The 57,671-nt window shown below is 63.8% G+C and carries 45 protein-coding genes (2 of these 45 running past the window's edge); 24 read left to right on the top strand and 21 right to left on the bottom strand.

Going from position 1 to position 57,671, the window contains the following annotated elements; translation table 11 throughout:
* The 12 genes from JVX91_RS20310 to JVX91_RS20255 all read left to right on the top strand — a co-directional run.
* A protein-coding gene (locus tag JVX91_RS20310) for an SDR family NAD(P)-dependent oxidoreductase (RefSeq protein ID WP_205335958.1) crosses the window boundary here: on the top strand, positions 1 to 238 show its final stretch. The gene continues 680 nt to the left of window position 1, outside the view; the window shows 238 of its 918 coding nt (coding positions 681-918); its start codon lies off the left edge, out of view; the stop codon is at positions 236 to 238.
* Between the two features lie 11 nt (positions 239 to 249).
* Positions 250 to 1,482, top strand: coding sequence for an acyl-CoA dehydrogenase (locus JVX91_RS20305; protein WP_205335957.1), 1,233 nt, complete (start codon positions 250 to 252; stop codon positions 1,480 to 1,482).
* Positions 1,483 to 1,535: 53 nt separating this feature from the next.
* Positions 1,536 to 3,263, top strand: a complete 1,728-nt coding sequence (locus tag JVX91_RS20300) for a long-chain fatty acid--CoA ligase (RefSeq protein ID WP_205335956.1) — start codon at positions 1,536 to 1,538, stop codon at positions 3,261 to 3,263.
* 39 nt (positions 3,264 to 3,302) lie between these two features.
* On the top strand, positions 3,303 to 4,859 hold the full coding sequence (locus tag JVX91_RS20295; RefSeq protein WP_205335955.1) for a long-chain-fatty-acid--CoA ligase: 1,557 nt from the start codon (positions 3,303 to 3,305) through the stop codon (positions 4,857 to 4,859).
* Positions 4,859 to 5,299, top strand: coding sequence for a PaaI family thioesterase (locus JVX91_RS20290; protein WP_205335954.1), 441 nt, complete (start codon positions 4,859 to 4,861; stop codon positions 5,297 to 5,299). The genes JVX91_RS20295 and JVX91_RS20290 overlap by 1 nt, the downstream gene beginning before the upstream one ends.
* Before the next feature lie 276 nt (positions 5,300 to 5,575).
* Positions 5,576 to 7,432 (top strand): DUF1302 domain-containing protein, encoded by a 1,857-nt coding sequence (locus JVX91_RS20285; protein ID WP_205335953.1) that lies wholly within the window; start codon positions 5,576 to 5,578, stop codon positions 7,430 to 7,432.
* Positions 7,433 to 7,452: 20 nt separating this feature from the next.
* Positions 7,453 to 8,820: a DUF1329 domain-containing protein gene (locus JVX91_RS20280; protein WP_205335952.1), complete on the top strand. Its 1,368-nt coding sequence runs from the start codon at positions 7,453 to 7,455 to the stop codon at positions 8,818 to 8,820.
* 237 nt (positions 8,821 to 9,057) lie between these two features.
* Positions 9,058 to 11,472, top strand: coding sequence for a LuxR C-terminal-related transcriptional regulator (locus JVX91_RS20275; protein ID WP_205335951.1), 2,415 nt, complete (start codon positions 9,058 to 9,060; stop codon positions 11,470 to 11,472).
* 157 nt (positions 11,473 to 11,629) lie between these two features.
* Complete coding sequence (locus JVX91_RS20270) at positions 11,630 to 12,967, top strand: coniferyl aldehyde dehydrogenase (protein ID WP_205335950.1); 1,338 nt, start codon at positions 11,630 to 11,632, stop codon at positions 12,965 to 12,967.
* Positions 12,968 to 12,992: 25 nt separating this feature from the next.
* Positions 12,993 to 14,078 (top strand): Zn-dependent alcohol dehydrogenase, encoded by a 1,086-nt coding sequence (locus JVX91_RS20265; RefSeq protein WP_205335949.1) that lies wholly within the window; start codon positions 12,993 to 12,995, stop codon positions 14,076 to 14,078.
* Positions 14,079 to 14,131: 53 nt separating this feature from the next.
* Positions 14,132 to 15,331 carry an acyl-CoA dehydrogenase family protein gene (locus JVX91_RS20260; protein WP_205335948.1) on the top strand — a complete coding sequence of 400 codons (1,200 nt, stop codon included), beginning with the start codon at positions 14,132 to 14,134 and terminating at the stop codon, positions 15,329 to 15,331.
* A gap of 12 nt (positions 15,332 to 15,343) precedes the next feature.
* On the top strand, positions 15,344 to 16,489 hold the full coding sequence (locus tag JVX91_RS20255) for an acyl-CoA dehydrogenase (protein ID WP_205335947.1): 1,146 nt from the start codon (positions 15,344 to 15,346) through the stop codon (positions 16,487 to 16,489).
* A gap of 51 nt (positions 16,490 to 16,540) precedes the next feature.
* On the opposite strand, the gene JVX91_RS20250 is transcribed toward JVX91_RS20255, so the two are convergent.
* A complete protein-coding gene (locus tag JVX91_RS20250; RefSeq protein ID WP_205335946.1) occupies positions 16,541 to 16,882 on the bottom strand; it encodes a hypothetical protein in 342 nt (113 codons plus the stop codon).
* Between the two features lie 119 nt (positions 16,883 to 17,001).
* Here JVX91_RS20250 and JVX91_RS20245 point away from each other — a divergent pair, with 119 nt between their 5' ends.
* Complete coding sequence (locus JVX91_RS20245; RefSeq protein WP_205335945.1) at positions 17,002 to 17,775, top strand: ATP-binding cassette domain-containing protein; 774 nt, start codon at positions 17,002 to 17,004, stop codon at positions 17,773 to 17,775.
* 164 nt (positions 17,776 to 17,939) lie between these two features.
* On the opposite strand, the gene JVX91_RS20240 is transcribed toward JVX91_RS20245, so the two are convergent.
* From JVX91_RS20240 to JVX91_RS20205, 8 genes are all read right to left on the bottom strand, one after another.
* Complete coding sequence (locus tag JVX91_RS20240) at positions 17,940 to 19,136, bottom strand: MFS transporter (RefSeq protein WP_205335944.1); 1,197 nt, start codon at positions 19,134 to 19,136, stop codon at positions 17,940 to 17,942.
* 429 nt (positions 19,137 to 19,565) lie between these two features.
* Positions 19,566 to 20,507 carry an aldo/keto reductase gene (locus tag JVX91_RS20235; RefSeq protein ID WP_205335943.1) on the bottom strand — a complete coding sequence of 314 codons (942 nt, stop codon included), beginning with the start codon at positions 20,505 to 20,507 and terminating at the stop codon, positions 19,566 to 19,568.
* 10 nt (positions 20,508 to 20,517) lie between these two features.
* Entirely contained in the window at positions 20,518 to 22,134 is a 1,617-nt protein-coding gene (locus tag JVX91_RS20230; RefSeq protein ID WP_205335942.1) for a gamma-glutamyltransferase family protein, read from the bottom strand.
* A 17-nt stretch (positions 22,135 to 22,151) separates the two neighbouring features.
* A complete protein-coding gene (locus tag JVX91_RS20225) occupies positions 22,152 to 23,237 on the bottom strand; it encodes a polyamine ABC transporter substrate-binding protein (RefSeq protein WP_205335941.1) in 1,086 nt (361 codons plus the stop codon).
* Between the two features lie 21 nt (positions 23,238 to 23,258).
* A complete protein-coding gene (locus tag JVX91_RS20220; RefSeq protein ID WP_240201631.1) occupies positions 23,259 to 24,038 on the bottom strand; it encodes an amino acid ABC transporter ATP-binding protein in 780 nt (259 codons plus the stop codon).
* 1 nt (position 24,039) lies between these two features.
* Positions 24,040 to 24,807, bottom strand: a complete 768-nt coding sequence (locus JVX91_RS20215; RefSeq protein WP_205335940.1) for an amino acid ABC transporter permease — start codon at positions 24,805 to 24,807, stop codon at positions 24,040 to 24,042.
* Positions 24,808 to 24,818: 11 nt separating this feature from the next.
* A complete protein-coding gene (locus JVX91_RS20210) occupies positions 24,819 to 25,625 on the bottom strand; it encodes an ABC transporter substrate-binding protein (RefSeq protein WP_037009662.1) in 807 nt (268 codons plus the stop codon).
* A gap of 96 nt (positions 25,626 to 25,721) precedes the next feature.
* A complete protein-coding gene (locus JVX91_RS20205) occupies positions 25,722 to 26,387 on the bottom strand; it encodes a GntR family transcriptional regulator (protein ID WP_205335939.1) in 666 nt (221 codons plus the stop codon).
* Between the two features lie 911 nt (positions 26,388 to 27,298).
* On the opposite strand from JVX91_RS20205, the gene mqo reads away from it, so the two are divergent.
* Positions 27,299 to 28,930 carry a malate dehydrogenase (quinone) gene (mqo, locus tag JVX91_RS20200; protein WP_205335938.1) on the top strand — a complete coding sequence of 544 codons (1,632 nt, stop codon included), beginning with the start codon at positions 27,299 to 27,301 and terminating at the stop codon, positions 28,928 to 28,930.
* 56 nt (positions 28,931 to 28,986) lie between these two features.
* Here the strand turns inward: mqo and JVX91_RS20195 are convergent, their stop codons facing one another.
* Positions 28,987 to 31,698, bottom strand: coding sequence for a cation-transporting P-type ATPase (locus JVX91_RS20195; protein ID WP_205335937.1), 2,712 nt, complete (start codon positions 31,696 to 31,698; stop codon positions 28,987 to 28,989).
* 360 nt (positions 31,699 to 32,058) lie between these two features.
* Between JVX91_RS20195 and katG the strand changes: the two genes are divergently transcribed.
* The 3 genes from katG to JVX91_RS20180 all read left to right on the top strand — a co-directional run bounded on the left by katG (position 32,059) and on the right by JVX91_RS20180 (position 35,949).
* The gene (gene katG / locus JVX91_RS20190; protein WP_205335936.1) at positions 32,059 to 34,251 is read left to right on the top strand and encodes a catalase/peroxidase HPI; all 2,193 of its coding nucleotides are present in this window, start codon (positions 32,059 to 32,061) and stop codon (positions 34,249 to 34,251) included.
* A 146-nt stretch (positions 34,252 to 34,397) separates the two neighbouring features.
* On the top strand, positions 34,398 to 35,486 hold the full coding sequence (locus JVX91_RS20185; RefSeq protein WP_205335935.1) for a glycerophosphodiester phosphodiesterase: 1,089 nt from the start codon (positions 34,398 to 34,400) through the stop codon (positions 35,484 to 35,486).
* A gap of 61 nt (positions 35,487 to 35,547) precedes the next feature.
* Positions 35,548 to 35,949 (top strand): DUF2501 domain-containing protein, encoded by a 402-nt coding sequence (locus tag JVX91_RS20180; RefSeq protein WP_205335934.1) that lies wholly within the window; start codon positions 35,548 to 35,550, stop codon positions 35,947 to 35,949.
* 64 nt (positions 35,950 to 36,013) lie between these two features.
* Here JVX91_RS20180 and JVX91_RS20175 read toward each other — a convergent pair whose 3' ends face one another.
* From JVX91_RS20175 to JVX91_RS20165, 3 genes are all read right to left on the bottom strand, one after another.
* Positions 36,014 to 36,457, bottom strand: coding sequence for a GNAT family N-acetyltransferase (locus JVX91_RS20175; protein ID WP_205335933.1), 444 nt, complete (start codon positions 36,455 to 36,457; stop codon positions 36,014 to 36,016).
* Positions 36,458 to 36,520: 63 nt separating this feature from the next.
* A complete protein-coding gene (locus tag JVX91_RS20170; protein WP_205335932.1) occupies positions 36,521 to 37,024 on the bottom strand; it encodes an N-acetyltransferase in 504 nt (167 codons plus the stop codon).
* 57 nt (positions 37,025 to 37,081) lie between these two features.
* A complete protein-coding gene (locus tag JVX91_RS20165) occupies positions 37,082 to 37,339 on the bottom strand; it encodes a YjhX family toxin (protein WP_205335931.1) in 258 nt (85 codons plus the stop codon).
* 355 nt (positions 37,340 to 37,694) lie between these two features.
* Here JVX91_RS20165 and JVX91_RS20160 point away from each other — a divergent pair, with 355 nt between their 5' ends.
* A complete protein-coding gene (locus JVX91_RS20160; RefSeq protein ID WP_205335930.1) occupies positions 37,695 to 38,600 on the top strand; it encodes a LysR substrate-binding domain-containing protein in 906 nt (301 codons plus the stop codon).
* 174 nt (positions 38,601 to 38,774) lie between these two features.
* Here the strand turns inward: JVX91_RS20160 and JVX91_RS20155 are convergent, their stop codons facing one another.
* The 7 genes from JVX91_RS20155 to JVX91_RS20125 all read right to left on the bottom strand — a co-directional run bounded on the left by JVX91_RS20155 (position 38,775) and on the right by JVX91_RS20125 (position 50,928).
* Entirely contained in the window at positions 38,775 to 39,074 is a 300-nt protein-coding gene (locus JVX91_RS20155) for a hypothetical protein (protein ID WP_205335929.1), read from the bottom strand.
* 8 nt (positions 39,075 to 39,082) lie between these two features.
* A complete protein-coding gene (locus tag JVX91_RS20150; protein ID WP_205335928.1) occupies positions 39,083 to 44,074 on the bottom strand; it encodes an RHS repeat-associated core domain-containing protein in 4,992 nt (1,663 codons plus the stop codon).
* Positions 44,071 to 45,201, bottom strand: a complete 1,131-nt coding sequence (locus JVX91_RS20145; RefSeq protein ID WP_205335927.1) for a DUF2169 domain-containing protein — start codon at positions 45,199 to 45,201, stop codon at positions 44,071 to 44,073. Before JVX91_RS20145 ends, JVX91_RS20150 begins: the two co-directional genes overlap by 4 nt.
* Positions 45,201 to 47,591 (bottom strand): type VI secretion system tip protein VgrG, encoded by a 2,391-nt coding sequence (tssI, locus tag JVX91_RS20140; protein WP_205335926.1) that lies wholly within the window; start codon positions 47,589 to 47,591, stop codon positions 45,201 to 45,203. The genes JVX91_RS20145 and tssI overlap by 1 nt, the downstream gene beginning before the upstream one ends.
* A 150-nt stretch (positions 47,592 to 47,741) precedes the next feature.
* A complete protein-coding gene (locus JVX91_RS20135) occupies positions 47,742 to 49,229 on the bottom strand; it encodes a DHA2 family efflux MFS transporter permease subunit (RefSeq protein ID WP_240201784.1) in 1,488 nt (495 codons plus the stop codon).
* A gap of 71 nt (positions 49,230 to 49,300) precedes the next feature.
* Positions 49,301 to 50,428 carry an HlyD family secretion protein gene (locus JVX91_RS20130; protein ID WP_205335924.1) on the bottom strand — a complete coding sequence of 376 codons (1,128 nt, stop codon included), beginning with the start codon at positions 50,426 to 50,428 and terminating at the stop codon, positions 49,301 to 49,303.
* An 11-nt stretch (positions 50,429 to 50,439) separates the two neighbouring features.
* On the bottom strand, positions 50,440 to 50,928 hold the full coding sequence (locus tag JVX91_RS20125; protein ID WP_205335923.1) for a helix-turn-helix domain-containing protein: 489 nt from the start codon (positions 50,926 to 50,928) through the stop codon (positions 50,440 to 50,442).
* 236 nt (positions 50,929 to 51,164) lie between these two features.
* Here JVX91_RS20125 and JVX91_RS20120 point away from each other — a divergent pair, with 236 nt between their 5' ends.
* Positions 51,165 to 51,413, top strand: a complete 249-nt coding sequence (locus tag JVX91_RS20120) for a hypothetical protein (RefSeq protein WP_205335922.1) — start codon at positions 51,165 to 51,167, stop codon at positions 51,411 to 51,413.
* Positions 51,414 to 51,606: 193 nt separating this feature from the next.
* Complete coding sequence (locus JVX91_RS20115; RefSeq protein ID WP_205340053.1) at positions 51,607 to 52,914, top strand: OprD family porin; 1,308 nt, start codon at positions 51,607 to 51,609, stop codon at positions 52,912 to 52,914.
* A gap of 56 nt (positions 52,915 to 52,970) precedes the next feature.
* Here JVX91_RS20115 and JVX91_RS20110 read toward each other — a convergent pair whose 3' ends face one another.
* Entirely contained in the window at positions 52,971 to 53,894 is a 924-nt protein-coding gene (locus tag JVX91_RS20110) for a LysR substrate-binding domain-containing protein (protein ID WP_205335921.1), read from the bottom strand.
* A gap of 249 nt (positions 53,895 to 54,143) precedes the next feature.
* On the opposite strand from JVX91_RS20110, the gene JVX91_RS20105 reads away from it, so the two are divergent.
* The 4 genes in view from JVX91_RS20105 to JVX91_RS20090 are tightly spaced (at most 21 nt apart) and all read left to right on the top strand, a layout consistent with a single transcriptional unit that may run on beyond the window.
* Positions 54,144 to 55,307 carry an acyl-CoA dehydrogenase family protein gene (locus JVX91_RS20105; protein WP_205335920.1) on the top strand — a complete coding sequence of 388 codons (1,164 nt, stop codon included), beginning with the start codon at positions 54,144 to 54,146 and terminating at the stop codon, positions 55,305 to 55,307.
* Between the two features lie 15 nt (positions 55,308 to 55,322).
* Positions 55,323 to 56,522 carry a CaiB/BaiF CoA-transferase family protein gene (locus tag JVX91_RS20100; RefSeq protein WP_205335919.1) on the top strand — a complete coding sequence of 400 codons (1,200 nt, stop codon included), beginning with the start codon at positions 55,323 to 55,325 and terminating at the stop codon, positions 56,520 to 56,522.
* A gap of 21 nt (positions 56,523 to 56,543) precedes the next feature.
* Positions 56,544 to 57,377, top strand: a complete 834-nt coding sequence (locus JVX91_RS20095; protein ID WP_205335918.1) for a MaoC family dehydratase N-terminal domain-containing protein — start codon at positions 56,544 to 56,546, stop codon at positions 57,375 to 57,377.
* Positions 57,378 to 57,387: 10 nt separating this feature from the next.
* A protein-coding gene (locus tag JVX91_RS20090; RefSeq protein WP_205335917.1) for a CoA ester lyase crosses the window boundary here: on the top strand, positions 57,388 to 57,671 show its 5' portion. 544 nt of this gene lie beyond the right edge of the window; only the first 284 of its 828 coding nucleotides appear in the window; it begins with the start codon at positions 57,388 to 57,390; its stop codon lies beyond the right edge, outside the window.

The raw sequence follows: 57,671 nt of genomic DNA, 5'->3' as shown, positions 1-57,671 counted from the left end.
GATCGCCGCCATGGCGACCTTCCTCGCCAGCGACGCCGCCGCTAGCGTCAATGGGCAGATCTTCACCGTGCGCAAGAATGAAGTGTTCCTGATGAGCCAGCCGCGTCCGGTGCGTTCGCTGCACCGCGCCGAGGGCTGGACTGCGCAATCGCTAGCGGAACACCTGTTGCCGGCTTTCGCGCCGTCCTTCGTGCCGCTGGACGTATCGGCCAGCGTGTTTGGCTGGGATCCGGTGTAAGGAGAGCACCCATGGACTACACCGTACCTGACGAATGGGTTGCCTTTGGTGACGCGCTGATCCGCTTCATCGACCGCGAGGTGGCGCCGCTGGAAAAGGCGCATGCAGCGTTGCTGCACAACGAGCGCAAGCTGTACACGGAGGATGGCCGTTATGCGCCGGAGCTGATGGCCCTGCGTGCGACAGTGCGCGCACTGTCCGCCGAGGCGGGCTTCTACACCGCGCTGGGCGATGAGTCGCTGGGTGGCGGCGGGCTCGGTGCCCAGGCTGCCGTCTACATTCAGGAGCGCCTGAACCACTATGTCGGTCCGTCGCGCCATCTGATCCACACGGTGATCCTGCCGTCCCCCTTCACCAACGGCCTGACGCCGGTGCTCAGACACATGGAGCCGGCGGTGCTGGAGAAGTACCTGCCGGACATCGCCAGTGGCGCCAAGACCATGTGTTTCGGCCTCAGCGAGCCGGACGCCGGCTCCGATGTGTTCGCCATGCGCAGTCGCGCGGTACGTGACGGCGACCATTGGGTGATCAATGGCAGCAAGCAGTGGATCACCAACGCGCCTTATGCCGACTACGCGATGATCTTCGCGGTGACCGACGAGGAGAAGGCAAGGGCAGGGCGGGGCGGTATCAGCGGTTTCTTCCTGCCGACCGATACGCCGGGCTTCTCGGTGCCCAGCGTGATCCCGACCATGGGCCACCTGGGTGCCGACATCGGCATCATTGCGCTGGACGACGTGCGGGTGCCGGATAGCCATCGCCTGGGGCCGGTGGACAAGGGCCTGAGCGTGGCGCTGGACGGCGTCAACGCCGGTCGCCTGAGCATGGCTGCATCCTGCCTGGGCTTGGCGCGCTGGGCACTGGATCAGGCGCTGGAGTATTCGAAGGTTCGCAAGACCTTCGGCAAGCCCATCGCCGACCACCAGATGATCCAGGCGATGCTTGCCGAGTGCGCCATGGATATCTATTCGGTGAAGAGCATGGTGTCCCACTGTGCCTGGTTGATCGATCAGGGCAAGCCGGCCACGAAGGAGGTTTCCATCGTCAAGGCGTCCTCCACCGAGGCGCTCTGCCGGGTAATGGACCGCTGCATGCAGGTGCACGGCGGCATGGGGCTGACCAACGAGCTGCGCCTGGAAGAGGGCTTCCGTTTCGCCAGAACCATGCGCATTCCCGATGGCACCTCGGAAATCCAACGGCGCACCATCGCCAAACGTCTGCTGGACGGTGATACCGCCTTCTGAGGCGATAACAATTCCAACAGCGGGCAGATAGCCCGCGAGCGAGGAGACGCTTCATGGCCTATACGCATCCCCACCCGACGCCGCCCGATGTGATCGAGCGGCCGGGCAGTCCTCTGAGCGTCGATCCACGACATTCGGCTAACGTGCCGACGCGCCTGGTCCACGTTCCGCAGGAGAGCATCTTCGGCAACCTGGAAATCGCCGCGCGGCGCTACCCGGACAAGACCGCCATTCAGTTCTATGGCGCGGCCTACCGCTATGCCGATCTGCTGCGCGACGTGGAGCAGATGGCTGCATACCTGCAGCAGGTCTGTGGCGTCGAACGCGGCGATCGGGTGGTGGTGTTCAGCCAGAACTGCCCACAGTTCATCGCGGCCTATTTCGCCATCCTGCGCGCCGATGCGGTGCTGGTGCCGGCCAACGCCATGCTGCTGCTGGAGGAGATGGATCACATCGTCAGCGATAGTGGTGCAGTCGCCGCGTTCGTCGGCGAAGAGCTGCTCGACCAGATCGCGCCGTTACTGGGCAGGACTTCGCTGCGTCACGTCATCGCGCATACCTACGGCGACGCCCTGGGCAACGACGACGCGGGCCTGGACATCCCGGAGTGGCTGCGTATCCGCTCCTCCGCCACGTCGCTGCCCGTTGGATGCACACGCTGGAATGACGCGTTGGCCCAGCACCGCTCGCCCGCACCCCATCGAGCCGGCCCCGATGACCTGTGCATGTTGCCCTATACATCGGGCACCACCGGCAAACCCAAGGCGTGCGTGCACACCCATCGCACGGTCAGCACCTCCTTCGTCGGCGGTAGCCTGTGGCGGCCGACGAATTCGTCCTCGGTGTTCCTCGCCGTGGCGCCGCTGTTCCATCTGCTCGGCTTGCAGACCAACGTCAACGCGGCAATCTTCAACGGCGCCACCATCGTGCTGATGTCGCGCTGGGAGCGGGAGACCGCCGCCAAACTGATCGAGCGGCATGGCGTGACGTTCTGGGCGGCGTTGCCGACCATGCTGGTGGACTTCTTCGCCCAGCCCGGCATCGAGCAACGCGACCTGTCCAGCCTGAACATCATCACCGGTGGTGGCGCAGCGACACCGCAGCACATCAACGACCTGCTGAAGAACCGCTACGGGCTGGAGTACATCGAGGGTTACGGCCTGACCGAGACCGCCTCGTTCCTCTGCACCAATCCGTTGTACAAGCCCAAGCGCGGTTGCCTGGGGATTCCCACCTATGGCGTGGACCTGCGCCTGCTCGATCCGGAGACCCTGGAGCCGGTAGCGCAGGGCGAGGTCGGGGAGATCGTCGCCCACGCGGCGCAGATCATGCTCGGCTATTGGAACAATCCCAAGGCCAATGCCGAGACCTTCATCGTCATCGATGGCAAGCGCTTCCTGCGCACGGGCGACCTGGCCAGCATGGACGAGGACGGTTACCTGTTCATGCGCGACCGTCTCAAACGCATGATCAATGCCGCTGGGTTCAAGGTCTGGCCGGCGGAAATCGAGGCGATGCTGCATGGGCATCCAGCGGTGTCCGAGGCCTGCGTGATTGCCGCGCCGGACCCGCATCGCGGCGAAACCGTCAAGGCGGTGGTAACCCTCAAGCCTGGCTCGGTGCTCAGCGCCGAGGAGCTGCTCGCCTGGTGTCGCGAGCACATGGCTACGTACAAGGCGCCACGCCTGGCGCAGATCGTCGACAGCCTGCCAAAGAATGCCACCGGCAAGATTGCCTGGCGTGAGTTGCAGGAACAGGAGATGGCTCGACGCGCCTCCTGAGCGTCGGGCCCGATAACAACAATTCCAAGGATCCTCACCATGTACCTGACCCAAGGCCTACAACGTTCGTTGCAGCAGACGCCTGACAAGATCGTCACCATCTTCGGTGCGCGCCGTCGCACCTTCCGTGAATTCGGCGAGCGTGTCGCTCGCCTCGCGGGCGCATTGCGGGGGCTGGGCATGGTCCCGGGCGACCGCGTCAGCATGCTCGCACTCAATTCCGACCGTTACCTGGAGTACATGCAGGGCACCTGGTGGGGCGGCGGTGTGCTGAACCCGGTGAACATCCGCTGGGCCGTACCGGAGATCGTCTACTCGCTGGACGATTGCAACACCCGCTTCCTGCTGGTGGACGACTATTTCCTGCCCATGGTCGAGGGTATCCGTGCCCAGTCGCGCAACGCTCCGATGTTCATCTATGCCGGCGAGAAGAGTGCGCCGCAGGGCATGCTCGATTACGAGACGCTGCTGGCCAAGGCTGAACCGATCGAGGATGCCGGACGCGGTGGCGAGGACATCGCCTGCATCATGTATACGGGTGGCACGACAGGCTTCCCGAAGGGCGTGATACAGACCCATCTCAACCTCTGGTCGGCGTGCATCCAGCGCATGGCGGAAATCCATCAGGGGGCGGAGCAGCGCGACCTCCACGTGATGCCGCTGTTCCACATCGCCGGGCTGGCTCGCGTGGTATCCGGTTTCATCGCTGGTGGCTCGCACGTGATTCAGCCAACCTTCGATGCCGCCGCCGTGCTCAAGGCGGTCACGGAGGAGGGCGTGACGGATGCGATCCTGGTGCCCACGATGATCCTCGGCCTGCTCGCCCATCCGGAGTTCGACAAGTACAACCTGTCGTCGCTGCAGCGCCTGACCTACGGTGCATCGCCGACCGCGGGTGAAATGATCGAGCAGGTTCTCGCCAAACTGCCGCATCTCCAGCTTTCGCATTCCTACGGCCTGACGGAAGCGTGCCCGATCGTCTCCACCAACCCGCCGGAGAACCACGGGCCCGCAGCACGCAAGAGCGGGCTGATCCGCTCGGTCGGGCGCGCCGGGCTAGGCGTCAACGTCAAGATCGTCGATGAGGAGGGCGTCGAGGTTCCCCGTGGCACCGTCGGAGAAATCATCGTTCGCGGCCCGAACATCATGGTCGGCTATTGGAACAAACCGGAGGAGACCGCCAAGGCGCTGCGCCATGGTTGGCTGTTCACCGGGGATGGCGCCTATATGGACGAGCAAGGCTACCTGTTCATTGTCGACCGGCTGAAGGACATGATCGTCAGCGGCGGCGAGAACGTGTACTCCGCCGAGGTGGAAAACATCATCGCCCGTCATCCGGCAGTGCTGATGTGCGCGGTCATCGGTGTTCCCCATGAGCAATGGGGCGAGGCGGTGCATGCGGTGGTCGTGCGCAAGCCGGGCGTCGAGGTCGCCGCGGAAGATCTGCGCAGCTACTGCCGTGAATACATCGCCGGCTACAAGTGCCCGAAGTCGGTGGAATTCCGCGAAGCGCTGCCCCTCACTGGCGCAGGAAAAATCCTCAAGCGCGAACTGCGCGAGCCGTTCTGGGCTGGCAAGAGCAAGGCGGTCAACTGATGAGCGTCACCAGCCCAGTTCTGGAGTCCGTTCCTTCGGGATTTTCGGTGCTGCCGACCCCGCCGGGCTTCGTTCGCTACTGTGGTGGTTTCTACCTGCATGACGAACTGCCGGTGCTGGGTGTGCGCATTGGTGAGCATTTACTCAACAGTGTGCGCATCGTGCACGGCGGGTTCCTCGCCACCCTGGCGGATTCTGCCTTCGGCGTAGTGTTCAAGCGCCAGTATGGACTCGAAGTTCCGCCCATCACCGTCAGCCTCAGCCTCGACTACCTGGGTGCTGTCCGGGAGGGCGACTGGCTCGAGGCACATGTGCAGATACTCAAGTTCGGCAGCAGTTTCGCCAACGCCGATTGCCTGTTGAAAGTCGGCGATCGAACGGTGCTGAGAGCCACAGGTATCTTCACCATCTGGAAGGGTAAGGTTCCGCCTCGATCCTGAGTCGCACAACGTCCCACGAAGCACCCAGCGCCCCACCGGTAATCCGGTGGGGCGTTATCATTTTCAGGGGTGCTTGTTTCGTGTTTGGAAAGGCTCTGGCGCGCGGGTTTGGTAGCACGTTGTCACTCTTGGTAACGCATCTTTTCCTAGCCGAAGCAATGGGCATCCAGCGCGCCGAATTTCGTCTGAAAGAATTACCCAATCGGGTGAATTGGCTGTGCAAGGCGCCTCGATAGCATCTGGTCTCCCAACACAGATCCGCTTTCGGAGCGCCGCATGACAAGAACAACAAGACGCGGAATTTTTCAGCCGCAGTTGCAGCTGCTGGCCGCCGCCGTCGCCCTGGGCGTCGGTTCGCCGGCCAGCGCCATCGATTTCAACATTGGTGAAATCGAAGGTAAGTTCGATTCCTCGCTGTCCGTCGGGGGCAGTTGGTCCACGCAGGCTCCCGACAAACAGTTCATCTCCAACTTCAACTCCGTGGGTGTGAAGGGCGGAAAGTCGTCCTCGCGAACCGTCGATGACGGCCGCCTGAACTTCCGGAGCGGCGAGAATTTCTCGACCATCTTCAAGGGCCTCCATGACCTGGAGCTCAAGTACGGTGACAGTGGCGCCTTCGTCCGCGGCAAGTACTGGTATGACGCTGAACTCAAAGATGGCAGCCAGCACTTCTACGACATCGACGACCACGGTCGTGATCGCGCGGCGAAATCGTCCGGCGCGATGTTCCTCGACAGCTTCCTCTATCACAACTACTCGCTGGGCGACCTGCCAGGCAACGTCCGCCTCGGCAAGCAGGTGGTGAGCTGGGGGGAAAGCACCTTCATCCAGAACGGCATCAACTCGATCAACCCGGTCGATGTTGCCGCTCTGCGGCGCCCGGGCTCCGAGATCAAGGAAGGCCTGGTTCCGGTCAACATGTTCTACATCTCCCAAGGGCTGATCGAGAACGTCAACGCCGAAGCGTTCTACCAGCTGGAGTGGGACAAGACGGTCGCCGACAACTGCGGCACCTTCTTCGGCAACGACGGTATCCCGAAGGGATGCAACGACCGCCTGGTGGTGTCCGGTCTCGATCTGGCGCCCGGCAAGGCCAGCAACACAGGTAGCGCACTGGCCGTTGGGCGTGGGCTGGACGACGTCTACATCCCCCGGGTCAAGGACAACGATGCGCGCGATAGCGGCCAGTTCGGTCTGGCGCTGCGCTGGTTCATCCCGGACCTGAACGATACCGAGCTGGCGGCCTACGCGATGAACTACCACAGCCGCAACCCGTTCCTGAGCACCGTTCGAACCACGGGTGCCGGTTCGCCGCCCAATGCGCTGAACGTGCCGCGTAATGCCGGCTACTTCATCGACTATCCGGAGGACATCCGTCTCTATGGCCTGAGCTTCCAGACCAACATCGGCGGCACGTCGCTCGGCGGCGAGTTGAGCTACCGGCCGAACATGCCATTGCAGATCAACACCGCGGACCTGCTCAGCGCCACGACCAACGTGCCCGGGACCGTCGGCTTGTCGCCCCTGGTTACCAGTGGTTATGTCGCGGATGTGCCGCGCGGTGGTGTGATCAATGGCTACAAGCGCATGCCGGTGTTGCAGAGCCAGGTCACGGCGACCCAGTTCTTCGACCAGGTGATGGGCTCCGAGCGCCTGACACTGATCGGCGAGGTTGGCTACAACCGCATCAATGGCCTGGGTGATACCGATGGCACGGACATCCGCTTTGGCCGCAACCCCGCGTTCGGCTCCGGCATTCTCCCTGGAACGGCGGGCGCCGCGAGTTGCGCCGGCACCAACCAGGGGCTGCCTAACGCCAGCAACCCGGCCCAGAAATGCAACAGCCACGGTTTCTACTCCACCAACTCGTGGGGCTACCGCCTGCGCGGCGTGCTCGATTACCCGAACGTCTTCGCCGGGATAAACCTCAAGCCGAACATGGCCTGGTCCCACGACGTGGAAGGGCGCGGCCCGAACTTCGAGGAAGGTGCCAAAGCCATCAGCCTGGGGCTGGATGCCGACTACCTGAACACCTATACCGCCAGCCTCAGTTACACCAACTACTTCGATGGCGAATACAACACCATGACTGACCGGGACTTCGTTTCGCTCAGCTTTGGCGTGAACTTCTGATCGTCCAAAGGCAGAACTCCATGAAAAAAATCCTACTTCTGCAATCTAGCGCACTCGCGCTGTCGCTGTTGGCCACAGGCGTGATGGCGGCGATCTCTCCCGAAGAGATCGCCAAGCTCGGAACTTCCCTGACCCCGCTGGGCGGCGAGAAGGCCGGTAACGCCGATGGCAGTATTCCTGCCTGGACTGGCGGGCTGAAGCCCGGCGCCGCCGCCTTGGACGGCAACGGTTTCCTCGGAGATCCCTACGCCGGCGACAAGCCCTTGTTCGTCATCACACCGGCGAACGTCGATCAGTACAAGGACAAGCTGACGCCTGGCCAACTGGCCATGTTCAAGCGCTACCCGGACACTTACAAGATTCCGGTCTATCCGACTCGTCGTAGCGCATCTTCGCCCGAGGATATCTACGAGGCGGCGAAGAAGAGCGCCGCGAGCGCCGAGTTGATCAACGGCGGTGATGGCATCGCCAATCTCGTCGGACACTACTATCCGTTCCCCATCCCCAAGACGGGCGTGGAGATCGTGTGGAACCACGAGACGCGCTACCGCGGTACCAACTATACCCAGCAGATTGCCCAGGCCACGCCCCAGGTGAATGGCGACTACACCATCGTGTCGCTGCAGCAGAACGTTGGTATTCCATCCCTGATGAAGGATTTCGATCCGAAAAAGGTAGGTGACTATCTCTTCCTGCTGCGCCAGGAAGTGACGGCGCCGTCGCGCATGGCCGGTAACGTGCTGCTGGTTTATGAAACCACCGATCAGGTCAAGGAACCGCGCAATGCCTGGTCCTACAACGCCGGCCAGCGCCGGGTACGTCGTGCGCCACAGGTTGCCTATGACGGGCCGGGGACAGCGGCAGACGGCCTGCGAACCGCGGACAACGCCGACATGTACAACGGCTCGCCGGATCGCTACGAGTGGAAGCTGCTTGGAAAGCGCGAGATGTACGTGCCCTACAACAACTACCGGTTGTGGTCACCGCAGGTGAAGTACGCCGACATTCTCAAGCCCGGCCACATCAACCAGGACCTGACGCGCTACGAACTGCATCGCGTCTGGGAAGTCGAGGGCACGCTTAAGCCCGGCCAGCGTCATATCTACGCCAAGCGCCATATGTACTTCGACGAGGACACCTGGTCGCTGCTGGAAGTCGATCACTACGATGGCCGTGGCCAACTGTGGCGCGTGGGCGAGGGCTATCAGGTCAACGACTATCAGCATGGCATCAGCCTGTACGCGGTCCAGGCCCTGTATGACGTCGTCGCTGGGCGCTACCTGGTATTCGGCATGACCAACGAGTCGAAGAAAGCCACGCAGTACGACCAGAACTACAGCATGAACGACTTCACCCCCGCAGCCCTGCGCAACGCCGGGATTCGCTGATACACGAACTAAGAGGCGGCGATGCAGTGTCATTCGCCGCTCCTCTACGCCGGGGCATCCGCTCCTGCCCCGGCTTCTTTAGCGTGACCTTCATCCCAATCTCACTACTTCTCCACGCCCACCTGACTTGGGTGGCGTCTTTTTCCATGGTCTTGCGCAGGATCGTTTCAGACTCAGCGCGTTTCCGTGCGTCTGCACCGTCCGCTGTTCCTTCCTTACCGTGGATCGAGGCCCATCATGCAAGCTCTGGGTGTCAGTTCATACTGCGCACACACGCATGTCGCCGGTTCTCCGGCACTGCCGGATCACCATGTGCCGCGTCCACTGCTCGCAGGCTCCCTGGGGCATAGTCAGCAGCGACTGGTCCTTCTGTGCGCACCGGCGGGGTACGGCAAGACGGTGTTGCTGGGGGAAAGCTTCGGGCTGCCCGCGCCAGGCCAGCAAACCCTCTGGATGCCAATGAATGGTCGTGCGCCCTCGCTCGACGATCTTTGCCAGGATATCGCCACCCGCCTGAACGCGCCGAATTACGCCAGCCCGTCGGGGCTGTTGCGCTTCTTCAGCTTGCCTGGCTGCACCATTCGAATACTGCTGGACGACCTGTCCGGCGATCTTTCCATCGAGCTGAACAATTGGTTCGAGCAGTTGCTGGATCTGCCATCCAGCCGTGTGCGCCTGGTGGTCAGCTGCCGGCAACGCCCAGCATGGGACCTGCCGCGTCTGCTCCTTAGGGGCGAACTGCTGGAGCTGGGGCCTGATGTCCTGGCGATGTCGCATCTCGACTATGAGTCGCTCTGCAGCAATGTCGCCCCGAAAATTTCCGATCCTCTGCGCGAGAGTATCCAGGAGCAGGCGGCTGGGTGGTGGGGTGGCGCATGCCTGCTACTCGCTGGGGGCCAGCAGGGCGAGGCCATGCTGCGTGAATACTTGCAGCGGACCGTCCTTGCACGCCTGGACGACGAGGAGAGGAGGCTACTCCACGGTCTCTGCCACTTGCCGCGCTTTTCCACCGAGCTCTGCACCCAGCTCTGGGAAGGTAATGGTGGCGCGCTTCTACTCATGCGGCTTCGGCACCAGCAGGTTTTCATCCAGTCACTGGATCGCGACGGCAAGTGGTATCGCATGCAACCACTGGTTGCGCGCGTTCTACAGGGGGGCATCGATCCAGCGGAGCTGTCCCGGCTGCGCCTGCATGCCTGCCGTCTGCTCAGTCTCGCCGGCCATCTTCATGACGCCATCGACCAGGCCTTGTGCGCGCGCCAGCCGGAAGTGGCGGCGAGCTACATCGAACGCCTGCGGCCCAACTGGCAATTGGCCGATCTACATCTGGCCCAGGTGCTCGACTGGCGCCGGCAATTGCCGGAAACCCTGGTTCAGGGCACTCCAAGGCTGGTCTATCTGGGCACGCTGGCACTGCTGCTCAGTGGTCGGCTCGATGAGGCAGGACGCAGCCTGGAATGCCTCGCGCGTTTCCTGCCGGCTGCCAGCGGTGCCGGCAATCGCTTGTTGCTGGCGCACTGGCAAGCGCTAAGGGGCGGTTTGCATGCGTTCCGTGGTGAGGTCCGGGATGCCGAGTGGCATTGTCGCGAAGCGCTCGGGGAACTGGGATTCTCGCCAGCGGACTGGCTGTCCCGGTTGCTCTGCCAGTTCACGCTGGGGCGCGTGCGGGCCGCTGCCGGCCGGTTGGATGAGGCGCTTGGCCTATGGCGCGACGCGTTGGAGCAGGCGCGTCGCCAAGGCTGCCTGGATAGCGAGGCGCTGCTTCAGGGGGAATGTCTGCGGGTCCTGATGCTCGCAGGGGAGGCCGAGCTAGCCGAGATGATGCTGACGGACAGCCTCGATGGTCGAATAGCCGCGGGACTTGAACGGGACCCTGTGTTGGCGCGCCTGCTGATCGCCCGAGCCGAATTGATGCTCATGGGCGGGCACATCGACGAATCGGAGGAGTCGCTGCGTGCGGCGCAACACCATGCCCGCCAGTGTTCGGCTCCCTTCCTGCTGCTGGTCTATCAGGGATTTGCCGAGGTCGCCGCGCGGCGGGGCAACACTGCCGCGGCGCGGATGCACCTGAGCCGGGGCGAAAGGGCCATGCATTGTGGGTTGATCGACAAGGACTGTTATCAACCCGCATTGGCGTTGCAGGAGCTGAAGCTCCTCGCGCATTCGGCGCAGTGGGGCGCGTTGCTCGAAGCCTCTCGTCCCCTGGTCGGCCAGTACCCAGTGGGTGGCGAGCTGTCAACGCTGTTGCCGCCAACCCTGCCGCACGAGATCCAGTGGCTCGTCGCGCAGGCGGAGCATCACCTGGGGCGCCGAGCGCAATCGCGCACGCGTCTCCAGATGCTGGCCAGTGATTGCTCGCGGTACGGCTTTCGCCAGTTGCAGGCCCAGGTGCTCGGGTTCCTTCAACGGCAAGACGAGACTGCCGAAAGCGAGGGCGCCGACGCCGCTGGCTATCAGGAAGAACTGACCGCGCGTGAGGCCGCCGTGCTGGAGCAACTGGCCAATGGCCTGTCGAACCAGGAAATCGCCGATGCCTTGTTCCTCTCGGTCAATACCGTCAAGTACCACGCCAAGAACATCAACGCCAAGCTCGGGACCACCCGCCGCACCCAGGCCATAGCCTGCGCGAAGGCTCGCGGATTGCTGGCCTGAGCGTCCCGTGGAGACGCTGCCACCTGATCTGGGTGGCGTGTTCCTACAGACAAAACGCGAACCATTGCAAGCACTCCCCGGCACACACGCCACAACAGGAATACCTCCGAATTCCGGCCGCTGCGCGGGACCGACCAAGAACAAGAGGAGTTCTGCAATGAGCGCCAATCCGCATCCGGATGAAGCTGGCATTCGCGACATCCTGGCTCGCCAGCGCGCCGCTAGCCTTGCCAATCCGCCGCTAACCGCCGATCAGCGCTGCGAACTGATCGACCGTGCCATCGACCTGCTGGTGCGCTACGAGCAACCATTGATCGAAGCGATGACCGCCGATTTTGGCCAGCGCAGCCCCACCTTTTCTCGCCACAGTGATGTGCTTTCGCCGCTGGCCACCCTCAAGCAGACGCGCGCCGAGCTTGCCGGCTGGATGCAGCCGGAACTTCGCCAAGTGCCGCGGGGCGAGGGCTGGGTGCAATATCAGCCGCTCGGTGTGGTGGGCATCGTCACCGCCTGGAACGTGCCGGCCAACATGGTCTTCAAGGGCCTGGCCGGAGCGCTGGCGGCAGGCAACCGGGTAATGATCAAGACCTCGGAGTTCAATCCGCTCACCTCTGCGCTGATCGCGAAGATGATCCGCGAGGTCTATGCCGAGGAAGAGGTCGCGGTGATTACCGGTGCGGCGGAAGTCGGCCAGGCCTTCTGCCGCCAGCCGTTCGACCACCTGCTGTTCACCGGCGCCGCCAGCATTGGTCGGCAGGTGCTGCTGGCGGCAGCGGAGAACCTGGTTCCGGTTACGCTTGAGCTGGGCGGCAAGTCACCGGCGATCATCTCCCGCACCGCGGACCTGAAGGTAGCTGCCGGGAAGATCGCCCTGGGCAAGTTGATGAATGCCGGGCAACTCTGTGTCGCACCGGACTATGTGTTCGTACCCGAAGAGTCGATGGATGCCTTCATCGATATCGCCCACGCCGTAGTGGCGAAGGTCTTCCCGACGCTGGCTGGCAACCCGGACTACACCTCGATCATCAACGAGCGGCATTACCAGCGCCTGCAGGGTTACCTGGCGGAAGCACGTGCCGCTGGCGTACCGCTGGTGGAGTTGAATCCAGCCGACGAGGACTTCTCTGGCGCCGCACGCAAGATCGCACCGACGCTGCTGCGTGATCCGGGTGACACCCTGAAGGTCATGCAGGACGAAATCTTCGGTCCGCTGCTACCGATCAAGCCGTATCGACACATCGACGACGCCATCGCCTTCATCAATGCCCGCTCGCGTCCGCTGGCCCTCTACTGGTTCGGCAGCGATGCCGGCGAAGAGCAGCAGGTGCTCAGCCGCACCTGTTCGGGCGGCGTGACACTCAATGACGTGATGCACCACGCCAACCTGGAGAACCTGCCATTTGGCGGCGTTGGCCACAGCGGCATGGGCTCCTACCACGGTATCGACGGATTCCGCACCTTCAGTCATGCCCGAGCGGTTTACCGCGCCGGCTGAGCCTTCACTATCGAGAGAGCATTTCATGAAAGCAGCTGTATTCCACCAGGTCGGCGCGCCGCTCAGCATCGAGGATATCGGCATCAGCAAGCCGGGGCCGCGGGAGGTGCTGATACGCACTGTCGCTGTCGGCGTTTGCCACTCCGATCTGCACGTCATCGATGGCTCCTATCCGTATCCGGGACCGCTGGTGCTGGGTCATGAGGCCGCCGGGGTGGTCGAACAGGTGGGGTCGGAGGTTCGCACCGTCAAGCCGGGCGACCATGTCGTCACCTGCCTGACCGTGTTCTGTGGCCATTGCGAGCACTGCGTGACCGGGCATCTGTCGCGCTGCGTCTCGCCGGAAACCAAACGCGAAAAGGGCGAGGAGTCACGCCTGACCTACGCGCAGAAACCCATGCCCCAGTTCGTCAACCTGTCCGCCTTCGCCGAACAGATGTTGGTGCACGAGAACGCCTGCGTGGCGATTCGTCCAGACATGCCGTTGGATCGCGCCGCGCTGCTGGGTTGCGCGGTCACTACCGGCACCGGTGCCGTGTTCAACACCGCCAAGGTGCGTCCCGGCGAAACGGTCGCGGTGATCGGCTGCGGCGGCATCGGCCTGGCGGCGATCAACGGCGCGGCATTGGCGGGCGCAGGGCGGATCATCGCCATCGACATGCTCGATTCCAAGCTGGAGCTGGCCCGCCAGTTCGGTGCTACCGACGTGGTCAATGCCAAGTCCGGTGACGCTGCCAAACAGGTCATCGAACTCACCCGCGGTGGCGTCCACCACGCCTTCGAGTGCATCGGCCTCAAGCAGACCGCCGAGCAGGCGTTCGCCATGCTGGCCCGAGGTGGCACCGCCACCATCATCGGCATGATCAAACCGGGCCTGAAAATCGAGGTCGACCCCTATCAACTGCTCCATGAGCGCCGTCTGCAGGGCTCGCTGATGGGGTCCAACCGCTTCCCCGTCGACATGCCGGCGCTGGTGGATTTCTACATGCAGGGCCGCCTGAAACTCGACGAAATGATTTCCCAGCGCATCCGCCTGGAGCAGATCAATGAAGCCTTCGACGAGCTGCGCCGGGGCGAGCTGGCGCGTTCGGTGATCGTTTTCGACCAATGAAATAGCGCAGGGCCGCCCGCCGCGTGTCGGCGGCCCGGATCAGGAGTTTGCTGATGGATATCCATTTCACGCCTGAGGAACAGGTGTTCCGTGATGACGTGCGGGCCTTCCTGCGCGCCGAGCTACCCGAGCGGTTGTCCAGCCGTATCCTGCATGGCAAGCGCCTGAGCAAGGATGACCAGGTACTCTGGATGCGCCGGCTCAACGATCGCGGCTGGCTCGCGCCGGGTTGGCCGGCAGACCACGGCGGCCCCGGTTGGAGCGCGGTGCAGAAGCACATCTTCGAAGAAGAATGCTTTGCGGCGGGTGCTCCGCGGGTAGTGGCTTTCGGCGTGAAAATGGTCGCGCCGGTGCTGATCAAGTTCGGCACGCCTGAACAGAAGGCGCGCTTCCTGCCACGTATCCTCGATAGCTCCGACTGGTGGTGTCAGGGCTATTCGGAGCCCGGCGCGGGTTCCGACCTGGCTAGCCTGAAGACGCGAGCGGCACGCGATGGCGATCATTACGTGGTGAACGGCCAGAAGATCTGGACCACCCTGGCGCATTACGCCGACTGGATGTTCTGCCTGGTCCGCACCGATTCGGACGCGCCGCAGCAGCGCGGCATCAGCTTCCTGCTGATCGATATGAAAACGCCGGGTATCACGGTGCGCCCCATCATCACCCTGGATGGTGAGCACGAGGTCAACGAAGTCTTCTTCGACAACGTCCGCGTGCCGGTGGAGAACCTTGTCGGCCGCGAGAACGAAGGCTGGACTTGCGCCAAGTACCTGCTGACCCATGAACGCACCAGCATCGGTGGCATCAATCAGACCAAGGTGCTGCTGCGCAAGCTCAAGCAGGTGGCCGCGCAGGAGCTGCGCAATGGTCGGCCACTGCTGCAGGACCCGCTGTTCCGCGCCCAGGTGGCCGATGCCGAAATGCGCCTGATGGCTGCCGACATGAGCAACCTGCGAGCGCTGGTCGCCGCGCGTGATGGCGGAGTGCCGGGTGCCGAAAGTTCGATCCTCAAGGTCAAGGGCACGGAAGTCCGCCAGCAGATCGTCTATCTGCTGACCAAGGCGGTGGGTACTTACGCGTTGCCGTTCCTCGAGGATGAACTGGGCCTCGAAGCCTCCCACGCGCCCGTGCTGCATAGCGCCGACAGTGCCACCGCCGTCTATCAGTACCTGGACTCACGCAAGGCCTCCATCTACGGAGGCTCCAACGAAATTCAGAAGAACATCATCGCCAAGATGATCCTCGAGCTGTAAGGAGCCCGCAGCATGGACTTCAAATTGACCGAAGAGCAGCAGATGCTGCAGGACACCGCGGTTCGCCTGGTGCGCGATCACTACAGCTTCGAGCAGCGTGAGGCGTATCGCCGGGAGTCGAATGGCTTCAGCCGGCAGTTCTGGGCACACCTTGGCGAACTGGGCCTGTGCGCCATGCCGTTCGATGCAGCCTACGGTGGATTCGGCGGCCAGGGCGTGGAGATGGGACTGATCTGCGCCGAGCTGGGGCGTGGCCTGTGCCTGGAACCCTATTTGAACTCGGTGGTATTCGCCGGCGGCCTGCTGGCCCAGTTGGGCAGTGATGCCCAGCGCGGGGAATTATTGCCGAGGGTCGCCAGCGGTGAAATGCAATTGGCCGTCGCCCTGGAGGAGCCGCAGAGCCACTACCAACTGCATGACGTACAGTGCAGCGCGCGTGGCACTGCAGGTGGTTGGCTGCTCAGCGGACAGAAGAGTGTGGTCGTTGGCGGCCAGAGCGCGGGCCTGATCCTGGTGTCGGCACGGACTTCGGGGACAGCGCGGCATGAATCGGGGATCAGTCTGTTCCTGGTCGATCCAGCCAGCGCCGGTGTGCGCCGGCAAGTCTTTCCCACGCAAGATGGCCGCACGGCGTGCGAGCTGTATCTGGAGCAGGTCTTCGTCTCCAGCGCCGCCTTGCTGGGCAAGGAAGGCGGCGCGCTGCCGGCGCTCCGCTACCAGCAAGGCCGGGCGATTGCGGCGCAGTGCGCAGAAGCGGTCGGCAGCATGGAAGCGGCCTGTACGCTGACCCTGGACTACCTGAAGACGCGCCAGCAGTTCGGCAGTGTGATCGGCAAGTTCCAGGCCTTGCAGCATCGCATGGTGGACATGCGCATCGAGCTCGACCAGGCCAGTTCCATGGCGCTGCTGGCGGCCTGCATGGCGGATCAGCCGGATAGCGAGGAACGTAGTCGTGCGCTGGCGGCGGCCAAGTACATCGTCAGCCGGGTGGCGCGCTTCATTGCCGATGAGAGCGTGCAACTGCACGGCGGCATCGGCCTGACCTGGGAATACCAGCTGTCGCACCATGCCAAGCACCTGTGGATGGTCGCGCGCCAGTTCGGCGACGACGACCACCATCTGCAAGCATTCTGCGACCTGATGGAAACAGCCGCCTGAGTAGGCGGCTGCACGGATGTCCTCTTTCGGGCCACCCTGTGGCCCGTTTTTTCAGGTCGGTGGTGCGGAGGTCATCACCCAGGTGATGATGCCCGCGTTGACGGCGGTAAACGTCAGGGCGACCAGGAACACCGTGTCGGCGATGTTTGCCATGCGCTGGCCGCGCCGGGTTCGATGGGTGCGCAGGCTCCAGTAGGAGCAGAAGGCCGAAACCAGGTAGAACATCATGTTGATGGCGACCAGGTCATCGATGATCAGGTCTTCCTGGCGCAGGGTAAGGATCACCCGGATGATGCCGATGACTGTCAGGCACACGCCGACCATGGTGGCCGAGACGGAAAAGATATGGACGCAGATATCGTCGTCCAGGGAAGGTAAGTCCGGCTCGTTCATCGAGGTATTCTCGGTCGTAGGAAATGTGGAAAGCGTAGCCGCGATTCACGGAAGGCTTGAGTGAGAAGCGCAAGGGGCCTACTGTCTGCGGCTGCACAAAGGCCGGCCAGAAGAATCCCATGATCGAATTCAACAACGTCACCGCGTACCAGCAGCAGACCCGCGTGCTGGATGGATTTTCCCTGCATATCGGCGAAGGTGAGAAGGTTGCCATCCTCGGCCCCAACGGCGCCGGCAAGAGCACACTGCTCAAACTGATCAGCCGCGAACTCTATCCGGTGGATCGTCCGGACAGCTCGCTGAACCTGTTCGGTCTGCAGAACGTCACGTTATGGGATCTGCGCAGCCGCATCGGCTTCGTCTCCCAGGACCTGCAGGAGGACTACACGCCCTTTACCCAGGCGCTGGACGTGGTGATTTCCGGCTTCTTCGGGGCCATCGGCAGCCACGGTCACCTGCAGCCGACGCCAGAGCAGGTAGAGAAAGCCCGCGAGTTGCTGGCGACCGTGGAAATGGAAGACTTCGCGGAGCGCATGTTCCAGCGTCTGTCCACGGGCCAGAAACGCCGCCTGCTGCTGGCCCGTGCCCTGATCCACGAACCTCGTGCGCTGATCCTCGACGAGCCGGCCAACGGCCTGGACATGGGCGCCAGCCTGCAGATGCTCACTTTGCTGCGGCGTTTCTGTGGCCCGGAGCACGCGATGATCATTACCACCCACCACCTCGACGAAATCATCCCGGAGATCGAGCGCGTGGTGCTGATCGCCGAGGGCAAGGTCGTGGCCGACGGCGCCAAGGCCGACATCCTCACCAGCGAACACCTGTCGGCGCTGTACCAGGCGCCATTGAAGGTCACCGAGCAGGATGGCTGGTACCGCTGCTGGCATGCGTGACCGCCACACCAGTCAGCAGGCTGAAGAACACGCCCGGCCAGAGCGCAACCCGTGCCGGGCGTTCGTGCTGCAGCAGTAGGCCAGAACCAGCAGCACAGCCACTACGCTGCCAACGGTCGTCCCACATGTCATAAAACGCCACGCCCGGGGCGTGTCGGCCAGGGTTATCCAGCAGTGCCCTTGCGCGGCAGCACGGTCCAGGCGACGCCGAATAGCAGCAGCGCGGCGACCAGCACGTAGGGCGCGCGACTGTCCAATTGGTGCAGCAGGGTGCCCAGCAGCGGTCCGGTAATCATGCCCAGGCCGTGTACGGCGACCAGGCTGCCAGCGGCGGCGCCCTGTTCGTCGGCTTCCACCGCGTTGGCGTTGAGCGCCGAGACGGCGGGGAACACCCAGCCCATGCCGGCGGCGGCGACGAAGCAGGAGGCATAGAGCATCCATGGCGCGCCGGCGAGGCACACCGAGGCGAAGCCTAGCGCGGAGATGACGCCGCCCACGCCGATCAGCCGCAGCGGCGCCCAGTTCAGCTTGCGTACCAGCATCTGCGCGCAGATCAGCGCCACGCCCACCGAGGTGAGGGCGACACCGGCGACGCGGGCGGCGTCGGCGGGCGGCAGTTGCAGGCGGTCGAGGGCGAAGAAGCCGACGGTCATCTGCGCCACGGTGACGCAGACCATGGCGATGAAGCCCAGCGTGAGCGAGCGGCGCAGGCGCCGGTCGGTGATCGCCAGGGCAGGGCCCTTGCGTTCGCTGACGCGTTGGCTGTCGGGCAGCCATTTCCACAGCACGACCAGGGCCACCAGCGGCAGCAGGCAGGTGAGCAGCAGCGGCAGGGCCAGGCCGAGCATGGCCAGCAGACCGGCGAAGCTCGGCCCGACCACCATGCCGACCGCACTCGCTGCGCCGAGGCCGGCCATGGCAGAGGCGCGCTTGTCGGCGCTCACGTGATCAGCCACCAGCGCCGCCGAGCAGGCCGGTACGGCGGCGTAGAACCCGCCGGCCAGGCCGCGCAGGGCAACGATACCGATGAACGCCGGCAGCGCCGACATCGAGGTATTCAGCGCCAATGCCATGAAGGCGCAGAGCAGGGCGTAGGTCAGCGCAAATCCGGCCAGGCCGCTGAGCAGCACGCGGCGCCGGCCCAGGCGGTCGCTGGCGATGCCCCAGACGCGGGCCATGAGCATCCAGGCGATGCCGCCGACGGTCACCGTCATGCCCGCCTGCCAGGGCGCCAGGCCCAAGGTGCGCGCCACCGGGCCGATCAGCGCGACGAAGGACATCACCGCCACTGTGCAGACGAAGGTCTCGAACATCAGCGGACGCAGGTTGAGGGTCGGCGCCTGGGGTGGCATGGCGGTCATTTCAGCGGGGCTCCTTGGGGGGCGGCGGGGTTTCTCATCCCTACAAAGACGATCAGGCACAGCGAAACACCAAAGGAAATCCACGACGGCACATCGAAACCCCTTCACGACGGCCTCGTACTCCGGGCCCGCGATCTGCATCAGCAGGAACACCTGGCGCACCGGTCAGGGTGGACGCGCGGGGAGGGCGTCGCTCTCATGCAGGGTGTTCAGCTGCAGTTGGCGCCGTCCGGGGGAGCGCGAGAGCTCCACCCGGCGTCGCCAGCCTTGTATCCAGCCGTGACGGTGTTGGTAGAGGCCGCTGACGACGGCGTAGAGAGAAGTGTCGACCGAGGCGTGGCGGAATATCTATCATTTGAGAATTGGTCTCATGATAGTTTCTGCCTTGGTCTGTTCACAAGCCCCCTGGCGGAGGCTTGCCGCAGTGCTTCACAGCGGTTGGCTGGCGAGGTCCAGGGCGGCGCGCTGAGACGTCGAGAGGCGCAGCTGCGTTGCCCGCACCAGGCTGATGAGCTGGCGTTCGCTGGTGGCGCTGGCGATGGGAGCGGTGATGCCCGGCTGTTGGCGTAGCCAGGCCAAGGCTACTTCCGCCGGCGTCGCGGCGGCTTCTGCGGCGACCCGATCCAATGCCGCCAGGATTGCCAACCCCCGGGCATCGAAGTAGGGTTCCAGGTCTTCGCCTCGGGCGCTGCCGGCGAGATCGATGAGCTGGCGGTACTTGCCGGTCAGGAAGCCTGAAGCAAGGCTGAAGTAGGTCACCACGACGTTCCCATGCTGGGCCGCGAAAGCGGCGGTGTCGGCTTCATGACCGGCGCGATCGTAAAGGTTGTATTGCACCTGCAGTGCTGAATAGGCCGGCAAGTCGCTGGTCCGTGCCGTCGCCTCGGCCGCTTGCAATTGCGCCTGGCTGAAGTTGGAGGCGCCGATGGCGCGTACCTTGCCCGAGGCGATCAACTCCTCGTAGGTGCGCAGCGTTTCCTCGTGTGGCGTGGTGTCGTCCGGATAATGGCTGAAGTACAGATCGATGTAATCGGTGCGTAAACGCCGAAGTGAGTCCTCGACCCCCTGCAGAATCCAGCGCCGCGACAGGCCGCGGCGCTGCGCCGAGAGCTCGGCGCCGACCTTGGTGCAGAGCGTCACGTCGGCGCGTCGCCCCGGCTGGCTGGCAAGCCAGCGGCCGATGATGGCCTCCGACTCGCCACCCATGTGACCTGGCACCCACACGGAATACATGTCGGCTGTGTCGATACTTTTCAGCCCCGCGTCGAACGCCGCGTCGAGCAGTCGCCGCGACGTCGCTTCGTCCACCGTCCAGCCGAACACGTTGCCACCCAGTATCAGCGGCGAGAGCTCCAGGTCACGAGCATGCATGGCCGTCTCCTCAACAGACCGCGATATGCGAATCCGCGCGCGGCTCTGTACCGCCGCAAAGTACGCCGGTCTGCGGGTCGCGGACGATGATCTGGCCGCGACCGTAGTCGGTGAGGTCGCAGGCGATCTCCACCTCGTGGCCACGTCGCGCCAGGCCAAAGGCGAGGTCACGATTGGCGTGCTGCTCGATACCGACCTTCATGCCGCCCAGCCACTGCCAGCGCGGGGCGTCCAGCGCGGCCTGCGGGTTGAGGCCGAAGTCCACCAGGTTCATCACCATCTGCACGTGGCCCTGGGGCTGCATGTAGCCGCCCATCACGCCGAACGGCCCGACGGCCACGCCATCCTTGCTGAGGAAGCCGGGGATGATGGTGTGGAAGGTCTTCTTGCCCGGCGCCAGGGCGTTGGAGTGCGCGGCGTCGAGGCTGAACTCCGAGCCACGGTTCTGCAGGCCGATGCCGCTGTCGGGCAGCACCACGCCGGAGCCGAAGCCGTGGTAGGCGCTCTGGATGAACGAGACCATATTGCCTTCGCCGTCGGCGGTGGCGATGTACACGGTGCCGCTGGAGTGCGGGTCGCCGTGCTTGGGCTCGGCGGCGCGCTCGCCGATCTCGGCGCGGCGCCGCGCGGCATAGTCGTCGGAGAGCAGCGCGGCGGTGCTGACGCGCATGTGCTCGGCGTCGGTGATGTAGTGCAGGCCATCGGCGTAGGCCTTCTTCATCGCTTCGAGCTGGCGGTGCCAGGTGAGCTGGCTGTCGCGCTGGTCGAAGTCGTAGCCCTGGAGAATGTTCAGGGTCATCAGGGCGATCAGGCCCTGGCCGGCCGGCGGGATTTCCCAGACGTCGTAGCCGCGGTAATTGGTCTTGATCGGCTCGACCCACTTGGGCTTGTAGCCGGCCAGGTCAGCGGCGCTCAGCTCGCCACCGGTGGCGGCGGAGTGCGCGGCCAGGCGCTGGGCGAGGGCGCCACGGTAGAAGCTTTCGCACTTGGTTTCGGCCAGTTCGGCCAGGGTTTTCGCCTGGGCCGGGTTGCGGAACAGCTGGCCGGCGCGCGGCGCTTCGCCGTTGACGGTAAAGGTGTCGAACCAGGCTTCCAGCGCCGGCACGGCGGCGCGGCTTTCCTGGTACTCGCGGCGGGCGATTTCCCATTGGTGGGCGACCACCGGGGATACCGGGAAGCCGTCGCGGGCCAGCGCGATGGCCGGTTGCAGCAGGTCGGCGAAGGGCAGTTTGCCGAAGCGTCCGGACAGCTCGGCCCAGGCCGAGGGAATGCCCGGCACGGTGACCGGCAGCCAGCCGTGAACGGGCATCTTGTCGTGCCCGGCGGCTTTCACCTTGTCGATGGAAATGGACGCCGGCGCATGGCCGCTGGCGTCCAGACCGTGCAACTGGTCCTTGACCCAGACCAGGGCGAAGGCGTCGCCGCCGATGGCGCAGCCGGTGGGTTCGACCACGGTCAGCGCGGCGGCGGTGGCGATGGCGGCGTCGATGGCGTTGCCGCCGGCACGCAGCATGGCGATGCCGGCCTCGGCAGCCAGGGGCTGCGAGGCGGCGACCATGCCGTTGCGGGCGAACACGCTCTGGCGCTGGGAAGCGTAGGGGTACTCGTGGGCAGAGAAGCTCAGCATGGAAAACTCTCTTCGGTTCAGCGGTCAGTCTTGATACGGGTCCATTCGCGGGTGATCACGCGCTGGATTTTCGGCGGCAGGTCGGCGGAGACGTAGAGCTTCTCGATCACCGCGTCGCTGGGGTAGATGCCGGGGTTGTCGCGCACTTTCGCATCGAGCAGCGGCGTGGCGTCGGGGTTGGGGTTGGCGTAGCCGACATAGTCGCTCACCGGGGCGATCACCTCCGGGCGCAGCAGGTAGTTCACCAGCTCGTGGGCGCCCTTGGGGTTCTTCGAGTCGCGCGGAATGGCGAGCATGTCGAACCACAGGTTGGCGCCTTCCTTGGGAATCACGTAGCGCACGTCGATCTTCTTGCCGGCTTCCTGGGCGCGGGTCTGCGCCTGCATGACGTCGCCCGAGTAGCCGACGGCCACGCAGATGTCGCCGTTGGCGAGGTCGGTGGTGTACTTCGAGGAGTTGAAGTAGGTGACCGACGGACGCAGCTTCTGCAGCAGCGCCGAGGCCTTGGTGTAGTCGTCCGGGTTGGTGCTGTTCGGGTCCAGACCCAGGTAGTGCAGCGCCTGCGGGATGATCTTCACCGGTGCGTCGAGGAAGGCCACGCCGCAGCCGTGAAGCTTGGCGAGGTTCTCCGGTTTGAAGATCAGGTCCCAGGAATCCAGCGGCGCGTTGTCGCCCAGTGCGGCCTTGACCTTGTCGTAGTTGTAGCCGATGCCCACGGTGCCCCACATGTAGGGCACGGCGTACTGGTTGCCCGGGTCGGCGGCTTCCAGGCGCTTCATCAGGCGCGGGTCTAGGTGCTTCCAGTTGGGCAACTGGGCGCGATCGAGCTTCTGGTACACGCCGGCGTTGATCTGCTTGGTGAGGAACTGGCTGGACGGCACCACCAGGTCGTAGCCCGAGTGCCCGGAGAGCAGCTTGGCTTCGAGCATCTCGTTGGTGTCGAAGACGTCGTACTGGACCTTGATGCCGGTGTCCTTCTCGAAGTTCTTCAGGGTGTCCGGGCCCATGTAGTCGGACCAGTTGTAGAAGCGCACCAGCTTGTCGTCGGCTTGCGCGGCGGTGGCGCAGGCGAGAAGGGTGAACAGCAGAACTCCATTACGCATGAGCTTTCCTTTCTTCATTAGTCAGAGGACACGGCTGAGGAATTCCCGCGTACGCGGGTGGTGCGGATTGCCGAAGACCTGCGCGGGCGGGCCTTCTTCGATGAGTTCGCCCTGGTGCAGCACCACCACGCGGTCGGCCACTTCGCGGGCGAAGCCCATCTCGTGGGTGACGACCACCATGGTCATGCCTTCGTCGGCCAGCTCCTTCATCACCTGCAGCACTTCGCCAACGGTTTCCGGGTCGAGAGCGCTGGTAGGTTCGTCGAAGAGCATCGCCTGGGGCTTCATCGCCAGGGCGCGGGCGATGGCCACGCGCTGCTGCTGGCCGCCGGAAAGCTGGCCGGGGTAGTGCTCGGCCTTGTCCGACAGACGCACGCGGGCGAGCAGCCGGCGTGCCTGCTCCAGCGCTTCGCCCTTGGGCACGCCGAGCACCTGGGTCGGCGCTTCGATGATGTTCTCCAGCACGGTCATGTGCGGGAACAGGTTGAAGCGCTGGAACACCATGCCGATGTCGCGGCGACGCCGGGCGATGTTGCTTTCCGAATCACGCACGAGCTTGCCGTCGAGGCGCTCGCGGTAGCCCATCAGCTCGCCGTTGACGCGGATACTGCCGCCCTGGATGTCTTCCAGGTGGTTCATGCAGCGGATGAAGGTGGTCTTGCCCGAGCCGGAGGCGCCGATCAGCACCACCACTTCCCCGCGGTGCACTTCCAGGGAAACGCCCTTGAGGATTTCCAGCTCGCCGAAGGCCTTGTGCACGTCGCGGGCCTGGATCACCACGTCTTTCATGTCCGGGATCATCTCAACGCCCCCTCAGCAGTTTCATCGCCTGGCGGCCGAACATGCGGTTCGGTGCGGCGGCCTGGCCGTCGGATTTGCCGAAGCGCACTTCCAGCCAGCGCTGGAAGAAGCCCCACAGGGTGGTCAGCGCCAGGAAGTAGATCGCCACGACCAGGTACAGCTCGAACACGCGGAAGGTCGCCGAGGTGACCATCTGGGTGCTCAGCAGCAGTTCCTGCACGCCGATCACGCTGACCAGCGTGGTGTTCTTCAGCATCACGTTGAACTCGTTGCCCAGCGGCGGAACGATCACCCGGAACGCCTGGGGCAGCACGATGCGGCGCATCAGCTTGGGGAAGGTCATGCCAAGGGATTTGCCGGCCTCGTACTGGCCCTTGTCCACCGCGCCGATGCCGGCGCGGATGATCTCGGCCATGTACGCGCCTTCGTTGAGGCCCAGGGCGATGATTGCCGCCTGGATGTTGCCGGGCAGGACGAACAGCCCCAGGTCCAGGTCCTCGAAGCGGAAGATGCCGCCAGCGGCCAGTGCGGTGTAGAGGAAGACGATCTGCACCAGCAGCGGCGTGCCACGCATCAGCCACACGTAGAAGCGCACCGGGTATTGCAGCAGAGGGTTGGTGGAAAGGCGCATCAGCGCCGCCAGCAACCCGAGCACGCAGCCCAGGAGCATGGCGCTGACGGCGATCACGCAGGTCAGCCAGAGGCCGTAGAGGTAGATGTCGCTCGGCCGCAGCAGGTACTGCCAGAACACGTCCCAACTGAAGTTCATGTCTCGTTACCTCAGTCCAGTTTGTCGCCTTCGATGTGCCACTTGGCCAGGAGCGCGGCGTAGCTGCCGTCGGCCTGCATGTCCTTGATGATCTGCGTGACGGCTTCGCTGAGCTGCTTGTCTTCCTTGCGGATGCCCAGGCCGGTGAGAATGCGCGCAAAGGCCGGCACGCCGATCTCGAACAGGTCCGGCGCCATGCTCTGGTAGTAGCCAGCGGTTTCCACGGTGGTGCCGTAGGCGTCGGTCTGGCGGATGCGCAGGGACTGGAAGGCGTCGGTGTCGGTGTTGTAGACCACCACCTTCATCGGCGGCTTGCCGGCCTTGGCCAGCTTCTCGTTGTGGGCGTCGAGCAGGGTGCGGATGGTCGAGCCGTTGAGCACGGCGACCTTCTTCCCGGAGAGGTCGTCCAGGCTGCGGATGCCCTCGGGGTTGCCCTTGCCGACCACCACGGCCTGGCTGGAATACATGTAGTTGACCATGTCGATCACTTCGCGCCGTTCGGGCTTGTCGAACAGTTGGTCCACCAGCATGTCGCACTGGCCGGCGAGCAGCGCCGGGATCAGCCCGGAGAAGGGCGTGATGCGCCAGTCGATCTTCTTGTCGCCCAGGCGCTTGGCGATGGCTTCGCCGAGGTCGATGGTGACCCCGGTGAGCTTCTGGTTGGCGTCATAGAAGCCCATGGGCGGGGAGTCCATGCCGCCGCAGAAAGTGACCTTGCTGGCGTTCTGCAAGCGGTCGGGAATCTTCACTTCGGCGTGCGCCAGCGGGGCGGCCAGGCAAAGGGCGAGAAGGCACTGCGGGATCCTGCGTTCGAACATGTTGCTCTCCGGGGTGGGGTTGCCAGGGGCAGTTCAGGGGCACAGAAGTACGGGTCTAGGCGCCCGTTGCTTCGATTCTCTTCGGTGGATTGCGGCTCAGGTGGCTTGCGCCTCCAGGAATTTGGCCAGGGACGGAATCGTCCCCTCGATGTGGTCGCAGATCACCCGCTCGGCTTCGCGGGCATCGCCCGAGCGCAGGGCGTCGAGGATCACCGCGTGTTCCTCGCGGGCGCTCATGGGCTTGTCGACGTGCTGCAGCCACAGGCGCATGTGCGGCTCGATCACCGAGTACAGCGCGGTGATCTGGCGCAGCAGGCGAGGGCGCCTGGCGAGGCTGCAGAGGTATTCGTGGAAGGCGCGGTGGCGGCTGACCCACTCGGCGCTGTCGTCGCGGTAGTCGTCCATCTCGTCGAGCATGCGCTCCAGGCGCGAGAGGTCGCGGTCGGTCAGTTGCGGCACGGCAATGCGGATCGCCAGTCCTTCGAGGGCGCTGCGCATCTCGAAGACTTCGCGCATTTCCTCGATGTTCAGGCCGCTGACGATGGCGCCGCGATTGGGCCGCAGGGTCACCAGGCCTTCGGCGTCCAGGCGCTTGAAGGCGCCGCGCACCGGCATGCGGCTCATGCCGATCTCGCTGGCAATGTCCTCGGCCACCAGGCGGTCGCCGGTTTTGTAGCGACCGGTGCAGATGGCCTGGAGGAGGTAGTCGTAGGCCTCGTCTTCGGCACTCATCGGTGGGCGGGCAGCGGGTACCAGGCGCATGAAGTGTTTCCTCGTGGATTTTTGGATCCAATTATCCATGCATGCAATTAAGCAGGTGCCGTGCCAATGATGGCGAAATGATTTGAATCGCGCGGAGTAGAGCGGCGTGGGTGGGAAAGTGCCGTAGGAAAGGAGGGTTTGAATGGGATCGATTGGTAACGTATTGGCTGGGTTATGCGCGCTTACGGTGCGAATCGGTAACGCCGTGGTGCAAATGCTGGCGTGGCTTTCGTAGGAGCGGAGCTTCTCCGCGATCACCGCGATAGCGGTGCGGTGCCTCACACCGGCCTGGCGGCCGGGTCGCGGACAAGGTCCGCTCCTACGGGGGGGAATGTCCGTGCGCACGGCCGGAGCACACCTACATACAAACCGCCCGGTCGATACTTGACTGCAACCGGTAACGTATTGGCTGGGTTATGCGCGCTTACGGTGCGAATCGGTAACGCCGTGGTGCAAATGCTGGCGTGGCTTTCGTAGGAGCGGAGCTTCTCCGCGATCACCGCGATAGCGGTGGGGTGGTCCACACCGGCCTGGCGGCCGGGTCGCGGACAAGGTCCGCTCCTACAGGGGGGAGTGTCCGTGCGCACCTTCGGAACACAACTACACACAAACCGTCCGGTCGATACTTGACTGCAATGGTTGGTGATACCCGCTTCATTCGCTAGAATGCCCAAACGTTTCAGCAGACCATGCATCCCTCCCACAACAAAAGCCAAAGCCGAAGGCTTTGCGTGTCTCTCTGCGCAGGACGTCCCTCTTCTTCATCGATCTGGCCAAAGAGCCGGCGGAGAGGGAAATGAGCCCTGTCTACACTGTCATCGAACGTCGCCCCTGCTTGTTCTCAGGCGCGGGCCTTCACGCGGATCGCTGCCAGTGGAACAGGCCAAGCCCTAACGACGAGAACTCTTTCGATGATCAAGAAAGTTAGCGGGGCACTGCTGGGCCTCGCCTTGGCAGTGAATTGCGCGCCCGCCTTCGCGGAAACCAAGAAAGTCGACGTGCTGCTGATCGGCGGCGGCATCATGAGCACCACCCTGGGCGTCTGGCTCAACGAGCTGGAACCGGGTTGGTCGATGGAAATGGTCGAGCGCCTCGACGGCGTCGCCCAGGAAAGCTCCAACGGCTGGAATAACGCCGGCACCGGCCACTCCGCCCTGGCCGAGCTGAACTACACGCCCGAGGACAAGGACGGCAACGTCACCATCGCCAAGGCGGTCGAGATCAACGAGTCCTTCCAGATTTCCCGTCAGTTCTGGGCCTGGCAGGTGCAGAACGGCGTGCTGAAGAACCCGCGCTCGTTCATCAACTCCACCCCGCACATGAGCTTCGTCTGGGGCGACGACAACATCGCCTTCCTCAAGAAGCGCTATGAAGCCCTGCAGGCCAGCCCGCTGTTCCGTGGCATGCAATATTCCGAGGACCCGGCGCAGATCGCCAAGTGGGTGCCCCTGATGATGCAGGGCCGCGACCCGGCCCAGAAGATCGCCGCCACCTGGACGCCTATCGGCACCGACGTGAACTTCGGCGAGATCACCCGCCAGTTCGCCGGCTACCTGCAGACCAAGCCGAACTTCAGCCTGAAGCTCTCCAGCGAGGTCGAGAACATCACCCGCAACGACGATGGCACCTGGCGCGTCGAGTACAAGAACCTGAAGGACGGCACCGTCACCGAGACTGACGCCAAGTTCGTCTTCATCGGTGCCGGCGGCGGCGCACTGCGCCTGTTGCAGAAATCCGGCATCGAGGAAGCCAAGGACTACGCCGGTTTCCCGGTGGGCGGTTCGTTCCTGGTCACCGAGAACCCGACCATTGCCCAGCAGCACCTGGCCAAGGCCTACGGCAAGGCGTCGGTCGGCGCGCCGCCGATGTCCGTGCCGCACCTGGACACTCGCGTGCTCGACGGCAAGCGCGTGATCCTCTTCGGGCCGTTCGCCACCTTCTCCACCAAGTTCCTCAAGGAAGGTTCCTACCTCGACCTGCTGGGCAGCACCAACGTCCACAACGTCTGGCCGATGACCCGCGTGGGCATCGATGAGTATCCGCTGGTGGAATACCTCGCTGGCCAACTGATGCTCTCCGACGAGGATCGCCTCGCCGCACTGCGCGAGTACTTCCCGGAAGCCAAGGCCGAAGACTGGCGCCTGTGGCAGGCCGGCCAGCGCGTGCAGATCATCAAGCGTGACGAAGAGAAGGGCGGCGTGCTGAAGCTGGGCACCGAGATCGTCGCCTCCGCCGACGGCAGCATTGCCGGCCTGCTGGGCGCCTCGCCGGGTGCTTCCACCGCTGCGCCGATCATGCTCAACGTGCTGGAGAAGGTGTTCAAGGACAAGCTCGCCACGCCCGAGTGGCAGGCCAAGGTCCACCAGATCGTCCCGAGCTACGGCACCAAGCTCAACGACAGCCCGGAGAAAACCTTCGAGGAGTGGAGCTATACCGCCAAGGTCCTGCAACTGGACCCGCCGCCGGCTATCGACCAGGCCCCGGCCGCGCAGCCCTCGGAGGCCAAGCCGGCCGAAAAGGCTGCCAGCGACCTGGCACTCTGATCCATGCAAACGAAAACCGGGGCTGATGCCCCGGTTTTCTTTTCTACGCCTGGCAATTAGCCGCGCGAGGCTTTCCAGCGGCGAATCACCAGCTTCTCCAGCTCCACCGCGAAGAACACCGCAATGCCTATCCCTAACGAGATCAGCCAGCCGCTGAAGGGCAGGGCGACGGTGTGGAAGGCGGTCTGCATGAACGGCACGTAGATCACGAAGCACTGCAGCAGGATCAGCGCCAGGGTCACGGTGAGCAGCGCGCCGTTGCGCAGCAGCGCCAGGTTCAGCGAGAACTCTTCCTGCAGGCGGCAGTTGAACAGGTAGGCCCACTGCGCGGTGACCAGGGTGTGCAGGATCATGGTGCGGATGTGGTCGGTGTCCTGGCCGTTACTGACCATCCAGGCTTCCAGCAGGAACGCTGCGGCGGTGAGCAGGCCGCCCACGTAGAGCACGCGCCAGACGGCGAAGCCATTGAGGATCGACTTCTTCGCATTGCGCGGTGCGCGACGCATCATCCCCGGCTCGCCGGGCTCGAAGGCCAGGGCGAAGGACAGGGTGGTGGAGGTCGCCATGTTCATCCAGAGAATCTGCAGCGGCGCCAGCGGGATCACCGCGCCGGCGAGGATCGCCATGACGATCAGCAGGCCCTGGGCCATGTTGGTCGGCAGGATGAACAGCACGGTCTTCTTCAGGTTGTCGTAGACCCGGCGCCCCTCGCGCACGGCGCCGGCGATGGTGGAGAAGTTGTCGTCGGTGAGCACCATGTCGGCGGCTTCCTTGGTCACCTCGGTGCCCTTGATGCCCATGGCAATGCCCACGTCGGCCTGCTTCAGCGCCGGGGCGTCGTTGACTCCGTCGCCGGTCATGCCGACCACTTCGCCGTTGGCCTGCAGCGCACGCACCAAGCGCAGCTTGTGCTCGGGGCTGGTGCGGGCGAACACCGAATACTGCATGGCGACGGATTTCAGCTGAGTGTCATCGGCCTGCTCCAGCTCCTGGCCGGTCATGGCGCGCAGGTCGGTGCCCATGCCGAGCATGCCGGCGATGGCCACGGCGGTGTCCGGGTGGTCGCCGGTGATCATCTTCACCTGGATGCCGGCGCGCTTGCACAGCGCGATGGCTTCGATGGCCTCCGGGCGCGGCGGGTCGAGCAGGCCGGCGACGCCGAGGAAGATCATGCCGTCCTGCACGTCCTCGTGGTCGATCACGCCATCATCGGGCTGCACCGGCTTGTACGCGGCGGCGAGCATGCGCAGGCCTTGCCCGGCAATGAAGCTCATCTCGCGCTCCCAGAACGCGCGGCCCAGCGGCTCCACGCCTTGGGCGCCGAGCTGTTGCTGGCACATGCGCAGCAGCACGTCCGGCGCGCCTTTGAGGTAGATCAGGTTCTGGCCGGCGACATCGCAGCGCCGCGCCATGTACTTGTAGGCCGAGTCGAAGGGAATCTTGCCGAACTTCTGGAACTCCACGTCGGGCAGGGGCGCCTTGCGCGCCAGGACTTTCAGCGCACCTTCGGTGGGCCCGCCGACCACACCCCAGCGGCCTTCGTCGTTGAGCTGCAGGCTGCTGTCGTTGCAGATGTCCACCGCGCGGATGAAGGCTTCCAGCGAGCCGTGTTGCGACCAATCCAGTTCGTCACTCGTGCCGCCGAAGGTGATGCGACCCTTGGGTTCGTAGCTCTGGCCTTCGACGCTGTAGAGGCCGTTGGCGAGCAGCACGCTCTTCACGGTCATCTCGTTCATGGTCAGGGTGCCGGTCTTGTCCGAGCAGATCACACTCATGGCGCCCAGGGTTTCCACTGTGGGCAGCTTGCGGATGATCGCCTTGTTCTGCGCCATGCGCTGCACGCCCAGGGACAGGATGATCGAGACGATCGCCGGCAGGCCCTCGGGCACCGAGGCCACGGCCAGGCTGATCAGCGACAGCAGCAGCTCGCCGAAGGGGTAGTCGTGCCAGAAGAAGCCGATGACGAACAGCACCAGCATCATGCCGATGATCAGCTGGAAGATGCGCTTGCCCAGCTCGGCGATCTGCCGCAGCAGAGGGGTTTCGCTCTCGTCGACATTGGCGATCAGCTTGTTGATACGGCCCAGTTCAGTATTCGCACCGGTCTCGATGACCACGCCGCGGGCGTTGCCGGCGCTGACGTTGGTGCCGGAGAACCCGAGGTTCAGGCGGTCGGCCAGCAGCGCGTCCTTGTCCAGGGCATCGGCCTGCTTGCCGACGGTGAGGGACTCGCCGGTGAGCATGGATTCCTCGACCTGCAGGTGATGCACGTCGAACAGGCGCACGTCGGCGGGGATCTTGTCGCCGGGGCGCAGGATGACGATGTCGCCGGGCACCAGCTGGGCGGCGTCCATCTCGATCTTCTTGCCGTTGCGTACCACACGCGCGGTGCTGCTGAGCATGCCGCGCAGGGCAGCGAGGGATTTCTCCGCCTTGTTCTCCTGGAAGAAGCCGATGCCGGCGTTGATCACCGCCACCAGCAGGATGACGACGGTGTCGGTCCAGTGGCCCATCAGCGCGGTGGCCACGGCGGCGGCCAGGAGGATGTAGATCAGCACGTCGTTGAAGTGCCGGGCGAAGCGCAGCCAGAGTGGATCGACGGCCTTGGCCGGCAGTGCGTTGGGGCCGACACGCAGCAGGCGTGCGCCGGCATCCTCGGGGGACAATCCATCGGCGCTGGTCTGCAGGTCGGTTATGGTCTGTTCGATGGACTTGCGGTACCAGTCGGTCCCTCGTGGATCGCTGTCGGTGGGTTGTGGTGCAGTCATGCGTTGGCTCCCGGCTGCTGCCTCGTGGGAAAGTGGGTCACTGCGAGCAGCGTAGGCCTAGGAAACCGCTGTAGGACTGTCATACCTCAAGGTTCGGCCCATCCAGACTGAACCTATGCTGAACAACTTGCTCATGCCCTCGATCCCACGCAGCGCCCCATCCTCGGCCGCGCTGAGTGGCCCCACCTGCCGTGCCGCCCGAAACCTCCTGTAACACGGCATTGAGCCAATTTCCGCTCATAGCCTTTTACCGCATGAGCCGATCAATAACTGCAATAGCAGGCTGGCCCATTTGATCTATCTTCTGATGGGTTGTGCGAATACAAGGCGCCAACGATAGGCGCCCACAAGGAGCCTGCAATGAGTGAAGAAAAGAAAGGTAGCTGCCCGTTCCACCAGACCGCTGGTGGTGGCACCTCCAACCGTGACTGGTGGCCCAACCAGCTGCGGCTGGACCTGTTGCACCAGCATTCTTCCAAGTCCAACCCGATGGGTGAGGACTTCAACTACGCCGAAGCCTTCAAGACGCTCGACCTGGAAGCGGTGAAGGCCGACCTGCGCGCCGTGATGACCGATTCCCAGGAATGGTGGCCAGCGGACTTCGGTCATTACGGGCCGCTGTTCATCCGCATGGCCTGGCACGCCGCCGGCACCTACCGCATCGGCGATGGCCGTGGCGGCGCCGGGCGCGGCCAGCAACGCTTCGCCCCGCTCAACAGCTGGCCGGACAACGTCAGCCTGGACAAGGCCCGTCGGCTGATCTGGCCGATCAAGCAGAAGTACGGCGCGAAGCTGTCCTGGGCCGACCTGATCGTCCTCACCGGTAACGTCGCCCTGGAATCCATGGGCTTCAAGACCTTTGGCTTCGCCGGCGGTCGCGAGGATGTCTGGGAACCGGACATGGACGTGTACTGGGGTGAGGAGACCACCTGGCTGGGTGGCGACAAGCGCTATACCGGCGACCGTGACCTGGAGAATCCCCTGGCCGCCGTGCAGATGGGCCTGATCTACGTGAACCCGGAGGGCCCCAACGGCAACCCCGACCCGGTGGCTGCCGCGCGCGACATCCGCGAAACCTTCGCGCGCATGGCCATGGACGACGAGGAAACCGTGGCCCTCATCGCCGGCGGCCATACCTTCGGCAAGACCCACGGCGCGGGGCCCGCATCCCACGTCGGCGTCGACCCGGAAGCCGGTGGCCTGGAAAACCAGGGGCTGGGCTGGGTCAGCTCGTTCGGCAGCGGTTCCGGTGGCGATGCCATCACCAGCGGCCTGGAAGTCACCTGGACCTCCACACCGACTCGCTGGAGCAACAACTTCTTCTGGAACCTGTTCGGCTACGAGTGGGAACTGACCAAGAGCCCGGCCGGCGCGCACCAGTGGCAGCCAAAGAATGGCGCTGGTGCCGGCAGCATTCCCGATGCCCACGACAAGAGCAAACGCCGCGCGCCGACCATGCTGACCACCGACATCTCGCTGCGCGTCGATCCGATCTACGAGAAGATTTCCCGTCGCTTCTATGAAGATCCCGACGCGTTCGCCGATGCTTTCGCCCGCGCCTGGTTCAAGCTGACCCACCGCGACATGGGCCCGCTGGCCCGTTACCTGGGGCCGGAAGTTCCAACCGAGGAACTGATCTGGCAGGACCCGATCCCGGCAGTGAATCATCCGCTGGTGGACGAGAAGGATGTGATCGCGCTGAAGGCCAGGGTGCTGGCATCGGGCTTGTCGGTCGGTGAACTGGTATCCACCGCCTGGGCCTCGGCCTCGACCTTCCGTGGCTCCGACAAGCGAGGCGGCGCCAACGGTGCGCGCATTCGCCTGGCGCCGCAGAAGGACTGGCCGGTGAACCAGCCTGAACAGTTGGCCAAGGTGCTTGGCGTGCTGGGTGAAATCCAGTCCGAGTTCAACGCCTCTGCCGGCGGCGGCAAGAAGATCTCCCTGGCCGACCTGATCGTCCTGGCCGGTGATGCCGCGGTGGAAGAGGCCGCGCGCAAGGGCGGCCATACCGTCAGCGTGCCGTTCGCGCCGGGCCGCATGGACGCCAGCCAGGAGCAGACCGACGTGCACTCGGTCGGCATGCTGGAGCCGGTGGCCGATGGCTTCCGCAACTTCCAGAAGGCGAAGTTCGCTGTCCCGGCCGAAGCCCTGCTGATCGACAAGGCACAGCTGCTGACCCTGACCGCGCCGGAAGTCACCGCGCTGATCGGCGGCCTGCGCGTGCTGGGCGCCAACACCGGTGGCTCGCAGAACGGTGTGTTTACCGGGCGTCCCGGTACTCTCAGCAATGACTTCTTCGTCAACCTGCTGGACATGGGCACCGTGTGGAAACCGACCTCGCCGGACAACGACCAGTTCGAAGGCCGCGACCGCAAGACCGGCGAAGCCAAGTGGACCGGTAGCCGCATCGACCTGCTATTGGGATCAAACTCCCAGCTGCGGGCGTTGTCGGAGGTCTATGGTTGCTCGGACGGCGAACGCAGGTTCGTCGACGACTTCGTCAAGGCCTGGACCAAGGTGATGAACCTCGATCGCTTCGATCTGCCGCGCTGATTCGGGCAGGGTAGAAGCAAGGGCCCGCGGACGAGCGATCGTTCGCGGGCCTTGTCGTTCGTGTGGGGACCGGCCGTCGCAAGACTTTCACAGGCCGCCGGCAGACTGGGCCGCTTAACCGTTACCCGCCGAAAGGGGTCTCGCCTATGCGTCGCTGCATCATCGCCGTACTGGCTACCTTCGCGCTGGCCGTTGCCAGCTTCACCACCGTTGCCGAGGAGTCTCCCGGTCGGGCACTGAGCGAGGCCGCCGGTGTTCCCTGGCCAACGGTGATCGCCCACCGCGGCGCTTCCCACGACGCACCGGAAGAAACCGCGCCGGCCTATCTGGTCGCTCGCGACCTCGGTGCGGACTACCTGGAAGCGGACCTGCAGCGGACCCGGGATGGTGTGCTGGTGGCTGTCCACGACGACACCCTGGAGCGCACCACCGATATCGCCAAGGTCTTCCCCGGTCGCGAGAAGGACCCGGTGAGCAAGTTCACCCTGGCGGAACTCAAGCGCCTGGATGCCGGTAGCTGGTTCAACGCCACCTATCCCGAGCGTGCCCGCTCAAAGTTCGCGGGCGTACGCATCCTCACTCTGGATGAGCTGATCGATATCGCCGAAGGTGGCGGCGAAACGCCCGGTTTGTACCTGGAAACCAAGGCGCCGGGGCAGTTCCCCGGCATCGAGGAAGACCTGCGCAAGGCATTGGAAAATCGTGGCTGGCTGAACGCCGACGGTGAGCCCCAGGGCAAGATCGTCCTGCAGACCTTCGAGAAGGGCAGCCTGGAGCTTTTGCAGAAGAGCATGCCGAAGGTGCCCAAGGTCCTGCTGTTGTGGGTCGGTGATGGCTACATGGAGGCGAAGAAGGCGACCACCTTTGCGCAATCGGGCGAGAAGATCAAAGCCGATTTCTACGCCGGGCAAGAAGTGAAGTCCGACGCCGAATTCTTCGCCTGGCTGGACTGGGCCAAGGCCCACGGCGCGCTGGGCGCCGGCCCTTCGGCGACGCTGACGGCGCGCGGCGACCAGAGCTACATGGACCTGGTCAAACCCTGGATGAACCAGGCCGCTCACGAGCGTGGGCTGTTCGTGCACGCCTACACGGTGGATGACGCCGTGGACTTCAACAAGCTGCAGGCCGCCGGCGTGGATGGCTTCTTCACCAACCGCACGGACGAATTGCTGCACTTCCTCGGTCGGCCGCCAAGCCGCAGTGTGGCGGAAGTGCTGAGCTCGGTGGGTTACTGAGCCGGCGGCGCCTACCGTACTACGCTTGCAGAAGCGCATCAGCGCCATCAGGAGATCGTCCATGAAAGCCAGTCAACTCATTCCCGCCATCCTCACCGCCGCCTTGCTGCCACTGTCGCTCGCCCACGCGGCGGGCCTCAGCGATGTCGCCGGCTCGCTCGGTGGCTTGGGCAACCTGTCGTCGATGTCCTCCAGCAGCAGTAGCAACGTTGCCGGTGTCCTCGAGTTCTGCGCGAAGAACAACTACCTCAATGCCAACAGCGCGACCCAGGTGAAGGACTCGCTGCTGAGCAAGCTGCCCGGCAACACCACGACCAGCGATAGCGGCTACAAGGATGGCGCCAAGGGCGTCGTCACCGGCACGGATGGCAAGAGCCTCGATCTGTCCGGCGGTGGCCTGAAGGAAAAGGTCACCAAGCAGGTGTGCGAAAAGATCCTCAGCCAGGGCAAGTCGCTGCTCTGACTGCGACCGGGCAGGTGCGCGCCCGCGCGCGATTGCGCAAGGCCGCACCTCGCTCCTGGCAAGGTCAGGACCGGACTTTTTCGTAACGCACGTCGCGCTCGTCCACGCGTCCGGCCAACGTCCATCCTTGTTTCAGGTAGAAGGCGTTGGCGCGTATTTCGTCATTGCCATCCGTTACCAGCCATATTCTTTCGTGCTCGCCGAACAGTCGTGCCTCGGCCGCTTGCAGCAGCCGGCGCCCCAGTCCACGGCCCTCATACTCTGGGCGTATGAACAGGGCAAAGACCTCCGCCTGGGCCACATCCGCCATGGAGAAGCCGACGGCGCGGCTGTCGAGTTCCGCGACCCAGGCGCAGGGGCCGGATTCCAGGGCATCCCTGAGCGCCATTGGCGTGATGCCCAGCTCGGAGAGTTGCTCGCGGCTCAGGTGGTTCTGCCGCACGCTGGTGCGGATGTCGAAGAGGTGGTCGATGTCGTCGACAGTGGCAGGGCGAATCCCGCGGTTCATCTGGTTTCCTTCCTTGAATCGTAAGAGGGCGGCAGCGCGAATTGCGGCCGCCCGTTGCGTGCATCAGGACGCGGAAAAGGCTGGGTGGTACGCGACCTTGCCAGCGGCTTGCGAGCCGTCCAGCGAGAGGGCCATGAAGTACTCCGGCGGTACGCCTTCGTAGCGCACCGCCGCATCGTGCACAAAACCGAAGCGCCGGTAGTAGCGCGGATCGCCCAGCACAACGCAGCCCTTGCCGCCCAGCGTCTTCAGTTGCTCGAGCCCGGCCCGGACCAGTGCGTTGCCTATTCCCTGGCCATGCAGGTCAGGCCGCACCGAAACCGGCCCGAGGCCATACCAGCCGAGATCACGGCCATCCAGGGTGATCGGGGAGAAGGCGACATGGCCAAGGACCTCTCCGGCCTTTGTGGCGACCAGGGAGACGGTAAGTGCGCCGGCCGCGCGCAACGCGTCGACGATGGCACCTTCGGTGCCGTCGCTGTGTTCGGCGACGGCGAAAGCGGCTTCGGTGATCTGGCGAATCTGGAGCTTATCCTCGGGACGTTCGGCGTGAATCTCGTAGTCCATGGTGCGAATCCTCGGGTGTGCGGCCGGGCCGCTGTGCAACAGCCCGGTCTGGGGCTATCAGCGATTGCCCAGTTGCGGGCGCACGGCGCCCAGTCCTGTGGCGTTGATTCGGTAGGGCAGGCCGTTGCGCGAGAGGATCAGGCGCTTGCTGCGGAGTTTGCGAAACACCGCCAGCGTCCAATCGGCGAGGACATACCCGTCACGGGTATAGCACTCGACGGCGACGATGCGCCCGGAGTCGTCACGCTGGAAGGAGATGTGGCCGCCCTTGGCGAGGACGTGCAGGGTCCGTTGTTCCTGTCTGGAAATGTTCATGGTGGAAACCTGAATGCAGTAGGTGCGTAGAAACCGCAGACACAACGTCGTGTCCGCCCGTGTTTGTGCGCATCGATAACCGTCCCGCCTTGTCGGCAAGGCGTCGGGGTTATCGGATTACTGCTATCTCCAACATGAAACCTGTCTCAACGGATCAGAGAGGATGCCCGGAATTCGGGCCCGGCAATTCTAGGCGTCCGAAGGGAAGGGGATCAACCCGCTGGGCGGACGTGTCGCCCCGAACGAAGCGCCGTGCTTCCCATTACGGAGGAACCAGGAGATGCCATTAATTTCGGCACCCTTGCTGCGCTAGACTGCGCAACCCGCCGTTAGCGTTCCACCAGGAGAACGATCCATGGAAGACCTCAATACCCTGTACTACTTCACCCAGGTGGTGGAGCAGGGTGGTTTTGCGGCCGCCGGGCGTGCCCTGGATATTCCCAAATCCAAGCTCAGCCGGCGCATTGCCCAGCTGGAGGAACGCCTTGGCGTACGCCTGTTGCACCGTACCAGCCGGCACTGTTCCTTGACCGAGATCGGTCAGGAGTACTACCAGCGCTGCGTGGCGATGCGCATCGAAGCGGAAGGTGCATCGGAGGTGATCGAGCGTAACCGCAGCGAGCCGCGCGGGTTGGTGCGGCTGGCCTGCCCGACGACACTGCTCAGTTCCTGGGTGGGGCCCATGCTCACCCGGTACATGCTCAAGTACCCGCTGGTGGAACTGTTCATCGAGAGCACCAACCGCCGCGTCGACCTGCTCCATGAAGGCTTCGACATCGCCCTGCGTGTTCGCTTTCCTCCGCTGGAAAACACCGACATGGTGATGAAGGTACTGGGCAACAGCACGCAGTGCCTGGTGGGCCGACCGGACCTGCTGGAACGCATGGCCGGCGACAGTTCGCCGATGGGGCTGGGACAACTGCCCAGCCTGCACTGGGGCAGCATGCAGCGCGAGTATCAGTGGGAGTTGTTCAACGAAGACAGCGAGCGACTGCTGATCTCGCACAAGCCACGCCTGGTCACCGATGACCTGCAGGCCTTGCGCAACGCGGTACTGGCTGGCGTCGGCATCGCTCACGTGCCTCGCGTGGCCGTCCGCGAAGACTTGGCCACCGGCAAGGTGGTGGAACTGCTACCGGGCTGGACACCCAAGTGCGGCATCGTCCATGCGATCTTTCCATCGCGCCGCGGACTATTGCCGTCGGTGCGGACACTGATTGACTTTCTTGCCGAGGAGTTCATTCAGAGTGATATGGCCTGAAGTTAGACTGTGGCGGCGGTTCTACTTATATGTAATAGGTGATGCTCCGCATCACTGTCTTCGGGCAGTTGTTCAAAATCCTATTCCTCATTACTGAGGTCTGTTATCGCTCTGCCGTCCAGGGTTGGTGTGCGTGGATCTAGAATGGAGGGTTTGTTCGTTGGGTTTATAGAATTAGTCCCCTGTCATTCGTAATTTCTTAATTTTTTTTCTTTGAAGGGATTTTTTTATCTCATTTAGCTCTATGGTGTTAACTTTTACTCGAGAAGCAATGTCGCTTAGCTCGTGCAAAAAAGTATAGCTCTCAGTTGAATTTATTGAAATGTTTGCCTTGTAATAATCTCTTAGCTTTCGAAGCTCTTTGTAGCTGCTCCATCGAGTGGATGCACTGAATATTTCTGAGTGAAGCGCTTCACTCATTGTCAAGAATTGAGTTTCGTTATCGTCAAAAACAACTATGATGTCTAATGCCATCTTTCTCCTCACCTCGAAAAAATCAGCTTGTCAGTATCTTTTAAATCTTTAAAAACAGCCTGCGGGAAAGCGGTGACTAGGTCGCCATTCGATTCAACAACCACTCTGACCTTATTCAGATTTATTCCGTCCGGACTTGCCCCTATAATTTTATTTGGTAAGATTTTCTCGTATATAAAGCGATCTCCATCTCTTATTATTCTATCTGGGTTTCTGAATGTGTCTCGCGCGATACTCTTCCACTCCGCATTGTTAACAGTCCATTTGCTTTTATGTTCCCATCCTAAGGCTTGGCCTACATGTCGTTCTTTTACATGTTGAACGCCATCACTTGCCAAATTTATTTTTTCCGGCAAGCACGGAACTAACCCCGATGGATCCACCCACCCCATCGGGTTATGCACATACCCCTGAGGTCGGCTTCCTCCGCCCAACCCCAACGGGTCGGGGCTCAGGTACTGCGCCGTCTGTGGATCATAGTAGCGATGGCGGTTGTAGTGCAGGCCGCTTTCGCCGTCGTAGTACTGGCCGGGGAAGCGGAACGGGCAGTCCACTGGCCCGGTGTCATCGTTGGCGGCTTTCCATAGCCGTGCCAATCCCCACACGTTCGGGCTGTTGGACCAGACCAGTTCACCCTGTTCGCTGAGTAGCTCCCGCGGGCTGCCGAGGTGGTCGGCGACGATGTAGCTGAGCTTGCCATTCTGGTGCTGGGTGATAGGCGTAAAGCTGCCCGGTGCGTAAGTCCAGCGGGTGGCTTGGTCGTAGAGCACCTCGCCATTGGCGCAGAGCGGGGCGGCTTCGATGAGTTGCTCGCCGCTCCACAGGTATTCCTCGCCGACGATGCGCTGGGCGTCTCTGCCGTCGATGACCTGGAACTTGCGAATGCGTCGGCCAAAGGCGTCGTAGGCGTAGCGCCAATGTTCACCGTTGGGGTTGCGCAGTTCGGTCAGGCGGTTGTCGCTGTTCCAGCGGTAGCTCCAGCGCTGGGGGCGGAAGCCGTTGCGTTGGACCGTCTTGCTGATCAGACGGCCGCAGGCGTCGTATTCGTAGCGATCCGGGCCGCAGCGCACGGCGCGGCCGCCTTGCTGCTCAATGCTTTGACCGTATTCGCTCTTGCCGGAGGGTAGCGCTTCGCTGGTGAGGTCCAGGGCCTGGTCGTACTGCCAGCGTTGCGGATTCGCACTGCCCAGGTGAGCGGCGATGATCTGGTCGTTGGCGTTGTAGCGATAGCGACTGCTGCCCCAGCGTTGGTCGTCGATCTGGATGGGGTTGAAGGCTTTGTCGTAGCGGTAGTCGCGCTGGACGTGGCTGTGCAGTTCGGGCGGCAGACCCGAAACGGCCTTGGCCTGGCCGGCACGTTGACCGCTGAGCAGGCCGATGCGGTTGTACTCCTGTTGTTGCAGGAAGCCTTCCGGACTGTGGCGCTGGATATCGCGGCCCAGGGCGTCGTTCTGGAGTGCTAGTGGGGCGTGTTCGCCGATCTGGAGTTGAGTCAGGCTGCCGCTGTGGTCGTGTTGCCAGCGGATCTCGGGATGATCGGCATTGGCTTGCTGATGGCTTTCTGGCTCGGCGAAGGCACCGGCCTGGAGAATGGTGGGCAAGCCGTTGTCGGTGCCGTAGTGATGGCGGATCTCGCGGTGGTTGCAGCGTTCCAGGATGACGCGCCCGGCGGCGTCGCGTTGGTATTCAATTAGGGCGTTGGGGTTGCTGACCTGGACCAGATGTCCTCTGTCGTCATAGCTCAGCCGAGTGATTTCAACGGGACCGTTGGCGGGCTGCTGGTCGATGCGCACCAGGAGGGCCGAGGCGATGTCGTAGTGATAATGGACGCGGGCACCGTCGGCGCAGTGCTTTTCGGTCAGCCAGCCGGCGGCGTTGTAACGGTAGCGGATGGAGGTGCCGGCAAAGTCGCGTTCTGCCACCAGACGGCCTGCCAGGTCGTATTGGTAGTGATAGTGCTGGCCGAGGCCGTTGGTGACACGTACCAGCCGTGCCAGCTTGTCATAGGCCAGTTGCAGTGTCTGGCCGCCGGGTTGCGTCAGGCTCTCGAGCAGGTCGAAGGCGCCGTAGTGATAGTGCGTGCTGCGGCCTTCGCCATCGGTGAAGCGTTGGACGCGCAGCTCGCTGTCGTATTGCCACTGTTGCTCGGCGCCGTCAGCCAGGGTGAGGGCGGCAACCGAGCCACGTGGGTGGGCGTGCTGGGCGTAGCTCAGGCGGGTGGTCTGGCCCAGGGCGTCGGTGTGCTTGAGTGGCCGGCCGAAAATGTCCAGGCTCAATTGGCTCGTGTGGCCATTGGGATGTTCGATGGCGCTCAGGCGATGACGTTCGTCGTACTCGTAACGAAGGGCTCCTCCGTCAGGATTGATCTGCTCCAGTCGTTCGCCATGTGTACCGTAGCGATAACGAATCTGGCGACCATCGGGCAGCGTTAGCGTTTCGAGGTTGCCGCGCTGATCGTAGGTGAGCGCCCAGGTACTGCCATCAACGGCGCGGTAACGGGCGAGATTGCCGGTGGCGTCGTAATGGCGGGTCTCGCGGCTGCCGTCGGGGTTGATCTGGGTGAGCAACTCCCCGGCATCGCTGTAGCTGTAGCGGGTGACGCGACCCAGCGGGTCGGTTTCGCTGAGCTTGTTGGTGAACTCATCCCATTCTGTGAGCGATTCGTTCCCGAGTGGATCGATTTTCCGCACGACGAGGTTGTTGTCGTCGTAGTAGAAACGGCTGTGGCCGCCTTCGGCGTCGTGATAGTGAGTGCAGCGGGCGAGCGCTTCGTATTCGAAGCGGTCGTTGTAGAAGCCTTGCGGGGTGCTGACGGTGCGGACGCGACCATGATCGTCATAGGTCATGTCGACCTGGGTCTGGTCAGAATCGCGCCACTGCAGCATGTAGCCGCTAGGGTTGTAGGTGTGCTGGAGCGGGCCGAATTGCTGGCTGTGGCAACTGGTCAGCAAGTCGAAGGACTCATAGCGACATTGCAGAAGATGACGCTCTGGCTGGCCCGGCTCGAGCAATGCGACGTGTTCGATCAGGCCGCTGGCAGTGTGTCCAATTCTTAGTTGGAAGCCATCGCTGTGCTCGATGCGATGCAGGCGTCCATCGCAATAGTGAAAGCGAATGGCGTTGCCGTTACGGTCTTCAATGGCACTTAGTGGTCTTGTAGAGGCGGTGCTGGGTTCGAAGAGCAGGGTGTGCTGGCTGCGCCGGTCGTAGAGACGCAGTGTGGCGCTGCGGTGGCCAGATAGCTGGTAGCGGCCATCGCGCAGGTTGTAAGCAAGGACTTCATCTTCCGGCGCCAGATAGACGAGCGTTGTGCCTTCAGCGGTGTTGAAGGTGATGCGCTGGTCGTCGAGTTCCAGGCGCTGGGACCACTCGTCCGCCCATTTGTAGCCGAAGACACCACGGAATGATTGGCGTGAACGGTAGTGACGATTCAGGCGCAGCGGAATACTGCCGGGGATATCCAGCACAGGCCAGGTTTGCACGTAGTCGCCGGTGGCGACGTCGACGGGCTCGCTCTCGAGGCCGCATTTGCCGGGCTCGCAATTCTTCCCATCTGCGGAGGCACTCCCGGGCTTATCGCCCTCGGCTCGCCCGGCGGGATTGCCCTGCTCGACATGTACGCCGTCAGTGGCCTTGGCGGCGTCGCCTGCATGCGCAGTCTGCTCGGCCTTGGCGGCGTCACCTGCTGCTTCAGCGGCCTTTGCAACCTCAGCCGCTTTTGCCGCTTCGGCGGCCTTGGCAACCTGGCTGGCTTTGCCAAATTTCCCAAGAATTCCAGCTTTGAGTTCTGCCAGTGGCAGGGTGACTATTTCCAAGCCGCCGCGAGTAATGGCTTCTGCGTAGTCGCCTTTCTCCCAGGGAGTAGCGACAGGTTTGACGATGGCGCTCCCAATCGTCTTGGCATCGCTGGCGACTGTCTCCGGGGTCACATTTCCCAGGCGGATATTTTCGGCCAGTATCTGCCCATCGAGGACTTTCGACTCGATGCCGGCCGGTGTCTGCATCTTGGCAGCGGTCTTGCTGCCTTCGTAGGCCAACTCGCCGATGCCGGTGACGATATCCTTGGCAAAACCCGCGGTGCCGCGCTGTATCTGTGCGCCAAGCTCACCCACGCCTGGGATCAGATCGGTGAAGGGGATTCCCAGCAGTGGGGCGGATTTGATGCTGGCGATTTTTTCATCAAGAGTCTGGTTCAGATCATCGAAGCGAACGTACTCGTCCAGTGCATCGAAGGCGGAAAGCTCTTTTTTCAACGCCTCTTTTTGGGCTTTGAGCTTTTCCAGATAGGGGCTGGTGCGCTCGCCAGGTGGCGCGTCAAGATTGCTGGCCTTCCGGTCGGGATCGCCGCCGCTGGCCATCTTCTGGTTGCTGACGATCTTGCCTAGCGCACCGCCAAGCCCGTTCGCGTTGCAATTGACCAGGCAGTAGCTGTCATGGCGGGCAAGCGGAATGCCATTGGCCTTGGCCGTAGGGTGGCCGTCCAGCAGCTTGACGTGCCCCGATCCCAGCGAGGTTCCCGCTACGACGTGCTGCCCGGCATCCGCCTGTACTTGCTGGAACAGATCGCCCTGCCGGTAAACCGGTACGCCCTGGGCTTTGACGTTGGGTGAAGATTTGACTTGTTTGTCGAGCGTAGCAAAGGAGTCAAAGGCAATGATCGGAAGCCCAACTCGACAGAAATCGGGCGTGATGCAGATAGCCTTCCATTGCGTGGATTCGTTCGCGACGTGCCGTTTTGTACCGCCGGCTGCCGGGGTGGGTGAGGCCTCCAGCGCAATCCGCTGTTGCTTGAGCTTACTCAACTCCCCCTGCATCTGGCTGCGAGATGCTTGCTCTGCATTGGAAAGCGGACGCAATGCTTCCAGCTTGTCTAGCGTGCCGAGAATAGTGCTGGCCTGCGACTCACGTTGGGCCAGTTCAGTCAGCTGACGTGCGTTCAGGAGTTTCTGCTCCGCAACTGCATCCTCTGCTGCCGAGGAAACGCTCAGACGGTCATTCATCCTTGGGATATCCTTTTCCCGGTCTGTTTCTCGGCCGGCAGTGCCACCAAGCCAATGGTCAGTTGATTGATCGGCATCTGCCGCGCCAATGGAAGGCGCCACAGCAGAGTGGCCTGATAGCTATCGAGGTCGATTCGAACCGTATCCAGCAGCGGATACTGGATATGGTTATTGGGGGATCTTTCGTTGATCAGAACCAATGGAACGACCCCCGGAAGGCGCATCGCGCGATGACCTGAGGCCAGGCAACCCTTGAGCTGAACGTGTTCGTTACCCGTCAGATACGAGGTGGAAACCAGCTCACCAGGAGCGCTGTTGTAAAAGCGCGGATCGAAGTCTTTGGGAAAGAAGGGGTAGCGTTCTTCCTCCCAATGTTGGTCATAGGTGCCCTGAAGGGAGGTCCTGGGTTCCCACCAGCGGGCGATTGCTCCGAATCCTTGAGGGATAAGTTGTTGGAAGGGATGCTCGTAGGGCGTCCGCGGGTCATCTAGCTGCGGTGCGGGCATTCGCCTGATCGATGAAATCCGCCCTTCGATACGCTGCCGAGCCGCTTGCTCCAGGCTTCTGAGCGACGAGGCATCGGGTAGCCAGCCGCAGCCGGCAGGGTTCATGGGGTAGTGAAGACTGCTGGCCTGCATAGATTCGGCTGGCGGCTGCGGATCGTAGAAGCAACCGCCAAAAGCCAGTCGGTAGTCCAACGGCACCTGGTCTACAGGGGTGGCCTCATCCAGACACCACCCGGTCAGAGAGTCTCGAATCTCCCGCGGGCCGCTGACACGCACCACTTTTCCGACAGACCCAACCGTCAATTCGGCAAGCCAGTGCCTGAGGGGCTGCCCCTGGTATGAGCGCACATGGCCATGCATCAGCACGTCCGTCCCCAGCTTCCCCAACACCAGATCCCCTTCCTCGGCGAGCACGGCCTTCAGCGGTTGGGTATTGATCGGCCCGTCGTAGCGATCGCCGAACTGGATCGGCCGCTGAATCGCCGAAAGCGCCATCGGCTCACCGTCGCGGGCGAAGTCGAAGGTGCCTCGCAAAACGATGACGTCGAAGGGTTCTCCAGAGGGACCGGTTTTCTCGTAGAGCAGGTGCGGTAGACCGCTGTGGTTATCGATGCGGATCATCACCAGCAGCCTTTCGGTGTGGCGATCTTGCTCAGCGGGCCGCCTGCGTCATCCGACAATCCGGGGCCGCCGCCCAGTGCACCCATGGCAGCCCCCGCGAGACCGCCGAGGTCTCCGCCCAGGGCGGCTTGAGCCAGGCCGGCCAGCCCGCCAGCATCGCTCAGCGGATTGAAACTGGTGAAGCCGGGCGACGCGGCGTCGACGGTGATGACGGGCGCCGCCGCTGCGGTGCCGCTGTTGAGATGAACGTCCTTCGGCGCATCGGCGTTGACCGTGTTGGCGGACTTGAGGTGGATGTCCGGAGCGTCGAGGAAGATACCTTTGGCGGTGATGACGATTTTCGAAGGGCCGACCTGCAGGGTGATGCTGTCGCCGTCCATGCTCAGGCTGGAGCCGCCGCTGGCGGAGGATGCCGCCGCAGGGCTGGATGACGTGTCCGAGACGATGTTCATCTTCGCGCTGCCGGCAGGTGCCGCGCCGGCAGCCGAGCCGATCAGGCCGCCGCCAACCTTGAGCGTCATGGATGTGCCAATGGTGGTCGAGCGGTTCTTGCCGATGCGCTCCACCTGGTTCATGCCAACGATGGTGTTCAGGTGCAGGCCGACGTTCTGGCTGTAGACCGTGCCGATGTTCATCATCTTGGCCAGGCCGACGTTCTGCAGGTAGGTCAGCTTGACGGTCTCGGTCTTCATGCGGTCGACGGTGATCGACCAGTTGCGCTTGATGTGGTCGGTCTCGTGCTTGTCGACGGTCTTGGTGCGGTTCTTGTGGATGGTGATGGTTTCGTTGCCGTCCACGGTTTCGGTGCGGTTGTTGCCGACGTGGACGGTTTCGTCGTGGTCGATGGTCTTGCGGCGGTCATGGCCGACCCAGTGGGTCTCGTTGTGTTCGACTTCGATGTCCTGATCGCGCTGGGCATGGACGTAGATCTGCTCCGCGCCCTTGCGGTCTTCGATGCGCAGTTCGTTGGAGCCGCCTCCACCGAGTGTGCTGTTGGTCTTGAAGACGCTGCGGGTCTTGTGCTCCGGAAGCTCATAAGGCACCGGGCGGTGGGCGTTGGGCAGGCAGCCATGGACGACGGGCTGATCCGGGTCGCCCTCGAGGAAATTCACCAGCACTTCCATGCCGATGCGCGGAATGAGCACATGACCGTAGCCGTCGTGCGCCCAGCCGCTGACGACGCGAACCCAGCAACTGCTGTGCTCGTCGAGGTTGCCGTCGCGGTCCCAGTGGAACTGCAGTTTCACCCGCCCGTAGGGATCGCAGTAGATCTCGTCGCCCTGGGGGCCGGTGACGACCGCGGTTTGCGTGCCCAGCACCCGTGGCTTGGGATGACGCAGCGGTGGACGATGGACGGTGAAGCCGGGAATGGCCTCGAAGCGGTTGTGGTAACCCTGTTCGCTGTTGTCGCTGGCGTGCTCCTCGAGTACCTGGGGCTGGCAGCCGCGGTGGCTGACGCGGGTGACTGTCCACAGCGCGTTGTTGGCGCCGATGGGGTGATCGGTCAGGGTGATCAGGTGGCCACTGAGCAATGGACGGTCGCCACCGCCATAGGCTTTCGTCCGGTCCGCGGCGTGGCGTTGCAGGGCGATCTGGCTGAGCTGTTTGCCGCGCCCGCCATCGAGGAAGCGGCCAGGGTAGTCGTAATCCTCGAGATCGGGCTTGCCATCGCCCTGGGCCTTGCCCTCCAGCAGGGTCGCGGGCTTCTCGAAGTCATAGTCGCGGCGGGTGACACGTGAGGTGCGAATCGCCGCGCCGGCACCGAAGTGCTTGATCACCGGCACGTCGGCGACCAGGCCTGTATCACTCTGGAAGGGCACGCTGCCGATGGTCGACCAGGCCGCGGGGCTGTCGCCGAAGACCAGGGTATGGTCACCGGGCGAATGCTCGAAGTGGTAATGGAAGCCTTCCTCTTCGCACAGCCGCGAGACGAAGGCCAGGTCGCTCTCGTCGTACTGCACGCAGTAATCGCGCTCAGGTGGTGGAGCCGAGAGTCGGAAGGAGAAGGCGCCAAGGCCATGCTCACCGAGGATGATCGAGATGATTTCCTGGGCGTTCTTGTGCTGGAAAATCCGCTGGTTCCGGCGCAGGGCGAGATTCGCCAGGTGGGGTTCCAGGATCAGCCTGGCGTGGCAGAAGCGAGCATCGCTGGCACCGAGACGGGCCTCGCGAATCAGACCATGAATGCCGTTGAGTTGCTGGTCGAATGCCAGGAACGCCCGTTTCGACAGCAGTCCGTCCGGTGACGGCGCCCGCTCGCTGACGACATCGATCTCGATACGGAAGAGGCTGTCCAGCGCTTCGTCGCCGCTGAACTGGAGAACCCGCAGCTCACTCGGCGAGCCGTCGATGAAGAGTTGGATTTGTGTCTGATTGGCCGCCTGGAACATGCCTGTACCTCCTTGAAGTCCTTTTCAGGGGGCCAGACTTTAAGGAGGCGCAGGACTGCTGGGGATGGGGTCTAGGCGAGTTGAGATCCGTCAGTCAGAGCTTGCGGAATTGGCGACGGAGGGCGTCGCCGAATTCACGCAGCGTTCCGCTCAATGACTGTCAGCGCTGGGCTGTGCCGGTGGGGCAATCTTGCGCATCAGCGGCACCAGTAACAGCGTCACGGCGAAGCATGCACCGACTAGCAGGAAGGCGTCGGCGAAGGTCAGTGTCTGCGCCTCGCGCCAGGTCAGGTCCCACAGGTGCTTGAGCGCCTGCTGGCTCGGCTCGCCATTGATGTCCAGCGAAGGTGCCAGCCAGTGGTTGAGTGCTTCGTTGCCGCTGTTGAGGTGTTCCGCCAGGCGCAGGAAGTGCAGGTTGGCGCGGTCGTTGAGCACCGTGGCGCAGGCGGCGATGCCGATGGCGCCGCCGAGGTTGCGCATCAGGTTGAAGAGCCCCGAGGCGAGCTTCAGGCGCTCGGGCGGCAGCGATCCCAGCGCGAGGGTCACCGTGGGCGCCACGCAGAATTGCTGGGCCATGCCGCGCAGGGCCTGCGGGAACATCAGTTGCGCCGCGCCCCAGTCGTGCGTCAGCGGGGCGAACTCAAGCATCGACAGGGTGAACATCACCATGCCCAGCAGCAGGATCCAGCGCAGGTCGACGCGCCGCGCCAGGGCGGCGTAGAGCGGGATGCTCATGATCTGGAAGATGCCGGTGGAGAAGATCGCCAGGCCAATGTCCAGCGCGCCGTAGCCGCGCACGCGGCCAAGGAACAGCGGGGTCAGGTAGATGGTGGCGAAGATGCCGATGCCGGTGACGAAGCTGAACAGGCAGCCGAGGGCGAAGTTGCGTTCCTTCAGCGCGCGCAGGTCGACGATGGGATGGTCGGCGGTCAGGCTGCGGTAGATGAAGGCGACGCCGCAGATCGCGGAGATCCATGCCGTGGCGAGGATGGTGTCGTCGCTGAACCAGTTCCAGCGCGGTCCTTCCTCCATGGTGTATTCCAGGCAGCCGAGGAACAGCGCCATCAGCAGCATGGCCGGGTAGTCCGCGCCCTTGAGCAGCGACAGGTCCGGCTTGTCGATGCGCACCATGATCGGCACCACGATGGCGACGAACAGCCCCGGCACCAGGTTGATGTAGAACAGCCAGGGCCAGGAGGAAATGTCGGTGATCCAGCCACCCACCACCGGCCCGAGCGTCGGCGCCAGCGAGGCGATGGCGCCGATGGTGGCGGCGACGATCACGCGCTGCTTGCCGTCGAAATAGAGGAAGCCGGTGGTGAACACCATCGGGATCATCGAGCCACCGAGAAAGCCCTGCAGCGCGCGGAAGGCGATCATGCTCTGGATGTTCCAGGCCAGCGCGCAGAGCAGGCTGGTGAGGGTGAAGCCCAGCGCCGAGGCGGCGAACAGCCAGCGCGTGGACAGCACCTTGGACAGCCAGCCGGACAACGGAATGACGATGATCTCGGCGATCAGGTAGCTGGTCTGCACCCAGGCGAGTTCATCTGCACCGGCCGATAGTCCGCCGCCGATGTCGCGCAGCGAGGCGGAGACGATCTGGATGTCCAGCAGGGCGATGAACATCCCCAGGCACATACAGGCGAAGGAGATCACCTTGCGGCCGGTGGAAAGACTCTCCACCGGTACGATGTCGTTGCTCCAGAGGCTCACGGCCGCGAGCTCTGGGCGACGCGCTGGTCGGCTTCGCCATGGTCATGGGCGCGGGTGTCCACTTCCACCAGCACGGAGAGACCAGGGCGAAGGCTGCCGAGGCGGCCGTCGGCGTCGTCCAGGTGTACGCGCACCGGCACGCGCTGGACGATCTTGGTGAAGTTGCCGGTGGCGTTTTCCGGCGGGAGGATGCTGAACTGCGCGCCGGTGGCCGGGGCGAGGCTGTCCAGGTGGCCGTGGAAGACCTTGCCGGGAAGGATGTCGGCCTCGATGGTCACCGCCTGGCCGGGCTGCATTCGCGCCAGTTGGTCTTCCTTGAAGTTGGCGTCCACCCACAGGCCTTGCGCGGGGACCACGGCCAGTAGTTGCGTGCCGGCGGCCACATAACTGCCGACCCGCGCGCGACGGTTGCCGATGTAGCCGTCCACCGGCGCGCGCAGCTCGGTGTAGCTGAGGTCCAGGCGCGCCAGGTCGCGGGCGGCGACCGCCTGCTCCAGCGCGGCCTGGGCCTGCTGCCGCTGGCTGCGGATCACATCCAGCTGGCGGCGCGCCGCGAGCAGGCTGGCGCGGGCCTTGTCGCTGTTGGCGCGGGCGGATTTGAAGCTGGCATCGGCACGTTGCGCCGCTTCCACGGAAACGGCGTTGGTGCGCACCAGGGTGGCGTAGCGGCGCTGGTCGTCGCGGGTGCGTACTTCTTCGGCAGAGGCTGCGTCGATCTCCGCCTGGCTCTGGCGGATCAGCGCATCCTGCAGCGAGGCCTGGGCATCGACGTTGCCCAGCGCCGCTTCCTCGGCATGCACTGCGCCTTCGGCCTTGGCCAGCGCGGCGCGGTAATCGCGGTCATCGATGCGGGCGAGCAGGTCGCCGGCGTGCACCAGCTGGTTGTCGCTCACCTTCAACTCGGCAATGTACCCGGCCACACGCGGGCTGATGACAGTGACGTCGCCGCCGACGTAGGCATCGTCGGTCTTCTCCAGGAAACGGCCGTCGAGCCACCAGTGTCCGGCGTAGGCACCTGCACCGAGGATGGCTGCCGTGGCGATGGCCAGTTTCAGGGCTTTGCGGGATTTCGGTTTGGCCGTGTCGACGGCTGGCGCGGCGGGGAGGGTGATGGGCTGGTTCATGGCGGCCTCGCTCAGGCGTGATCGGCTTGGGAAATGGTCTGTGGGAAGACGGGGACGAGCTGTTCGCCTTCGCGGCGATGGATCTGGTGGTGCGGACCGATGGGCTCGCCGCTGTCGGCATCGACCAGTGCTATGTGCACTGGCCGGCCGCTGCGGGTGTCCACCAGTTCGGTGGCGCTGGCCATGCTGGCGTGGCGCTTGCCCCACTGCAGCAGGGTCAGCAACACCGGACGCAGGTCGCGGCCACGGTCGGTAAGCAGATACTCGTAGCGCGGCGGGTGGTCGTTGTATTGGCGGCGCTGCAGCAGGTCGCTATCCACCAGGGCGCGCAGGCGGCGAGTCAGCACGTTGCTGGCGATGCCCAATCGTGCGAGGAACTGGTCGAAGCGGGTGGAGCCATAGAAGGCTTCGCGCAGGATCAGCACGTTCCAGCTGTCGCCGATCACATCCAGCGCCTGGGCGACGGGGCAGGGCAGGTGTTCGAAACTGGTTCTGCGCATGGCGGGCCTCGTTACATTAGCATCATCATCTAATCAGGCCGCCTGGCATCGGCCATGGCACGGTGCAAGGCGGGGGATGACGAAGGAATTATGGTCGTAATCTAATCCGGTCACTTGCTTTGCGCAAGTGACTCATGGATGGAGAAATGCCCCGGGGGATGAACGGACGGAGAGAAGGATTGGCGAACCACATGAAGCGCTGAATCGAGTTGCCCGATCCTGCCGCGAGTGGGTCGTTGAAGTTCACGGAAGTTTCTGGAGATGCGCTGCGTAATTCAACTAAGAAAGGCAGGGAAGAATTATCCGGAATTGGTCTGGAACAGATGTTCCATAACTTTCCCGCAGACAAAAAAAGGCCGCCTGGGGAGGCGGCCAAACCAAAGGATGATGAAGTGGAGCAATTTCCCGAACGCTCTGGAGCGGGCATCCGGGACTCATGTTCTTCATCGGGGCGCAAGCTTAATGGCCATGCCGGCAAATGCTGAATCATTCGTCTTGATATCGACTATCGACAAGTCTGGTTGGAGGCCGAAGCGGCGGATTGATATCTCTTCGCACGCTCTGCCTATGGCGGGGAAACATAAGAAAGTTGTTCGAAGTTCAGTCGATACACCTGCCAAGACAAGTCCAACAAAGGGGTAGCAGATGTCCGCGTTCCGTCTTTCCGCTCGCGTTTCCATGCTCGGCGCACTCGTCGCCGGCATCCCGTTCCAACTGGCGCATGCCGCCGTCGTTTCCGATCAGTCCGAAGCCACTGGCTTCATCGAAGGCAGCACAGCCTCGCTGCTGCTGCGTAACTACTACTACAACAGTGACCGCAAGTCCGGCGCGGGCGACCGCAAGGACTGGACGCAAGGTTTCACGCTGAACTACAGCTCTGGTTTCACCCAGGGCACCGTTGGTTTCGGCGTCGAGGCGTTCGGCAATTGGGGCATTCGCCTGGATGGCGGCGCCGGTACCTCCGGCACTGGCAACCTGCCGGTGCGCGACGACGGTTCGCCCGAGAGCGAATACGGCCGCGCTGGCGGCGCCGTAAAGCTGCGCGTATCGAAGACCGAACTGCGCTGGGGTGATCTGCAGCCCACCGCGCCGGTGTTCGCCGCCGGCGGCACCCGGCTGTTCCCGCAGACCGCCACCGGCTTCAACGTGCTCAGCAGCGAGATCGCAGGCCTGGACCTGGACGGCGGCCACTTCACCGGCGGCAACGGCCCGGTGACTACCAACGGCGACCATGGCCTCTGGGCCTCGTACGCCAATGTCGAGGCCAGCAGCATCGACTACGTGGGCGGCAAGTACGCGGTCAACGATGCACTGAATTTCTCCCTCTACGCTTCCAAGCTCGAGGACGTGTGGCGCCAGTACTACGGCAACGCCAACTACACGCTGCCGCTGGCGGACGACCAGTCGCTGAACTTTGACTTCAATATCTACCGCACCAACGACGACGGCAGCGCCAAGGCTGGCGAGATCAGCAACACCACCTGGTCCGCCGCCGCCGCGTACACCTTCCTCACCGCACACACCCTGACCCTGGCATACCAGAAGGTCCACGGCGACACTCCGTTCGATTACGTGGCCTTCGGCGTCAACGGCCCCGGCGATACCGGTGATTCGATCTTCCTCGCCAACTCCATCCAGTACTCGGACTTCAATGGTCCGGAAGAGAAGTCCTGGCAGTTGCGCTATGACCTGGCGATGGCCACCTACGGCATTCCCGGCCTGAGCTTCATGGCCCGCTACGTCAATGGCCACGGTATCGATGGCAGCAAGATGGCGGCGGACAGCCCGTACCGTGGTTACGGTTACGGCGACGATGGCAAGCACCACGAGACCAACCTGGAAGCCAAGTACGTGGTGCAGTCCGGGCCGGCGAAGGACCTGTCCTTCCGCCTGCGCGAGGCGATTCACCGCGGCAATGCCGACCAGGCTGAAGGCGACGTCAACGAGTTCCGCCTAATCGTCGACTATCCGATCTCTATCCTGTAACCCAGCCAGTGCGGCGCCCCGCGATGGGGTGCCGCGCCGGCCTCAGGACACGTGGCTCACAGCAGGTGCCCGGCCCAGATGTTGCGCGCGATGAGGTCGGCGGCAATCTCGGTGAAGGTGTCGGCGACATAGCGGGTGGCGATGCTGACCTTGCGATCCGCCGGATAGGCGATCACCAGCTTGCGCATCGGTGTCGGGTCCACCAGCGGCGCGGCGCACAGGCTGCCGTCCTGGATGCGGCTATAGATCGACGCCAGTGGCAGGACCGTCCAGCCGAAACCGTGGGTGATCAGGTCGATCAGGGCGCCGAAGGAGTCCGCCTCCACCGAGGGGCGCAGGGTGATGCCCAGCTGTCGCGCGCAGTCGTCGAGGATCTTGCGCAGGCCATGGCGCGAACTGGGCAGGATCAGTTCCTGCTCGGCCAGCTCGGCGAAGGCTACCGGCTTGTCCAGGCTCAGACCGGCGCCGTGGGGCGCCACCAGCATCAGGTTTTCCATCATCACCGGGACGATACGCAACGTATGCAACGGCTGCGGATCGTAGGAGATCGCCATTTCCAGCTCGCCGCGCTGCAACCAGTCGAGCAGGTAGCCGCTGAAGGCTGAGGCGAAGCGGATGCCCAGGTTCGGGTGCTCGGCCTTGATGCGGCTGACCAGAGGCACGGTGATGATTTCCGCGACTGTCGGCGTGGTGCCGATGATGACGCTGCCGCGGTAGGCGCTATTGCCGCCGGCGACCGCGCCGCGAATGGCTTCCAGCTCCTCCATGATCCGCGTGGCGTGCTCCAGCACTTCGCGCCCCAGGTCGGTGATTTCCATGCCGCGGCCATGACGATCGAACAGGTAACCCCCCAACTCGCGTTCCAGTTGGCGAATCTGCCGGCTGAGGGCTGGCTGGGCGATGTTCAGGCGGTCGGCCGCCTTGCTGAGGCTGCCCAGTTCGGCAACGTGGATCAGGGTCTTGAGCTGGACGACATCCATGGGGCGGTACGACCGGTGCGGGCAGGAGAGGGCCAGTCTAAACGTTCGCGACGCCGTGCGCAGGCCGCTTGTGGCGCAGCTATAGCATTTGGGCATAGCTGATAGATGGCTGGCGGGCCTTATGGGCGTGCGGTGGCTGGGGTAGTTTCGATGCATGCCGCCCCAGCGCGGTCCGACAACAAGAACGCCCGAGGGCCGCCGCTTGCACGGCTGCCGAGCCCGGCGCAGACCGGCCAAGGAGAAACAACGATGAGCCGCTACGACACCGAAGAACTCAACGCCATCCGTGAAGGCGTGCGCGCCCTCTGCGCGGAGTTCCCCACCGAATACTGGCGCAGGATCGACGAAGAGAAGGGGTTCCCCGAGGCCTTCGTCACGGCCATGACCGAGGCGGGCTGGCTCTCGGCGATGATTCCCGAAGAGTACGGCGGCTCCGGCCTGGGTCTGGCCGAGGCCTCGGTGATCCTCGAGGAAGTGAACCGTTGCGGCGGCAATTCCGGGACCATCCACGGACAGATGTACAACATGTTCACCCTGCTGCGGCACGGCAGCGAGGCACAGAAGCGCTACTACCTGCCCAGACTCGCCAGCGGCGAGCTGCGCCTGCAATCCATGGGCGTCACCGAGCCGACCACCGGCACCGACACCACCAAGATCAAGACCACCGCCGTGCGCCGTGGCGACAAGTACGTGATCAACGGCCAGAAGGTGTGGATCTCGCGCATCCAGCACTCCGACCTGATGATCCTGCTGGCCCGCACCACGCCCCTGGCCGAGGTGAAGAAGAAGTCCGAGGGCATGTCGATCTTCCTCGTCGACCTGCGCGAGGCCATCGGCAACGGCCTGGCCGTGCAACCCATCGCCAACATGGTCAACCACGAGACCAACGAGCTGTTCTTCGACAACCTGGAAATCCCCGCCGACAGCCTGATCGGCGAGGAGGGCAAGGGCTTCAAGTACATCCTCGACGGCCTGAACGCCGAGCGCACGCTGATCGCCGCCGAATGCATCGGCGATGGCCGCTGGTTCACCGAGAAGTCGGCGCAGTACGCCCGTGATCGCGTGGTATTCGGTCGGCCCATCGGACAGAACCAGGGTGTACAGTTCCCCATCGCCGAGGCGCACATCGAGATCGAGGCGGCCGACCTGATGCGCTGGCGCGCCTGCGAGGAATACGACGACGGCAAGAATGCCGGCGCCGCGGCCAACATGGCCAAGTACCTCGCCGCCAAGGCCAGTTGGGAAGCGGCCAACGCCTGCCTGCAGACCCACGGCGGTTTCGGCTTCGCCTGCGAATACGATGTCGAGCGCAAGTTCCGCGAGACCCGCCTGTACCAGGTGGCGCCGATTTCCACCAACCTGATCCTGTCCTACGTGGCCGAGCATCTGCTCGAACTGCCGCGCTCGTTCTGACCCGGAGGAAACCCGATGAGCCTCGACGCTGGCCGTCCGCTGGACGGCATCACCGTGGTCAGCCTGGAACACGCCATCGCGGCGCCGTTCTGTACCCGCCAACTGGCCGACCTCGGCGCCCGCGTGATCAAGGTCGAACGTCCCGGCGTGGGCGACTTCGCCCGCGGCTATGACGAGCGCGTCAACGGCCTGGCCTCGCACTTCGTCTGGACCAACCGCTCCAAGGAAAGCCTGACCCTGGATCTCAAACAGGCCGAGGCCGGCGATGTGCTGGACAGCCTGCTGGCCAAGGCTGACGTGCTGGTGCAGAACCTTGCGCCCGGCGCGGCAGCACGCATGGGGCTGTCCTTCGAGGCCTTGCACCAGCGCTTTCCGCGCCTGATCGTCTGCGACATTTCCGGCTATGGCGCGGGCGGCCCGTACGAGCAGAAGAAGGCCTACGACCTGCTGATCCAGAGCGAGGCCGGCTTCCTCTCGGTCACCGGCGGGCCCGGTGCGGAGCAGATGGCCAAGGCCGGCTGCTCGATCGCCGACATCGCCGCCGGCATGTACGCCTATACCGGCATCCTCTCCGCGCTGCTGTTGCGCGGGCGTACCGGGGAAGGCTCGCATGTTGGCGTATCGATGCTCGAAGCCCTGGTGGAATGGATGGGTTACCCGATGTACTACGCCTACGACGGCGCGCCGCCCCCACCGCGTGCCGGTGCCGCCCATGCCACCATCTATCCGTACGGGCCGTTCCCGGTGGGCGATGGCAGCAGCGTGATGCTCGGCCTGCAGAACGAACGCGAGTGGAAGCTGTTCTGCGAACAGGTGCTGCTGCGCCCGGAACTGGCCGAGGACGAACGTTTCGCCGGCAACTTCAAACGGGTGGCGAATCGCGATGCACTACGAGAGATCATCGTTGGCGTGCTCGCCGAGCTGGATTTCGACGAGGCCATTGCGCGTATCGAACGGGCGCAGATCGCCAATGCGCGGGTCAATGACATGGCGGGCGTCTGGGCGCATCCGCAGTTGCAGGCCCGCGAGCGCTGGCGGCCGGTGGGCACCTCCCGGGGCGAGGTCCCCGGCCTGCTGCCGCCAGCCAGCAGCAACGCCTTCGCCCCGCGCATGGATGCGGTACCCGCGCTCGGCGAGCACAGCGAGCGGATTCTCGCGGAACTGGGCCTGGCGCCCGAACGAATCGACGCGATGCGCGCCCAGGGCGCCATCTGATGACCGACAAGGAACTCCCCGATGACTGAAACCACCGACCTTTCCGCGTGGATCGGCCGCAGCGAAGCGAGCGCCGATCAGTTCACCGCCAACCTGGTCAAGCGCCTGGTGGCGACCCTCGACCAGCCGGTGGACCTCGACGGTGGCGAGCTGCCGGCCCTGTGGCACTGGGCGTTCTTCCAGGAGCCGCTGGCCGAGTCTGGCCTGGGCGGCGACGGCCACCCGGCGCGTGGTGGCTTCCTGCCGCCGGCGGACAACCGCAACCGCATGTGGGCGGGCAGTCGCCTGGAGTTTCTCCAGCCGTTCCGCATCGGCGCCCATGCCGAGCGGGTGTCCACCATCAAGGCGGTGGAGGAGAAGCACGGCCGTACCGGCTCGCTACTGTTCGTCACGGTGCAGCATGCGTACACGCAAGAGGGCGCCGTAGTGCTGCGCGAGGAGCAGGACATCGTTTACCGCGAGCCGTCGCCGCCCAAGTTGTCCGCCAGCGATCCGTTGCCGGAGGCTGACTGGAGCGAGACCGTGCAGCCGACGCCGACCTTGCTGTTCCGCTATTCGGCGGCCACCTTCAACGGCCACCGGATTCACTACGACTGGCCCTATGTCACCGAGACCGAGGGCTATCCGGGGCTGGTCACCCACGGTCCGCTGATCGCCACGCTCAACCTGCGCGCGTTCGAGCGCGCCCATCCCGGCAAGCGCGTGCGCCGCTTCGCCTTCCGAGGCATGCGGCCGCTGATCTGCCCGGATGCATTCGAGGTCGGCGGGCGTATCGTCGAACCGGGGAAGGCGCAGGTCTGGGCGGGCAACGCCGCCGGTATCGCGCAACTGGGCGAAATCGAATTCGAATCCTGAGGAATCAGCCATGAACCATGCCATCGTGCGTAGCGCGCTGTTCGTTCCCGCGACCCGCCCGGAGCGGATTCCCAAGGCGCTGGCCAGCGGCGCCGACCGGGTGATCGTCGACCTGGAGGACGCCGTGGAAGAGAGCCAGAAGGACGCCGCCCGCGACAACCTGGCGAGTTTCCTCGCGGCCAATCCGGCGTCGGAGGTGCTGGTGCGCACCAATGCCCCGGAGCACGCCGGACACCATCGCGACCTTGAGGTGTGTGGCGCATACCGCAACGTCGTCGGCCTGCTGCTGCCAAA

It is taken from the genome of Pseudomonas sp. PDNC002, from assembly GCF_016919445.1.
In the GTDB taxonomy this organism is placed as follows: Bacteria; Pseudomonadota; Gammaproteobacteria; order Pseudomonadales; family Pseudomonadaceae; genus Pseudomonas.
Note: the sequence above shows the minus strand (reverse complement) of the source record. Positions and strands in the feature narration are given on the sequence as shown.

Bases quoted from the DNA above. Each gene is read 5' to 3' on its own strand.
- JVX91_RS20245 (WP_205335945.1), top strand. From the start codon at position 17,002: ATGATCGAATTCAACAACGTCACCGCGTACCAGCAGCAGACCCGCGTG.
- JVX91_RS20180 (WP_205335934.1), top strand. From the start codon at position 35,548: ATGAAAGCCAGTCAACTCATTCCCGCCATCCTCACCGCCGCCTTGCTG.
- JVX91_RS20105 (WP_205335920.1), top strand. From the start codon at position 54,144: ATGAGCCGCTACGACACCGAAGAACTCAACGCCATCCGTGAAGGCGTG.
- JVX91_RS20290 (WP_205335954.1), top strand. From the start codon at position 4,859: ATGAGCGTCACCAGCCCAGTTCTGGAGTCCGTTCCTTCGGGATTTTCG.
- JVX91_RS20150 (WP_205335928.1), bottom strand. From the start codon at position 44,074: ATGAATGACCGTCTGAGCGTTTCCTCGGCAGCAGAGGATGCAGTTGCG.
- JVX91_RS20220 (WP_240201631.1), bottom strand. From the start codon at position 24,038: ATGATCCCGGACATGAAAGACGTGGTGATCCAGGCCCGCGACGTGCAC.
- JVX91_RS20095 (WP_205335918.1), top strand. From the start codon at position 56,544: ATGACTGAAACCACCGACCTTTCCGCGTGGATCGGCCGCAGCGAAGCG.
- JVX91_RS20280 (WP_205335952.1), top strand. From the start codon at position 7,453: ATGAAAAAAATCCTACTTCTGCAATCTAGCGCACTCGCGCTGTCGCTG.
- JVX91_RS20305 (WP_205335957.1), top strand. From the start codon at position 250: ATGGACTACACCGTACCTGACGAATGGGTTGCCTTTGGTGACGCGCTG.
- JVX91_RS20155 (WP_205335929.1), bottom strand. From the start codon at position 39,074: ATGGCATTAGACATCATAGTTGTTTTTGACGATAACGAAACTCAATTC.
- JVX91_RS20170 (WP_205335932.1), bottom strand. From the start codon at position 37,024: ATGGACTACGAGATTCACGCCGAACGTCCCGAGGATAAGCTCCAGATT.
- JVX91_RS20215 (WP_205335940.1), bottom strand. From the start codon at position 24,807: ATGAACTTCAGTTGGGACGTGTTCTGGCAGTACCTGCTGCGGCCGAGC.
- JVX91_RS20285 (WP_205335953.1), top strand. From the start codon at position 5,576: ATGACAAGAACAACAAGACGCGGAATTTTTCAGCCGCAGTTGCAGCTG.
- mqo (WP_205335938.1), top strand. From the start codon at position 27,299: ATGATCAAGAAAGTTAGCGGGGCACTGCTGGGCCTCGCCTTGGCAGTG.
- JVX91_RS20145 (WP_205335927.1), bottom strand. From the start codon at position 45,201: ATGATCCGCATCGATAACCACAGCGGTCTACCGCACCTGCTCTACGAG.
- JVX91_RS20110 (WP_205335921.1), bottom strand. From the start codon at position 53,894: ATGGATGTCGTCCAGCTCAAGACCCTGATCCACGTTGCCGAACTGGGC.
- JVX91_RS20300 (WP_205335956.1), top strand. From the start codon at position 1,536: ATGGCCTATACGCATCCCCACCCGACGCCGCCCGATGTGATCGAGCGG.
- tssI (WP_205335926.1), bottom strand. From the start codon at position 47,591: ATGTTCCAGGCGGCCAATCAGACACAAATCCAACTCTTCATCGACGGC.
- JVX91_RS20225 (WP_205335941.1), bottom strand. From the start codon at position 23,237: ATGCGTAATGGAGTTCTGCTGTTCACCCTTCTCGCCTGCGCCACCGCC.
- JVX91_RS20270 (WP_205335950.1), top strand. From the start codon at position 11,630: ATGAGCGCCAATCCGCATCCGGATGAAGCTGGCATTCGCGACATCCTG.
- JVX91_RS20275 (WP_205335951.1), top strand. From the start codon at position 9,058: ATGCAAGCTCTGGGTGTCAGTTCATACTGCGCACACACGCATGTCGCC.
- JVX91_RS20265 (WP_205335949.1), top strand. From the start codon at position 12,993: ATGAAAGCAGCTGTATTCCACCAGGTCGGCGCGCCGCTCAGCATCGAG.
- JVX91_RS20210 (WP_037009662.1), bottom strand. From the start codon at position 25,625: ATGTTCGAACGCAGGATCCCGCAGTGCCTTCTCGCCCTTTGCCTGGCC.
- JVX91_RS20160 (WP_205335930.1), top strand. From the start codon at position 37,695: ATGGAAGACCTCAATACCCTGTACTACTTCACCCAGGTGGTGGAGCAG.
- JVX91_RS20250 (WP_205335946.1), bottom strand. From the start codon at position 16,882: ATGAACGAGCCGGACTTACCTTCCCTGGACGACGATATCTGCGTCCAT.
- JVX91_RS20235 (WP_205335943.1), bottom strand. From the start codon at position 20,507: ATGCATGCTCGTGACCTGGAGCTCTCGCCGCTGATACTGGGTGGCAAC.
- JVX91_RS20240 (WP_205335944.1), bottom strand. From the start codon at position 19,136: ATGACCGCCATGCCACCCCAGGCGCCGACCCTCAACCTGCGTCCGCTG.
- JVX91_RS20165 (WP_205335931.1), bottom strand. From the start codon at position 37,339: ATGAACATTTCCAGACAGGAACAACGGACCCTGCACGTCCTCGCCAAG.
- JVX91_RS20130 (WP_205335924.1), bottom strand. From the start codon at position 50,428: ATGAACCAGCCCATCACCCTCCCCGCCGCGCCAGCCGTCGACACGGCC.
- JVX91_RS20175 (WP_205335933.1), bottom strand. From the start codon at position 36,457: ATGAACCGCGGGATTCGCCCTGCCACTGTCGACGACATCGACCACCTC.
- katG (WP_205335936.1), top strand. From the start codon at position 32,059: ATGAGTGAAGAAAAGAAAGGTAGCTGCCCGTTCCACCAGACCGCTGGT.
- JVX91_RS20100 (WP_205335919.1), top strand. From the start codon at position 55,323: ATGAGCCTCGACGCTGGCCGTCCGCTGGACGGCATCACCGTGGTCAGC.
- JVX91_RS20185 (WP_205335935.1), top strand. From the start codon at position 34,398: ATGCGTCGCTGCATCATCGCCGTACTGGCTACCTTCGCGCTGGCCGTT.
- JVX91_RS20295 (WP_205335955.1), top strand. From the start codon at position 3,303: ATGTACCTGACCCAAGGCCTACAACGTTCGTTGCAGCAGACGCCTGAC.
- JVX91_RS20255 (WP_205335947.1), top strand. From the start codon at position 15,344: ATGGACTTCAAATTGACCGAAGAGCAGCAGATGCTGCAGGACACCGCG.
- JVX91_RS20195 (WP_205335937.1), bottom strand. From the start codon at position 31,698: ATGACTGCACCACAACCCACCGACAGCGATCCACGAGGGACCGACTGG.
- JVX91_RS20125 (WP_205335923.1), bottom strand. From the start codon at position 50,928: ATGCGCAGAACCAGTTTCGAACACCTGCCCTGCCCCGTCGCCCAGGCG.
- JVX91_RS20260 (WP_205335948.1), top strand. From the start codon at position 14,132: ATGGATATCCATTTCACGCCTGAGGAACAGGTGTTCCGTGATGACGTG.
- JVX91_RS20205 (WP_205335939.1), bottom strand. From the start codon at position 26,387: ATGCGCCTGGTACCCGCTGCCCGCCCACCGATGAGTGCCGAAGACGAG.
- JVX91_RS20135 (WP_240201784.1), bottom strand. From the start codon at position 49,229: ATGTGCCTGGGGATGTTCATCGCCCTGCTGGACATCCAGATCGTCTCC.
- JVX91_RS20230 (WP_205335942.1), bottom strand. From the start codon at position 22,134: ATGCTGAGCTTCTCTGCCCACGAGTACCCCTACGCTTCCCAGCGCCAG.
- JVX91_RS20115 (WP_205340053.1), top strand. From the start codon at position 51,607: ATGCTCGGCGCACTCGTCGCCGGCATCCCGTTCCAACTGGCGCATGCC.